The sequence below is a fragment of the Sediminibacillus albus genome, from assembly GCF_900101125.1.
GTDB lineage: Bacteria > Bacillota > Bacilli > Bacillales > Amphibacillaceae > Sediminibacillus > Sediminibacillus albus.
Map to the genome: position 1 here is coordinate 92,098 of NZ_FNFL01000007.1, position 57,671 is coordinate 149,768.

The window sequence follows — 57,671 nt, forward strand, 5'->3', positions numbered from 1 at the left end:
GGGGGAAAAACCTCCTTCAAAGTGGTATACAAGCCATGAAAAAAGTATATCATAGAACAGCTTCTTTTATTCTATGTGCCACATCTAAACAAAGTCCATTTATGGCTCTTCTATTTTAACGCTTGTGCGGATGAGCTGCTGAATTATTTTCCCTGTGGTGACAGGATTTAATCCTCTTTATTATCTTGGTGAATCCCCTATGAAAACTTTTCGACAAAAATGGTAGCTACCTATTGCAACTAAGGAAAACGGTTGTTATAATGATAAACATCACTTCAAGAAAGACGAGCAAAATGATATCTAATTAGTATGCGGGTGTAGTTTAGTGGTAAAACCTCAGCCTTCCAAGCTGATGATGAGGGTTCGATTCCCTTCACCCGCTCCATGAACTTATGAGCCAACGCAGTGTTTCGTTTTTAAGCAACGAGGCATTGCGTTTTTACTATGTAAAAAAGCTTTCCATGCTGTTATCCTCGATAATGCTTAGCTTGATACAAGGGTAAGATAGAATGTATCCTATAAGTAGCTAGTTTGAAAGAGGTGTCAGTGATGAAAGAACTTCAAAGAAAACTGAAGCAGGTCGATGGGAAGAGCTACAAAGGATATAAATCTATCCAAGGCAGGTATTCTTTTCATCGCTTCGAGCTTGTTATAGATTATGTGCAAGGAGATCCATTCGCAGCTCCTTCAAAAATCAGGTTGATTATCCCTGATGCGTACCGAAAAATTCAACCGGATTGGAAAAATGACCGGCAGCGGAAAATTTATACCGAAGACACTATTGCCAGATCGGTAGCAAAGGCAATTAACAACAACACCGTTTATAGTAAGGGGTCCGGGAAAAGTGGATTGATTGCCATTGATGCCCCCGGACAGGAAATCCTTGAACGGAGTGCCGTTGTCTTAGATGATGGCTACACGACAATTTGCCTATCGGTTGGTTTACCCGCTAATGGGCGAAGGATAAATGGAAGAGAAGCTGAAAAGCTTTTTTTTGAAGCAATTCCTGCTATTCTGGAAAAATCGATTTATTCTATTTCTGACGCAGAGATAGAAGCCAGCGTTGAATTGGCTGACCAACATCAGGCGATCAGACAAAAAATGAGGGAAAATGGCTGGATAAGCTTTATTGCGGACGGCGCTGTCCTGCCGAGGGAGAGCGGTATCAGCAATAGGCCGATGAAGCAGGCTGTACCGTTTGAAAGTACGGAAGAAAACAGAGTTTCCATCGATATCCCCCATCAGGAAGAACCGCTGACTGGAATGGCTTTAAAGAAAGGCATTGTGCTGATTGTCGGCGGCGGTTATCACGGAAAAAGCACACTGCTTCAAGCCGTTGAGCGAGGCGTTTACCACCATAAAAAAGGGGACGGACGGGAATACGTACTGACTGATCCAAGGGCAGTGAAAGTCCGTGCTGAAGATGGCAGACAAGTAAGTACTGTCAATATTGCGCCATTCATTAATGATTTGCCGCACAAGCAGGACACAAGCAGGTTCACTACCGAAAATGCGAGTGGCAGTACTTCACAGGCAGCAAATGTAGTCGAAGCTCTTGAAGCTGGTGCAAGTACGATTTTAATTGATGAGGATACGAGTGCTACCAACTTCATGATTCGCGATCAACGGATGCAAGAGCTGGTAGTTAATGAAAAGGAACCAATCACCCCGTTTATCGATAGAGTAGAGCAAATGCGGGACCAGCTTGGTGTTTCTACTATTTTAGTAATGGGCGGATCCGGTGATTACTTTGAAGCAGCTGACCAGGTAATCATGATGGACCGTTACCAGCCGCATAATGTCACAGAGCGGGCCCGTTCGATTGCTGAAAAGTATCCATTTTCGCGGAATCTCTTCAATCAACAGGAATTTGGCGATTTGCCCGTGCGGCAGTTCCTTAACGGAAGCCTGCAGACAAACCAAGGAAAAAAATCGAAGGTACAGGCGAAAGGGCTTGCTACCATTATTATGGGAAGAACCGACATTGCCCTTCATTATGTTGAACAATTAGTCGATCCTTCACAAACTAGAATGATTGCAGAAATTCTTCGCCATTTGGTTCAAAAGCATTGGTTGAACAAGAACCGATCCTTAACAGAGCTGCTTGATGCAATCGAACTCCAAATGGACGAAAAAGGACTGGGGTCATTTGCACCATTTCCAGAACAGCACCCCGGCGATTTGGCAAGACCACGCCGGTTCGAAATAGCCGCAACTCTTAATAGAATGCGGACTGCCAAAGTAAAAGATATCAGCTAATCATACCAGAGGGACAGTTATCATCTGTCCCTCCATGCTGGAAAGGAGGGAAAAGCACATGGCTTACGAGGAATTAAAGCAGGAAATCATTGATTATAGTAAAAGCATTGGCATCGATAAAATTGGGTTCGCCTCTGTAGATGTATTTACCGAGCTTAAGTCGCGGCTTGAGCAGCAGCAGGACCTAGGCTATCAATCAGGCTTTGAAAAGGGCAGTATTGAAGAGCGGACGAATCCTGCCAAATTGATGCCAGAAGCACAGTCGATCGTTTCTATTGCTCTTGCCTACCCTTCCAGACTGAAGGATGCACCGAAAAGTAAAAAAGGGGAAAGGCGCGGGCTTTTTTGCAGAGCATCCTGGGGAAAAGATTATCATCATATTTTAAGAGAAAAATTAGAAATGCTGGCTGAATTTATCGCAGGCAAGGTTTATGCATTTAATTATAAATCAATGGTCGATACCGGTGAGCTTTCTGATCGTGCTGTCGCTGAACGATCCGGTATTGGTTTCAGCGGTAAAAATACAACGATCATTACCCCGGAATTTGGTTCCTATGTTTATCTTGGCGAAATGATAACGAATATCCCTTTCCCTCCAGATCAACCCGTGGAGGACAGCTGTGGGGAATGCACTAAGTGTATTGATTCATGCCCCACTGGAGCGCTTATCCAAGGCGGGCAGTTAAATGCCCAAAAATGCATTGCATTTTTGACGCAAACGAAAGACTTTCTGCCGGACGAATATAGAACTAAACTAGGTAACCGTATATATGGATGCGATACGTGCCAGCTGGTTTGCCCAAAGAACCAGAAAAAAGATTTCCACCTCCATCCGGAAATGGAACCCGATCCAGAAGTTGTAAAGCCGAAGCTTATTCCGCTGCTTTCTATGTCGAACCGAGAGTTCAAGGAAAAGTTCGGGGAGATAGCCGGTTCCTGGCGAGGGAAAAAACCAATTCAGCGCAATGCAATCATTGCACTCGGCCATTACCGGGAAGAAAGCTCGGTAAACGAATTGATACGCCTGATGGAATCAGATCCGCGTCCGGTAATTCGCGGCACTGCTGCCTGGTCTCTAGGAAAAATAGGAACAGAAAAAGCCTTTGCAGCAATCGAAGCAGCCAAGCAGAAAGAAACCGACGAGCAGGTGCTCTTCGAAATGGAGAAAGGCCTTCGTTTCCAAACGGTGTACAGCTAGTTTTGTTTTATTGGCAGGAAAGAGGTTGGGACAAAAGGATAGCGGACAAAGCAAAAATCGAACGATGATTCGAAATCTCTAATATTCGAACTCGTTCGTTTTTTCTTTTCGAATTTTTAAGATAACCTGCGGACAAGTGACAACTCTATTTCTTCCTTCTAACAAGGTTGGGTACCGACAGCATACTTCGCTTTCCGAGAGCATGGCCACGCCCTCCTTGAAAATAAAGGAGCCATTTTCTGCATGCGATGAGTTGCAGCCGAGCGGTCCTTGTCTTCAGACTCGTGCTATTCCCAGAGAAGTCTACGTATTCTGCCGGCGCAATAGGCCTGTTCTAACAACCTTGCATGACGACCGCTACGGAAATACACTACGCTTTCCGCGGGCGACTGGGGAGCCTCCTCGAGCCTGCGCTCTGCGGGGTCTCACCGAGGCCTTTTCCCCCGCAGGAGTTTCCGTGGATTTCCTCCTCTGAAAGTCTACGTAAGGTTTTCAGCAATACACAAATGTTTCTGATTTACTTGAAATCACGCCGTACGAATACTTATCTAATACTACTGTTAATCGCCATATATATTCCTTTTCGTCATCAATCGAATGCTCGAAGATGGTCTTATAAACCTTCCTATGCTGCCATCGTTCGATTTTTGCAAGTGAATGTATGTTATGTTCCAACCTCTTTTGTTCTCTCTATCTTACCAGCTACATATATTCAAGATAGGAGGGGTGCATGGATGGACTATAAGGAACTTTTAGAGGCTTATTGGCGTCGGCAGTTAGATCAAAGGGCGGAAGAAAAGAAGGCTAACTGGATATTACGCAAAAAGTATCTTCACGAATCGAGAGGAAGCAAAGTGCCCCGCATGCGCGGGGAAGGCAAGCTGCTCGGCACTAAAACGGAAAAAGACGGAACTACACGCTTACAATATGATTTGCTGGCAACCTTTTTTATTAAACAAGGCAATTCCTTTTATCATGAAGAAGAGAAACGCCGCCATACGGTGTCTATAAAGGAAGAGGAGATAATAAATGACCAGCTCGCTGACCGGCCTGCACTGCCCAAGGATGTGCCTGCTATCTCCGTATTCGGCAAAGAAGAGGATATCCGGGCATCGCGTTTTAATTATGACAGGCGGGCGGCAGTCCAATATGCAGAGCGCTGGTGGAACGAGTACAATCCCAATTACAAAGAATTCGCTGTAGACTGCACGAATTATATTTCCCAATGCTTAGCGGCGGGGGGAGCACCGATGCGAGGCATGCCTAATAAAGGGGAGGGCTGGTGGTACCAAGGAGATAGCTGGAGCTACAGCTGGGCAGTAGCTCATTCGCTGAGGTGGTATTTAAGCGGTTCTACTCAGGGTCTGAAAGGTAGAGAGATGGAAAAGGCAAGCGATCTATCCCCTGGTGATGTGATTTGTTATGACTTTCAGGGGGATGGCCGCTGGGATCATAATACGATCGTTGTGACTAAAGATCTGCAGGGAGAACCACTGGTGAATGCCCATACTGATAACAGCCGACATCGCTACTGGAGCTATGAGGACTCTATGGCATGGACGGAAAATTGCAAATATAAGTTTTTCCGGATCGGCGAATAGAGAGGTTTTGTTCATTTTCTAATCTGAAATAGGTTGTTTTGCCGGCATCCAGTGCTGGCTAGTAACTTGGCGGCATTGTGGTATAATAACCAGGTTACTAATTTTTTTTGGGGTGAAAAAAGTGGCAATACATGTTGTATTATTTCAGCCGGAAATCCCGGCAAATACGGGAAACATTTCACGGACGTGCCTGGCAACAGACACGACTCTCCATTTGATTCGGCCGCTTGGCTTCTCTACGGATGACAAGATGGTGCGCAGGGCGGGATTGGATTATTGGCAGGATGTAGATATCAAATATTACGATTCCTTAGAAGAACTATATCAAACCTATCCTCAAGGGGATTTTTATTATATTGAGAACTTCGGTACGAAATATTATACAGATTATGACTATAACCGGCCGGAGGAGGATCTATTTTTTGTATTCGGCAGGGAAACGAATGGGATTCCAAAGGAATTGCTGGCAGGAAAAGAAGACAAATGCCTGCGGGTCCATATGACGGATAAAGTGCGTTCTTTAAACTTATCCAATACAGCGGCCATTATTATTTATGAAGCACTAAGGCAGCAAGGATTTCCGGGACTGAAATAAAAAGCAGGACCAGTAAACATAAAACCGCCAGCCAATGCAGGCTGGCGGTTTCTTTATCTCTTTGGTGATTGTTTGGAGTCATAGCCGGCAGTAAAGATGGAAACGAGAAATACGACAGTAACACCTAAAATCAAAAAAATCCCCATGGATGACATCCTCCTTTTTCCATTTGCGATGTATATTCCTTCTATTAAACATGGTTATATGTATCAATCATACTTTTTCCATTATAACTAATTATTGTTGCCTTGTGAACTAGAAGCAGCAAAATCCCTTCATAGACTCTGGCGGGATTTTTTGCAAGGGAACGCAAAAGTTGAATACATTGCCAGCGTTATTCATGTTCGAAGCGTTGCCTACATAGATTAAAGTAACCATCTTTTAAGGATGAATACCAAAGGAAAGCAGGAGAGAAGAAAAGAACCTTTGCTATTGACTGGATGGCTGGGTTATTCTGTTAAATTACTTCTGGGGAGGATGTAGGAATGGATATTCTGAAAAAAATCCAGAATCATAGAGAAGATCAGGAAAGGCTGAAATGGGAAGGTACCTTAGCAGATTACTTGGAATTATTGAAAAAACGGCCTTATTTAGCTCAGTCTGCCCACTCAAGAGTTTATAGCATGATTAAGCATAAGGGCGTAAATGAGCGTGAGGATGGTGTGAAAACATACAAATTTTTCGAAAATGATCTTTACGGCCTTGATGAAGCGCTGGAAAGACTGGTGGAAGAGTACTTTCATCCGGCAGCCAGAAGGCTTGATGTAAAGAAAAGAATTCTCTTGTTAATGGGTCCTGTAAGCGGCGGTAAGTCTACTTTAGTTTCCTTGCTTAAACGGGGATTGGAGCAATATACCTTGACAGACGAAGGTGCTGTCTATGCGATTAAAGGCTGTCCCATGCACGAAGATCCGTTACATTTGATTCCACCGCATTTACGTGGAGACTTTGAACAGGAATATGGAATCAGGATTGAAGGAAACTTGTCTCCGCTTAATACGATGAAACTGGAAACGGAGTATGGTGGCCGGATTGAAGATGTCCAAGTAGAACGGATTTTCTTTTCAGAAGATAAGCGGACAGGTATTGGCACTTTTAGTCCCTCTGATCCAAAGTCACAAGACATTGCCGATTTAACAGGATCTATCGACTTTTCTACGATTGCCGAATACGGTTCGGAATCTGACCCGCGTGCCTACCGGTTTGATGGGGAATTAAATAAAGCAAACCGCGGGATTATGGAGTTTCAGGAAATGCTGAAATGTGATGAAAAGTTTCTTTGGCATCTCTTATCCCTCACTCAAGAAGGGAATTTCAAGGCGGGCAGATTTGCTTTGATTTCGGCGGATGAGTTGATTGTGGCCCACACCAATGAATCGGAGTACCGCTCGTTCATCGCCAACAAAAAAAATGAAGCCCTTCATTCCCGGATGATTGTTATGCCTGTTCCTTACAATCTAAAATTAAGCGAAGAGGAAAGAATATATAAGAAAATGATTAATGAAAGTGATATTAAAGACGTCCATATCGCTCCCCATACGTTGAGAATAGCCGCCATGTTTACGGTGTTAACACGATTGAAGGAATCCAACCGGGGCAGTATCAACTTACTGAAGAAATTGTACTTATATGACGGCCAGGATGTCGAAGGATACAGTGATGCGGATGTACTTGAATTGAAAAAAGAATTTTCCGATGAAGGCATGGGCGGTATTGATCCTCGTTATGTTATCAACAGAATTTCTTCCACAATCATAAAAAAAGAAATGACGGCAATCAATGCTTTAGATGTTCTCCGCTCATTGAAAGATGGTCTTGATAGCCACGCTTCTATCTCTAAAGATGATAAAGAACGGTATATGAATTTTATTTCCATTGCTCGTAAGGAATATGATGAGATCGCTAAAAAAGAAGTGCAAAAAGCGTTTGTTTACTCTTATGAAGAATCTGCCAAGACATTGATGGAAAATTATCTTGATAACGTCGAGGCGTATTGTAACAAGTCGAAGCTCCATGACCCGTTGACTGGAGAAGAAATGCATCCAGACGAAAAGCTGATGCGTTCAATCGAAGAACAAATAGGGATATCGGAAAATGCCAAAAAAGCCTTCCGGGAAGAAATATTAATTAGAATATCTGCCTATGCAAGAAAAGGAAGGAAATTTGATTATCAATCACACGAGCGGTTAAGGGAAGCAATCCAGAAAAAATTGTTTGCAGACCTGAAAGATGTCGTGAAGATTACTACATCCAGCAAAACTCCTGACGAGCAGCAATTGAAAAAGATAAATGAAGTGGTAGCTACCTTAATTGACGAGTACGGCTACAACCCAATTTCTGCCAATGAGTTACTTCGTTATGTCGGTAGTCTGTTGAATCGCTGATCAAGCAGAAGAGGTTTAGAGCAAAAGTATAGCGGCTAAAGCAAAAATCGAACGATGATTCGAAATCCTTAGGATTCGAGCTCGTTCGATTTTTCTTTTCGAATGTTTCATATAACCTGCGGACCCAGTAACAACTCTATTTCTTCCTTCTGACAAGGTTAAACTTGCGCCGACAGAATACTTTCCATGGGCACGGCTTCATCCTCCTTGAAAATAAAGGATCCATGTTCTACGTGCGCTGAGATGGCTGTTCTTACTACCTTGCATGACGACCGCGATCTCAAGTAAACCATAAGCATTTGTGTACAGCTGAAACCAGTACGCTGACTTTCAGAGGAGGAAATCCACGGAGACTCCTGCGGGAGGAAAGGCCTCGGTGAGACCCCGCAGAGCGCAAGCTCGAGGAGGCTCACCAGCCGCCCGCGGAAAGCGTAGTGTATTTCCGTAGCGCCGTACTAGCGTTTATCCGATACTATTAAGAAATTTCCTTCTAATGTTATGTCCCAAGTCCTTTTATTTTTTTACAAGTTTAAGGCTTTTTTGCCTGGGCAATAGGTTATAAGTATCTCTTCAGTAAGTATTAGGAATAGGGGTGATCTTATCGACAAAAAGAAACCAGGAATTGTTTTTTATATATCAGTGACTGTATTGGCTGGTTTTGTCCTGTGGGGGGCAGCGGCACCTTCTCATATGAGCCAAACTTCTTCAGCGATGCTTGATTGGATGATTGCTAACTTTAGCTGGTTCTATATGTTTGCCACTACTATATATGTAGGGTTTTGCTTTTATTTAGCTTTTAGCAGTCATAGGAAAATAAAGCTTGGCAAGCAGGATAGTGAACCAGCCTATTCCTTTTTTTCCTGGATTGGCATGCTGTTTGCAGCTGGTATGGGTGTTGGCCTTGTGTTTTGGGGGGTAGCAGAGCCGATTTCCCATTATGCTTCTCCGCCTCCAGGAATCGAAGCGGAAACAGATCAAGCTGCAAAAGCAGCTTTGAAATATAGTGTGTTTCATTGGACGATTCAGCCATGGGCTATTTACGCCATTATTGGAATGGCTATCGCTTATTTTAAATTTCGCAAAGGACGGGCCGGATTAATCAGCCATGCCTTTCATCCATTAATTGGGGACAGAGTTAATGGGCCGGCGGGAAAAGTGATCAACATCATTGCAACTCTAGCAACAGCAATCGGTATTGCGACTACCTTTGGCTTAAGCGCCATGCAGGTTAGCGGCGGCTTAAGCGAGGTGTTTGGGACACCCAATAACTCTGCTTCCCAGATGGTTGTCATAGCGGTAGTTGGCATTCTATTTATGGCTGCTGTCATGAAAGGCCTCGATAAGGGAATCAGGATGCTGAGCAACGCCAATCTTGGATTAGCCGCAGTATTGCTCGCTGCAGTAATAGTTTTAGGTCCGACTATTTTTATATTGGATAATCTCGCTTCAACCTTGGGAAACTATTTGCGTGATTATTTATCTTTAAGTTTGGAAGTGAATCCTTATGCGAACAGCGGCTGGCAAGGGCAGTGGACGATCTTTTACTGGGCTTGGCTGATTGCCTGGTCTCCATTCGTCGGTACCTTTATAGCCAGGGTTTCCAGAGGGAGGACGATTCAGGAATTTATTCTTGGTGCCTTGTTGTTTCCCGCACTGCTTGGGGCGGTATGGTTTGTCGCATTTGGCGGCACCGCTATTCATCTGCAAATGTTTCAAGGAGCAAACCTTGCGGAGCCTGCCCAGAAAAATGCAGAGGTAGCATTATTTATTATGCTGGATCAATTACCGTTAGGAACAGTCCTTAGCGTGCTCGGTCTGCTGTTAATCACTATATTCTTCGCTACATCGGCCGCATCTGCGACTTATGTGCTTGGCATGTTATCTTCAAAGGGGACGTTAAACCCTCGAAAAAGCACGCAAACGGTATGGGGGCTTTTAATTGCGGGTACAGCTGCAATCCTGCTGTTGAGCGGCGGTCTGGAGGCTCTTCAAGCAGTCGCGGTTGTAACGGCACTTCCTTTTGCTGTTCTTATTTTAATGATATGCATCTCACTGGGGATCGAATTAAGAAGGGAAAGTAAAAGGCATTCTGATTAGTCCAGTAATCATTTTTACTGGGCTTTTAGTTTTTTGCTGTAAGACTCAGGTATTGATAACATTAAGCCCGTAAAGCGATAAGCAGTTCAAGTTTTTGCCGGTTCGTGTAGAGAAGTTATTGTTTCCTTGATTAAAATAGGGTATATTAGTTGATGTAGAAAGAGGTCAGTTCTATAATGGTCATTGAGTGTTTAATGACGTCAATTGATGGAGAAAGTGAACTTCTAATGGGGGTATAAGTCGTGACACAGCAAGAATCTAGTGGAAGATTCTGGGAGAAATTCCATGGTCCAAACATGGGGTATATTGAAGAACAGTATGATATGTATAAACAAGATCCTTCAGCAATTGATCCTTCTCTTAAAGAGATGTTCGATCAGTATGGAGCACCAGAGTGGTTAAGACAATCAGGGGGATTGCAGCAAGCCGATTTAGGAACAACTTCAGCCAGTGATATAAAAAAGCTAACCTCGACAATGAAACTTGTGGAGGCTATTCGCCGTTACGGGCATTTAGAAGCAGACATATATCCTGTCGGAAAAGAAAAAAACAGGAAGACAGAATTAGTCGATCCAAGTTATTATGGTTTGTCGAACGAAGATTTGGAAGCGATTCCTGCGAACTGGATTTGGGAACAAGCGCCATCTAACGTGGATAATGCGTTAGAAGTAGTCAACCTGCTAAAGGAAAATTATGTAGGAACGATTTCGTTTGAATATGACCATGTGAATAATGATGATGAGCGAAAATGGCTTCAGGATAAAATAGATACCAGCGCTTTTGCTTTATCTTTGAGTAAGGAAGACAAGAAACAATTATTGAAAAGATTGACAGAAGTTGAAGGGTTTGAAAGTTTCCTTGCCAAGACATTTGTCGGTCAAAAACGTTTTTCTATTGAAGGCTTGGAAATGATGATTCCCATGCTGGATAAAGCAGTAAGGAACTCCTTTACAGATGAAACGGAACAGATAATGATGGGCATGGCTCACAGGGGACGGTTGAGCGTTTTGTCTCATGTGCTCGGCAAGCCTTATGACAAAATATTTTCTGAATTTCACTACTCTTCGGATAAAGAATTAATGCCTTCGGCAGGTTCGAAAGGGATTAACTATGGATGGACAGGTGATGTGAAATACCACTTCGGTGCCGTTACCAGCTTAGGCGAAGATGAGGTTTCACCTACAAGAATTACGCTGGCTCACAACCCTTCCCATCTGGAATTCATTAATCCTGTAGTGGAAGGATTTACGAGAGCTGCACAGGAGGACTCTTCCCAGTCAGGCGCTCCGGAACACGATCAGAATAAAGCTTTCAGCATCCTGATTCACGGGGATGCCGCCTTTATTGGCGAAGGAGTTGTTGCTGAAACGCTGAATATGAGCGATCTTCCAGGATATCGGACTGGCGGTACGCTTCATTTAATAGCAAATAATTTAGTTGGCTTCACCACTGGTCAGGACCAGGGGAGATCAACTAGATATGCAAGTGACCTAGCGAAGGGATTTGAAATTCCAATTATCCATGTCAATGCGGATGATCCAGAAGCATGTGTATCTGCAATGGCGCTTGCTTATGAGTACCGGCAAACCTTCCATAAAGATTTCCTGATCGATTTAGTCGGTTACCGCAGGTACGGACATAACGAAATGGATGAGCCTCGTGCAACCCAGCCTCAATTGTATAAAGAAATTGACAGCCATGAAACAGTTGCCGTCCTTTATGCAAAACGGCTTCAGGAAGAAGGCATTATTGGCGAAGGTGAATACGACGAAATTAAAAACGAACGGGAGCAGGAGCTCCGTGATATTTTTAACAACATGATGGAAAACAAAACAGATGAACCTGAACCAAAGCCTGCTCCAGAGGCTTTGTCCAATGGTTTGGATGGCATCAAAACGGCATTGCCTCTTGAACAGCTAAGAGAGTTGAATGAAGGCCTGTTAAAGCGTCCAGAAGGTTTTAATGGCTTTAAGAAGCTTGAAAAGATTCTTAAAAAACGCGGTGAAGCATTAGAAGAAGGTAAAAAGGCTGACTGGGCCACTGCTGAAACGCTGGCATATGCTTCGATTTTACAAGAAGGAATACCGATCAGGCTTACCGGCCAGGATTCTGAACGTGGAACTTTTGCCCACAGGCATTTAGTATTGCACGATGTAGAAACCGGCGATACGTATTGTCCGATGCAGGGATTGGAACAAGCAAAAGCTTCTTTTGCTATCCATAACAGTCCGTTATCAGAAGCTGGAGTGTTAGGCTTTGAATATGGCTACAGTGTCCAGTCGCCGAACACATTAGTTCTTTGGGAAGCACAATTTGGTGACTTTGCCAATGCTGGCCAGGTTATTTTTGATCAGTTTATTGCAGCAGGCCGTGCCAAGTGGGGAGAAAAGTCCAATATGGTACTATTGCTTCCTCATGGATATGAAGGCCAGGGACCAGAGCACTCAAGTGCCAGGCTGGAACGTTTTCTACAATTGGCAGCGGAAAACAACTGGATTGTTGCGAACGTGACAACAAGTGCCCAGTATTTCCACCTGCTTCGCCGGCAGGCAGCATTAGGCGGCAAGGATTCCGCCCGTCCGTTGGTGGTAATGACACCGAAAAGCTTATTGCGTAATCAGCGTGTAGCTTCTTCCGCGGAAGAATTCAGCGAGAAGAATTTTGAAAAGCTGATCGCCCAGCCAGGGCTGCCGAAAACGACAAAAAAGGCAAAACGTCTAGTCATCGGCAGCGGAAAAGTAATGGTCGATATTGCCGAAACAATGAGCCAAAATGAGAAACAAGTAGACGATATTCATATTGTTCGCCTGGAACAAATTTACCCATTCCCGCAAAAGGAATTGGAAAAGATTCTAAAGGGCTGTCCGAATGTCGAAGAAGTTATTTGGGTTCAGGAAGAACCTAGAAACATGGGAAGCTGGAATTTTGTCAAGGAGATTCTTTTCAATTTGTTGGAAGATAATCAACAGCTTCATTATGTTGGTCGTCCGGATCGTTCATCACCAGCGGTTGGAGAACCTAATATTCACAAAACAGAGCAAAAACGCATCGTGCATGAAGCCTTAAAGCTGTCTAAAGGAGGAGATTCCAATGAAGGAAATTAAAGTCCCAGAATTAGCAGAATCGATTACAGAGGGTACCATCGCCGAGTGGCTTGTTAAAAAAGGCGATAAAGTGGAAAAAGGCGATCCAGTATTAGAATTGGAAACGGACAAAGTCAATGTTGAAGTGAACTCTGACTATGCCGGTGTCATTTCTGAGATAGTCAGAGAAGAAGGCGACGATGTTGAAGTAGGAGATATCATTGCTAAAGTAGATGAAAACGGGGAAGCTGGCGGTTCAGAAGAAGCCGGACAGACGGAAAGCAATGATAATAAAGCGGCAGCCGATTCATCCCAAGAGGAAACGAAACAGGAAGCAAAACAGGAAACGAAACAGTCCGGCGGCAGCGAACAGAAAGAGCAAAAATCAGGTGGTAAACAAGATGCCGTTGCTTCGCCAGCAGCCCGTAAGCGGGCCCGTGAGCTTGGCATTGATCTTAATGATGTAAATCCGCGTGATCCCCTTGGGCGTATCCGCCCTGAGGATGTTGAACAGACGGCTAAAGGCGGCAATAAGCAGCAGGAAGCTCCTAAGAAAGACAAGCAGGAAGCAAAGCCAGCGGAGAAAACAGAATTCGATAAGCCTGTCGAGCGGGTGAAAATGTCACGCCGCCGCCAGACGATTGCTAATCGTCTGGTAGAAGCGCAGCATAATGCTGCGATGCTGACTACTTTCAATGAAGTAGATATGACAGCAGTAATGAAGTTGCGCAGTGAACGGAAAGAAAAATTCCAGGAAAAACACGATGTAAAGCTTGGTTTCATGTCATTTTTCACAAAAGCAGTTGTCGGGGCTTTGAAGGAATTCCCGCTAATTAACGCAGAAATCCAAGGCAATGAACTCGTCTTGAAGAAGTTCTATGATATTGGAATTGCAGTATCTACCGATGACGGACTTGTCGTCCCGGTCGTTCGTGATGCAGATCGTCTCGATTTTGCCGGAGTAGAGCGGGAAATTACCCGTCTAGGCAAAAAAGCTAGAGACAAACAATTACAAATGGCAGATCTTCAAGGTGGTTCATTCACGATTACTAACGGTGGCATTTTTGGTTCTTTATTGTCTACACCAATTATCAACGCACCACAAGTAGGTATTCTGGGAATGCACTCGATTCAGAAGCGTCCGATCGCAATGCCGGATGACTCTATAGAAGTACGGCCGATGATGTATATTGCCATGTCCTATGATCATAGAATTGTAGATGGCAAGGATGCTGTTCAATTCCTGGTTCGGATTAAACAATTACTAGAAGATCCATATGATTTGCTGCTGGAAGGTTAACAGCTGAAGCGGCCCTCTCAATGAGAGGGCCGCTTCTTTTTATTTATTGAGAACTGCCATCGCTCACATCTTTTATTTAATCCATAGTTTGCGAAAATCTACCTGGCCGAATGATTTAAATTGGATATCCTGGATCATAGGGTGGAAAATACGGTTTTTGACGGGATGATGCTGAAATAATAATAAATGGTTGTCCTTTAAATAATCTTCAATCACATCAATAATTTTTTCGCGGCCTTCATTTGTAGTTGCTTGCTTGAATTCCTCGAGCCTCTCATCAATTTGGATTAGCTGCTGCTCACTCATAAACCTGCGGAACAGTAAGACCTCATTATAAAATGCCCCGAGAAAAGATAAGTGATAATCGGAAGTTGATACCTCGCCCATGAAAATCATATCTGCTTTGTCATCGAACGAAAAAGAATAAAAGTCATCAAAATCAAAGCTTGTCAAATCCAAGTGAATTCCATATTGCGATGCCTGCTGTTGAAACCAAACTGCTTCATCAATCGCTTTAGGATAATCTAAGCAATACAGTTGTAATGGTTCGCCCTGGTATCCTGACAACTGCAACAGTCCAGGTACCAAGGAACGGTCCCTGCTTCTTTTTCGGGACTTCCAGGGGAAGAAGCTCGTAGCCTCCACCGGTTCCTCGAGGCCTAAATCAGCATGCATTTTATGTGTATCAAGTAAATGAAATAACGCTGTTCGGAAATGATGGCTTTGCACAGCAGACGGTTTAGTAAAATTAAACATTAAGAAACGAAAACCAATTTCCATTTCTCTTTTTTGAATCCCATCCTCCATTTCTTCTTTAGAGCTAATATTATAAGTAACCGTCTTAACTGTATCCATTGGTATCTTCCAAAACTCTATCCGATCGAGAAACGGACGCTCAAGGAAATATTGATCGAATGCTTCCAGAATGATTCTTTTTTTACTTCGTTCCTTTAATCGAAAAGGACCAGTTCCAATCCATTGATTCTCTTCAAACGGTATATCTTTAGGCAGCATGGAAAGGTTGGCAGCGCTAAGATAACGGAGAAAAAACGGGTTAGACTTTTGCAAATGGATATGAATCACATAGGGGCCTGGACATTCGATTGCCACAATATCTCTAACCAGCCAAAAGAATGGAGTGCCTTGCTTAAACCTTTCCAGTGTATATTTAACGTCAGCGCTGGTAAACAATCCCTGGTGGTGGAAACGGACGCCTTTTCTTAAATAAAACGACCACTTTTTACCGTTATCACTGACCTGCCAATGATGGGCAAGATGAGGGATGATTTCATCTTGCTCATGGTTATAGGTGACAAGGGTGTCGCCAAGCTGCTCAATCATGTGATTCTCTACTGTAATCGAGCTGAATACTGGATCAAGCGTACTTAAATTTCTGGAAATAATAGTGCGGAGTATGTCTTTATCCCCTTTAGCCCCTTGCATGCCGAACATCTTCTGCAGCTGCGGGGAAATGGAGGCTACCCATGATTTTGGAATGTCGAATTGGAGCAGTTGAACAATATCATCTAATTTATCTTTCTTTATACAGTCTAAAACAAACCTCTCTACTTCTCTTTGAAAAGAGGAATGAAAGGTAATTTTAGAAGGATTTCCCCTGCCTACTCCGGGAGAATAGGATAATTTTCCTTGTTCCTCAAAATTTTTCAGTTTTCGTTTCACATTTTTTCTCGTACAAAACCAAATACTCTCCAAGTCCTGAAACTTGGTCTCAACGGTATTATGCTGCTCTTTTTCATATAAATGTGCACGCATTTCAAAATAAGATAAATCTTTCATGACTGCTACCTCCATCTAAAAAGGGGACATTAATATATTGATTATACCCTTTTTACCCCCTTTTACAAAAGGCAGAATAGGAGATAAGGAGGAGATGAAACTATGTTTAAAACACTGCATCCCAACATTCGTGTTCGTATCTACACTTCTTTCCTTAGCAGAGTTATCGGGTCGATGATTTTTCCTTTCATGGCGATTTATTTTACTGACAGGATTAACGCCACTGCTGCCGGAATTCTACTATTAATCAATGTAGTTGTTCAGTTTTTAGCAGGCTTGTACGGCGGGTATTTGGCTGATTTACTAGGGAGAAAGCGACTGATGGTCACTGGTGAAATGATGAAGCTGGCGGCTTTTACAGGCTTGATTGCTGTTAACTCTCCGTGGCTGGTTTCTCCGATAAGCACTTTTCTTATGATGCTGGTAATAAGTATTGCCTCAGGGTTTATCAATCCTGCTGCAGAAGCGATGCTGATTGATGTCAGCACAAAAGCCACAAGAGCATTTATGTATTCGGTAAATTACTGGGCGGTTAATTTGTCGATGATGCTTGGCCTGATTGTAGGTGGGTGGCTATTTAAAACCCATTTCTTCGAATTGCTGATTGGCCTGGCCACCATGAGTATTCTTACACTATGGATGACTAGTGCATTAATAACCGAAACATTTCAGCCGACCGGACGAACGAGTAAAAAGGATTATGGACTGCTTCCGTTACTGAAAAACTATCAAACAGTAATTAGCGACATCCCTTTTGTTTTATTTACCATTGGCGGAATTGCCATTTTATCGCTAGAATTTCAGCGAAACAACTTTATTGCCGTCAGACTTGAGCAGGACATTATTCCAGCTGCTTTTACGTTTGTGGGCGATTACTCCATGGTGATTGATGGTGTAAGATTATTAAGTCTATTAACGGTGGTTAACACGATTATTATTGTATTGTTCACGGCCTTCGTTTCCAAGCTAATTAAAAACAGACGAGAACAGCCCATCATGTATGCGGGATTTATATTATTTGGCCTCGGCTATGCTTTTATGGCATTTTCAAACCATATCGGAGGCCTGTTTATTGCTGTCGTAGTCCTATCTATCGGAGAATTGATGTATGTCCCGACGAGGCAGTCGATTCTTGCTGATATTGTGGATGATACGAAGCGAGGGGCTTATATGGCCTTTAATGGGTTTGTGTTTCAGGTAGGAAAAATGATTGGTGCCCTTGGTATCATTATCGGGGAGGCCGTTGGTGGAGTATATATGGCTATGCTGTATGTTGTTTTTGTGTTGTTTGGAATCGCCTTTTCACGAGTAGGAATTATTAAAAAAGAAGCGACACTGCATACAGGCAAACAGCTGGCACAGTAATTTTTCCAGACAAGGGACAGACACCCGCACAGTGTTTTGTGTGAGATGCCTGTCCCTTCTTTTAAGGGATTATTAAGAGTAAAAATGGAAGTTATGTGAATAATAGGTATAACTTTGAAATGAGCGAGGTAGTTGAATTTGAATTTTTTCAAATCGCGCACTAAAAAATCCAATCAATCGGCAAATCCAGAAAAAGAAGATCTTCCTAATTCAACTTCTTTAAAAGAAAATGTTACGTATTTGGCAGAAGCGTTCCAGCGTTCCAGCGATCTGAAGTTCAGAGTATTAGAAGAGGGCAGTGCAGTATTAATTTATTTTGAGTCGCTGGCAGACCAGGAGAAAATACAGGATAAGTTTTTTAAACCATATATGCAGCTGACGAAAGATGAATTGATGACAAAATCGAGCGGAAGGAAAATGGATAAGCGCAAGGATGTTATTCAATTTTTATTGAAGGGGCATGCGGCCTTTGCCATTGACGGCAGCGCCGATATCGTTCTGTTCAGCACGACATCCACATTTAACCGCAGTGTAGATGAGCCGGATAATGAAAAAATTGTCCGCGGTTCTCATGAAGGATTTATTGATAACTTGATGATCAATATCAATCTAATTAGAAAACGGATTGAAAACAAAAACCTGACAGTGAATTTTTCGAAATTGGGTGAAATATCAGCAACGAAAGTAGCTGTTGTGTATATTGATGGCATCGCCAATCCTAAGATAGTCAAGAAGGTAAAGGATCGTTTGAAGACTATATCCGTTGATTATATCATCAGTCCGGGATTCATCGAAGAATTTATCGAGGATCATGCCTACTCTCCGTTTCCGCAAATGATAAACACCGAGCGTCCGGATAAAACAGCCGCTAATTTGCTGGAAGGGAGGGTCGCAATCCTGGCGGAAGGAAGCTCGACCTGCCTGATAGCACCGGCAACTTTTTTCGCTTTTTATCAATCCCCGGATGACTATAATTCCCGCTGGTTTACTGGAACGTTTATCCGTTTGATTCGTTTATTCAGTTTTATCATTGCGATTGGCCTGCCAGCATTTTATATTTCCGTCGTAGGGTTTCATTTTGAAGTAATTCCGCAGGACCTTGTAATTCCCGTCAAAAGCTCCATCAATGATATTGCGTACCCACCCATCGTAGAGGCATTAGTGATGGTCGTGATTATTGAACTAATCCGGGAGGCCGGGATTCGGCTGCCGACGCCGGTCGGCCAGACAATCGGCATCGTAGGCGGTTTGGTAATTGGTGATGCCATTGTCCGGGCAGGCTTGGTATCCAATTTCATGATTATTGTCGTTGCCTTGACAGCTATTGCATCCTTTGTCGTACCCTCTAACGAAATGAGTACAACGCTAAGGCTGTTGACGTTTCCTTTGATCATTTTGTCAGCTACCCTGGGATTTGTTGGTATTGTGTTCGGCATGCTAATCCTGTTGATTCATCTAAGCAGAATGGAGTCGTTCGGCAGTCCTTACTTTTCCCCGCTTGCTCCTTTGCATGTAAAAGATTTGAAGGATACGTTTGTCCGTTTGCCGTTGTTTAAAATGAACAATCGCCCCACAGATGCCAAGGCTGTCAAGAAAAAGACACAGGGAAAATCCAGGGGGTGGATAACTAATGCCCGGCAAAAAAAATGAAAAGATAACGAGGAGGCAATTCTTTTTTGTCGTTATTCAAACGGAGATCGGTGTAGGAGTACTATCTTTGCCGTTTGATCTCCATCAGGCAGCTAAGCAGGATGGCTGGATTTCCTTGCTGCTTGCCGGGCTTGTCATCCAAATCATTATTCTAGCGATGTGGCTGACAGCAAGGATGTTTCCTCATGTAGACTTATTTGGCATTTTGCCAAGATTATTTGGACGGGGGATTGGCTCGGTATTAAGCTTTGTCTACTGCCTTTATTTTATCGCCGTATGTGTTCTGGCTCTATTGCTTTTTGGCAGGATGCTCCATTTATGGATTTTACCTAATACGCCGTTTTGGATATTAAGTTCGTGTCTTGCTTTTATTTCGTTCTATTTAATTTCCAGCGGTTTGGTTGTCATGGCCAGGATATATACGTTTGTTTCTATTCTTCTCTTCATCATGTTTGCACTATTATTGGCTGGTGTTAATGACATGCAGTTGATTTATCTGCTGCCGATCGGCCAGGCGACAATGCCTGAACTAGCAAAAGGTATTCAGGGAGCCGGATTGGCAATGCTTGGTTTTATTTCCTTTTACATCCTTTACCCGCAAACAGAAGGAACGCCAGTCCAACGATTGAAAACGATGTCACTGGCCAATTTGTTTGTCGTAACTTTTTATTTATTAGTCGTTTTAATCACCTTTGGTTATTTTAGTACCGCTGAAATGGCGCTTGTGCCTCAGCCGGTATTATATTTGCTGAAGGGAATTGAACTAAAAATAATCAGCAGAGTTGATCTGTTTTTGTTGTCGATGTGGATTGTATCCGTAGCAACCTCCTTCTCTACTTATTTATATATGTCCAGTATAGGATTATCGGTTCTCTTCCATTCCAAGAAGATCAGAAGGTTCGCCTTCTTTTCTACCATGTTGGCGATTTCTATATCCATTTATATCGGAATTGAGGAACAACCGATTGATAAGTTCAGCTTGTTAATGACTAATTTGTCTATAGCTTTTACTGGAGTGATTCCACTATTGTTGATGGTATATGCAGTCGTTGTATATAGAATCGTTAGGAGGAAAAAAGATGGCAAGGCTTAGATGGGCTCCTTTATTGTTATGCTTGCTGCTTTTAACTGGCTGCTGGGATCAGCGCCAGTTTAAAAATGTCAAATTGGTATTGGCAGCCGGAATCGATTCTACAGAGGAAGGCAAGGTTACGAACACAGTAGTAATAACCAATGTACAGAATGGACAGAGCGGGAATGGAACAGAACAAATGCAGGTGGTGACAGCGTCGGCCAACACCCCGTTGGAAAGCCGGACAAAAATAGACCAGAAGATATCAAAAAGATATGACCAATCGAAACTGCATGTACTGCTGCTCGGCGAAAAACTGGTTGAAAAAGATATCTACCCTTATTTAGATATGTTCTACCGGGACCCTAAGAGTAACCTCCATGCCAGGTTGGCTGTTGTGGGAGGAAAAGTAGAAGAAGCCCTTTCTCTGAATATTGCCGGCGAGCCGCGTATTAGTGAATACATTAATGGTATGCTGACTGGCGAAATCAGGTCTACGCAAATGCCGAATAACAATATCCAATTGGTTTGTGCCGAGCTGCTTGAACCTGGTCAGGATTTTGTGCTCCCGTACCTGACAACAAACGAAGAAGAAAGCCTCCTCCAGTACGATGGTTTGGCGCTTTTTAGCGGAAAATCCTACAGCGGGAGTTATCTGTCGCAAGAGAATGCTAAGTTGTTTTTGCTTTTGAAAAATGTAATGGGAGCAGATGCAATGCTGACAAGAAAAATTGCCGATGATAAGGAGGCAGTAAATAATTATATAACTGTTGATGTCAAAGAGATTAACCGGAAGCTTGCAATTGATACAAACAAGCAGATACCGAAAGTTACGTTAGACGTACACTTGGAAGTCGATGTGCTGGAATATCCGCCAGATCATTTGCAAAGTGAAAAAAAGGTCAAAGAACTCGAGGAAAAACTGGAAAAAACACTTACAAAGGAAGCAGGAGAGATTATCGCCCAATTAAAAGAGGCTAATTCTGATGCTTTGGGCATCGGCCGCAGAATTCAAGGTTACCATCCCGGTGTATGGAAACAACTGAATTGGGAGGAGGTTTACCCAGAGTTAACGATTGATCCGAAGATTTCTGTGGATATCCAGTCGCATGGAATTATCAATTGATACGATTCGTCCAATTAATCAAAATCTTTAATCAAATTTATAAGGCTTGCATACTATAGAAATAATACATTCAAAGGAGGGTAATAGATGGCTGACTCCAACAGTTTTGTAATATCAGAAGAAGATTGGTCCCTCCACAGAAAAGGGTTCGATGACCAGAAACGCCACCAAGACAAAGTCCAGGATGTACTAAAGAAAAAGCTTCCAGATTTAATAACGGAAGAAAATATCATTATGTCGAGAGGGAAGGATATGGTTAGAATTCCAATAAGGTCTCTCGATGAATATAAAATCCGTTACAGCCAGGATAAAAATAAACATGCGGGCCAGGGGACTGGGGACAGCAGTATCGGTGATGTTGTCGCAAGTGATGGCACGCCTAGAAAAGGTGCCGGAAAGGGTTCGGGTGCCGGTGATCAGGCTGGGCACGACTATTATGAAGCGGAGGTTTCTTTTGAAGAACTGGAAGAAGCCTTTTTTGCACATTTAGAGCTTCCCAATTTACAAGAGAAAGAAAAGGATAATATCGTAACCTCTCATATTGAATTCAGGGATATTAGGAAAAAAGGTTTAATCGGCAATATCGATAAAAAACGTTCCATGCTGGAAGCATTCAAGCGCAATGCCATTTCAGGCAAATCGGCATTTAATCCAATCTATCCAGAGGATCTTCGTTTCAAAACATGGGATGAGATGGAAAAGCCGGAATCCAAGGCAGTCGTACTGGCAATGATGGACACAAGTGGTTCGATGGGGATGTTCGAAAAGTACGTTGCCCGGAGTTTCTTTTTTTGGATGACTAAATTTTTGCGTTCCAAATATGAAACAGTTGAAATAGAATTTATCGCCCACCATACAGAGGCTAAAGTGGTGGATGAAGAGTCCTTCTTCAGCAAAGGTGAAAGCGGCGGGACTATTTGCTCCTCGGCTTACCGTAAGGCTTTGGAAATGATCGAAACAAAGTATTCACCTGAGCAGTACAACATTTATCCATTTCATTTTTCTGATGGCGATAATTTAACATCCGATAACCGGAGGTGTGCCGATTTAGTCGAACAGTTAATTGGAAAATCGAGTATGTTTGGTTATGGAGAAGTGAATCAATACAATCGCCATTCAACATTGATGCAGGTTTATAATAAAATTGAGTCGCCTAAATTCCGATATTATGTGCTCCGGAAAAAAGCAGATGTGTTTTATGCCATGAAGCAGTTTTTCAGCAATGAGGAAGCAAAAGTATTTTCTTAAATGGATAATCAAACAGACTCTTCTATTTCAAAGGAGAGTCTGTTTTTATTTGTACTGAAGATCTGCTGCACTCTTTCTCTAACGTCCAGCATGTTGTTTGCCTGAGGGGGAAATGGTAAATTAGGTATTAGTAAAATTATCCACTATAAGGGGGATGCACATGGCTTTATTACGGTGCGAATTTTTTTCTGATACGTTAAGGCTCTCTACATCTATGACTGTCATCTTACCCGAGCAAACGAATCACCAGATCGGCATGAAAAATAAAAAATCACTATCCGCTTACCCGACATTGTATCTTTTACATGGGTTCAGCGACAATGATTCGATATGGACGAGAAGGACATCATTGGAACGCTTTGCTGCTGATTATGGCATTGCTGTTGTAATGCCTAATGCGGATCATAGTTACTATGCGGATATGAGATATGGGAAGAGATATTGGACATTCTTGACTGAAGAATTGCCTGACGTGGCATCTTCCTTCTTCCGGTTATCAGACAAGCGTGAAGACACGTTTGTGGCAGGGTTATCGATGGGTGGTTATGGAGCGTTAAAATGGGCATTGAATTATCCCGACAAGTTCGCGGCAGCTGCCAGCTTGTCCGGAGTAACAGATATGGTTACCCATTTGCAAAATGCCCGGCAAACCCAGCAAGCTTTCAGTGCACCTTTATCATTGGTATTTGGAGAAGATGATATCAAGGGAAGCTATGAAGATTTACTCTGGCTGCTGGAGAAAAATAAAAATCGTGCCGGTCCAAAACCAATGCTATACCAAGCTTGTGGAACGGAAGACTTCTTGTATCCACAAAATCTTACGTTTATGGAAAAATGCAGGCAAACTGATTTGGAGCTGACGGCAGATTTCGGACCTGGCGACCATAATTGGAACTATTGGGATCAACAAATTAAAAAAGTATTGGAATGGCTGCCTGTCAATCGCTGATATTTATTTGAAAGCAGGACGCACCAAAATATCAGTAAAAGACTTTTTTTTCATTTGATTATAACAATCCCCTATTGAAAGCAAGTCTAAAAACGAATATTATATAATATGTTGGTTTTTTCATTCGTAAATTAGACAGGTGGTTAATATGAATAAACTTTTTAAGTTAACAGAAAACAATACGAACGTTCGTACCGAAATTACAGCTGGGATTACCACGTTTCTGACAATGGTTTATATTGTGATTGTAAACCCGGTGATCCTGGCAGGTGCCGGTGTCCCATTCGGGCAAGTATTTATGGCAACGATTATCGCTGCTGTAGTTGGGACATTGTTTATGGCCTTTTTTGCCAATTATCCGATAGCGATTGCGCCTGGCATGGGTTTAAATGCTTACTTTGCAACGGTGGTTGCTTCAGAAGGATTATCCTATCAAGTCATATTAGGCGCTGTATTTCTAGCCGGTGTGTTATTTGTATTATTGAGCCTTACTAAGCTGAGACAAACGTTGATTGAAGCGATTCCTTCTTCGTTAAAGTTTGGGATTACAGCGGGAATCGGCTTATTTATCGCATTTCTAGGTTTGCGCATGTCGGGAATTGTCACTGCCGATGAGAGCAACCTGGTCACCCTCGGTGATTTGCATGCTGCAGTTCCCCTTCTTACAATTGGTGGTCTGTTTATTACTTTGGTATTGCTGGCCCTCCATGTAAAAGGTGCTTTATTTATCGGCATGCTTGCTACTGGCATCCTTGGGTTTATAACAGGACAGCTCGACTTTGAAGGGGTAATATCAGCTCCGCCTGCCCCTGTATTTTTTGATATGGATATAGGAGGGGTATTCTCTCAAGGTTTATATGCTGTTGTTTTCGTATTCCTGCTTGTTACCTTGTTTGACACAACCGGTACCATGATTGGTGTTGCAGAGCAGGCTGGTTTTATAAAAAATGGAAAGCTGCCCAGGGCCAAGTCAGCGTTATTGGCAGACGCTACTGCAACAACTGTGGGCTCAATGTTTGGGACAAGCCCGTCCTCTGCTTATGTAGAATCGGCTTCAGGTGTAGGTGCTGGCGGACGGACAGGTTTGACTTCCTTGGTTGTCGGGTTATTATTCATTGTTTCCATGTTTTTTTCACCGTTTATCCAGGCAATATCCAACCAGCCAGCAATTACAGCACCTGTGCTTATCATCGTTGGCTGTTTTATGATGGATGGCTTGGCCAGGATTGACTGGAAGACGTTTGACGAAGCGTTTCCAGCGTTCGCTATCATTTTGACCATGCCGCTAACTTCCAGCATTGCGACAGGAATTGCCATTGGATTTATCACTTATCCATTAATGAAGCTAGTAAGTGGTAAAGGAAAAGACGTACACTGGATTTTATATCTATTTGGCGTTATTTTTGCCCTGCAAATGGTATTCTTTCCCGTCCATTAATTCAAAAAGGGTGGGCCATAACATACATCTGCGGGCAAAAACCGAACAATAACAGAATTTGAATTTTCACAAGGCTATTTTCATGCATACGATGGATGACGTAATGGTTATAATTGGCGATGTAACAGTAGATGATTCCTTAATAGTATCGGATAAGCATTCGTACTGCGCTGCGACCTTAAGTAAATCTTAAGCATTTGTGTACTGCTGAAAACAGTACGCTGACTTTCAGCGGAGGAAATCCATGGAGACTCCTGCGGGAGGAAGGGCCTCGGTGAGACCCCCCAGGGCACAAGCTCGAGGCGGCTCACCAGCCGCCCGCGGAAAGCGTAGTGTGTTTCCCCAGCGCTTGTCATGCTAGGTAGTGAGAACAGCACGAGTCTGAAGCCGTGCCTAAAGCGAAGTATGCTGCCTGCACTCGTTTAAGCATCCAACCTTGTAAAAAAATAGAGTATTAAACATTCAAAAACAAAAATCGAACGAGTTCGAATGTTAGAGATTTCGAATCATCGTTCGATTTTTGTTTTGGCCACTATTCTTTTGTCCCAGCTTACATTTAGGCACCTAATCTTTTAAGTATGTTTTTATGAAAATAAATTTCAAGGCATCACCTGCCGTTCCCTGGGAGCATTTAAAGGATGGATTTTAATCGACAAAAGTTAAGATAAATGGACATAATCCGCAAAAAAGCATTTAGAAGCTGGCTGTAAAATGGTAAAATAGTGGAAAAAGAGGGGAGGGTGATTAGCTGTTCAATGAAAACAATTGGTAAAATTATAATGGCATTGCTGGTAGCTTCTTTGCTAGCCACAGCTTGTCAGCAATCATCCTCCATCCCTGAAGGCTTTTATGAATATGACAGGGGGAATATAGAAAGTGCAGTCAAGGAACTATCCTTTGAACCAGCCCTGCCTGATTTTGTACCAATGCAGGTTGATTTCATGATATCTGACCATTATACAGTTAAGGATACAAACAAAGAAGCACTCGATGTCAGTTTTTACACTAAGGGGAATGATTTACTTTCGATTGAATTTGTCGAAGGTCCGTTGGAAAACCCTTTAGTCGATACGGAGACAGTAAAAATATCTGAACAAATAGAAGGGGAATACGTAGATAATTCGTTTGCCAAAGTGCTTTTTTGGCAGCAAGACAAAGTCTGCTATAAACTATCTTACCGGGAAAACGTTCTTGGAAATGAAACACACACGGACAGGAAGGTGACCAAACGGGACTTGCTGCAGGTGGTCCGATCATTCCATTCGTAAAAAAGGCGGAACCTACAACTGGTTCTTCTTTTTTTATGCTTTTTTTGTATAGCTTATCAGGAGAAATGGGTGGAAGTTTACTGCTTTTCCATTGTAATTAGGCAAAGTAATTGTTTGGCTGGTTATTGCTGTTCTATTTGGGGAACAAATAAAATAATCATTACTGGGACAAAGGAAGCAGTAATTTGTCGAAAATAATGCTTGCAAGACGTCTGACAACCTAGTATAATCCAGTATGGAAATAGAAACTGAAAGCATTTACATTTTTGATAATATAGGGTGGATGCGGAACTTCAGTTATAAGGATAGCAAGCTAAGATCTTCACTGCAGAAGAGGCTTGGCTTTCTGTCCTAAAGAATAAAAGGGAGGCTTATGCCGTGGATATTCTTCTTGGTTTACTGGCGATTGTTGTTGTCCTCGGGATCGCATTTTTATTGTCGAATAATCGCAGCAATATCAATTATAAAGGTATCGCCATTATGCTGGTCGCGCAGGCAATCACTACATGGTTCATGTTTAAAACTTCGATCGGTGGATGGGTAATTACCCGTATTTCTGACGGATTTAATAAATTAATTGAATTCGGAATGGAAGGAATTAACTTTGTTGTAGGTGGGTTGATGGTAGAAGACGGGGGCAGCGTATTCTTCTTCAATGTGCTGCTGCTGATTGTATTCTTCTCGACCATTCTGTCGGTACTTACCCATTTGAAAATCCTGCCGACTATCATTAAGTATTTTGGCGGATTCCTATCTTATATTACTGGATTGCCGAAGGTAGAGTCTTTTAATGCTGTCAACAGTATCTTCTTTGGCCAATCCGAAGCTTTATTAGCAATAAAATCTCAATTCCATCATTTGAATAATAACCGGCTGTATATTGTTAGTGCATCAGCTATGGGATCCGTTTCTGCATCGATTGTCGGTGCTTATATTCAAATGCTGCCGCCTCAATATGTACTTGTGGCACTGCCGTTAAATATGTTCAGTTCTCTAATCGTAGCGTCGATGATTGCTCCTGTTAAAGTCGACAAGAAAGAGGACAAGGTTGACATTAAGGACGTTTCCGATTCGAAAAGTATATTTGAAGCAATGGGAAACGGCGCTTTAGACGGCGGAAGAATTGCTTTGATTGTTGCCGCTATGTTGATTGCATTTATCGCTTCGCTTGAGTTTGTTAACTGGATGATCCAGGCTGTGTTTGCTGGTGTGACCATTCAGCAGATTCTAGGTTATATCCTGGCCCCTATAGGCTTCCTGATGGGAATAGCACCAGGAGAGTTAGTCCAGGCTGGCGGAATCATGGGAACCAAGATTGTAACCAATGAATTCGTGGCTATGCTTGAACTTCAACCGCTGGTAGACAGCTTGTCAGAAAAAACTGTCGGAATTGTTGCCGTCTTTTTGACCAGTTTTGCCAATTTCTCTTCTATTGGTATCATTGCAGGTACGGTACAAGCGATCGATTCCAAAAAAGCAGTAGCCGTATCCAAGTTCGGTATGAAGCTATTGCTTGGTGCCACACTAGGCTCCATCTTGTCAGCAACAATGGCAGGGCTGTTTTTATAAGATATGCAAGTTGAAAAGGGCGCCTATATGGCGCCCTTTTTTCGTAAACAAAAAAATTATGTGTGTGGCGTGTTTATATTAAAATGAAGGTGGAATGAAAGTAATATACTGTTAAGAAAGGACGTTGTCGATGCTTGAAGAATTTAAGCTATTTATCAATGGCCAATGGACGCAAACAGGGGAGACTCTGGATGTCATAGACAAATACACACAGAAACCTTTTGCAAAGGTGTATAAAGCAGGGGAAAAGGATGTAGACCGAGCGATTTCCAGTGCAGAAACAGCTTATAAGAAACATCAGCTCACCCCTTACAAAAGGTATCAACTACTGAAGAAGGTAAGCGAACTGCTGATCCAAAACAAAGAGGATTTGGCACAAACTATCACTAAAGAGGCTGGCAAACCGTTAAAACAAGCCCGTACCGAAATAGAACGCGGTGCCCAAACCTTTGAAGTTGCAGCGGAGGAGGCAAAGCGGATTAGCGGTGAAGGCATTCCCGTCGAAGCCGCACCTGGATCGGAAAACCGGATGGCATTTACGATTAAGGTACCCGTAGGTGTAGTAGGAGCAATCAGCCCTTTCAACTTTCCGCTGAACCTTGTTGCACACAAAGTGGCTCCGGCAATTGCCGCTGGGAATGCAGTTGTGTTAAAGCCGGCCAGCGCCACTCCGCTAACTGCCATTAAGCTGGCTAAGCTATTTCAAGAGGCCGGCCTGCCGGATGGGTTGTTTAATGTTGTGGTAGGGTCTGGTTCCACTGTAGGTAATCAAATGATGGAAGACAGCCGCATTCAGTTGTACACTTTCACTGGCAGTGCCAAAATAGGTTTGAAACTAAAGCAGACAACAGGGTTGAAAAAGCTGATTCTTGAACTTGGCAATAACTCACCCGTAATCGTCGATAAAGAGGCTGATGTCGAGCAGGCAGCAAACAATATTGCCCAGAAAGGCTTTGCTTTTGCAGGACAGGTATGCATATCGGTTCAAAGAGTTTATGTACATGAAGCGGTCAAAGACGAGTTTCAGAAACAGCTGTTGCAAGCCATTAAAGAATTGAAAGTCGGCGATCCGAATGACCCAGAAACGGACGTAGGGCCAATGATAGATGAACAGGAAGCAAGGAGAGCAGAAGATTGGGTCAAAGAAGCTGTAGATAATGGAGCCGAGCTGCTGCTGGGTGGAAACCGCCAAGGCCCGGTCTTTCAACCGACAGTTGTCACCAATGTAAAAAATGATATGAGGGTTGTTTGTGAAGAAATCTTTGCGCCGGTTATCAGCTTACTTGATTATCAGGACCTGGATGAGTGTATCGATCAAGTCAACCAATCTCCATACGGACTGCAAGGAGGGATTTTCACAAAGAACTTAGACACGGCTTTTTATGCTGCCAGAAAAGTGCAGGTTGGCGGATTCATGATCAATGATTCTTCCCAGTATCGTGTCGATTTGATGCCATATGGCGGAGTCAAAGACAGCGGATCAGGCAAGGAAGGGCCAAAGTATTCAATTGCTGAAATGACAGAGGAGCGCCTGGTTGTATTAAATTTAAAGGATTAATCTGGCGGTTTGGCCGTTTACTGCCTAGCCTGTGAAAAGGAATGAACCAATTACTGATACAATATAGTTATGAAGAGACGGGAAGATCAACGGTGGATATAAATGGCGATGTAACTGCAGGTGATTTCTTTAAATTACCGGATAAGCACTAGTACTGCGCAATCTTGAGTAAATCAGAAGCGTTTAGGGTCTGCTGAAAACAGAACGCAGACTTTCAGTGGAGGAAATCCACGGAGACTACTACGGGAGGGAAGGCCTCGGTGAGACCCCACAGAGCGCAAGCTCGAGGAGGCTCACCAGCCGCCCGCGGAAAGCGTAGTGTATTTCCGCAGCGGTCGTCCCGCAAGGTAGTAAGAACAGCCGTATCAGCGCAGGCAGAATACGTTGACTCCAGTGAAAACAGGACGAGGCTGAGACCGTGCCCACGGGAAAGCGGAGTATGCTGTCGGCGCAAGTTTAAGCACCCAACTTTGTTAAAAAGGAAAAAGGTTGTCACTGTGTTCGCAGGTTATCTTAAACATGAGAAAAAATCGAACGAGTTCGAATCCTAAGGATTTGGCACCATCGTTCGATTTTCACTTTGGCCACCATACTCCCAACTTCTTCTGTTAGTAATCCGGCTGTTTGTTTTGGGTAAGTGTCCGTTGCAGATAAAGAAGCCTGCCGAATAAAGTGATTGCACCCGCACTTAATCCGATAATGATTCCCATCCAGTAGCCAAACGGGCCGAAGCTTGTGTAGTGGGCAAGCAGCCAGCCGCTGGGCAGGCCAATTAGCCAGTAGGAAACCAAAGCCATAATTAATGTGATGTTGACATCTTTATAGCCGCGCAGAGCACCTTGCAGGGGAGCGCCGACAGCATCAGCAAATTGGAAGAATATCGCATAAAAAATAAATTGCTTAGTCAGCTCAATAACAGCTGGATTGTCATTGTATAACCTCGCCACAGTATCATCGAGCGTATATAAAATAAGCCCCGCCAGAAAAGAAACGGCAATACCGCAGCTAATGCCGATATACGAATACACTTTGGCATCCTTGGTCCGGCCGCCGCCAACTTCATAGCCGACGGCAATCGTCAATGCCATTGCAATACTTAATGGAATCATGTATAAATAGGAAGCAAAATTGATAGCTGCTTGATGCGCAGCGATTGTTTCTGTATTATAAACGCTCATTAACAGTGTGACTGCAGCAAAAATGCTTGTTTCAAAAAAGATTGCAAACCCAATTGGAACTCCGATGCGCAATTGTTCGATCCAGGCAGCCAGTGAAGGCTTTTTCCAACTGGTGAATACGCCAAATGTGCGGAAAGGGCTATATTTGTGCACAATCCAAAGGGAAATGGCACAAGAAATCCAGTAGGTCAATGATGAAGCAATCCCTGCCCCAATGCCGCCTAATGCAGGTATGCCGAACTTTCCAAATATAAATAGATAGTTAAACAGAATGTTCAATGGCAGTGAGATCAAAATGATCACCATGGAAGTCCGGGTTTGTCCCAGTGCATCAATGAAACAACGGAGCAGATTAAATAGGAACAAAGGGATGATGCCTGATCCTAATGCTGCTAAATAATATTTGGCTACCCGGCGAACCTCGGGGTCCAAGTCCATTTGGTTTAATATAGGGTCGACAGCAAAAAGGCCGATAATAGTGACGATTATCGCTAAAACAATCGATAAGTATATGCCCTGGCGAACGATTTCCGGAACTTCTTTATTTTTGTTAGCACCTATTAATTGAGAGACAATAGGTGATAATGCAAGCAATATACCATTAATCCCAGTAAAAATAGGCACCCAGAGATTGGAACCGATGGCAACGCCAGCCAAGTCCTCTGTTCCGAACCGGCCGGACATGACCGTATCAAAAAAATTCATGGCATATAAGCTTAACTGAGTTACTAAAATGGGAATGAGCATCAGCAGGAATAGTTTTATTTTCTGTTGCAAGGTTTGTGTGCGATACATACAACTCTTCCTTTTTAGGTGGATTTCTATTAGGATAGAGAGGATTATAGCACATTACCATTAATTTATATAGATGAGATCATTAGCATATAAACCGAAATTTTTAAAAAGAGAGAGGAAGCATTTTATGAGTGACAAACGCATTTTGTTTACAGGAGGAGGTACGGCAGGGCACGTAATTGTTAACCTTGCCGTTATCCCTTATTTTCAACAAGAAGGCTGGAAAATTGATTATATTGGTTCTAAGGATGGCATTGAAAAGGAGCTAATCAGCCGTTTAAATGATGTCGAATACCACTCGATATCGACAGGGAAGCTGCGCCGTTACTTTTCAAAAGAAAATTTTAAAGATCCATTCAAAGTACTGAACGGGACACTGCAGGCTTACCGGATTATTGGCAGGAATAAGCCCTCAGTAATTTTTTCCAAGGGCGGGTTTGTCTCTGTACCAGTGTTAGCAGCCGCCTGGCTGAGAAGAATACCTGCAGTTATCCATGAATCTGATTATACCCCTGGGCTTGCCAATAAACTAGCTATCCCTTTTGCTAAAAAAGTCTTGACGACATTTCCAGAAACAATTCAGCACCTGCCGGAAAAGAAGGCCGAATGGATTGGTGCGGTTGTCAGAGAAGAGCTGTTTTCCGGAAAAAAGGAAAAAGGATTGGCTATCGCCAATTTTGATAATAGCAAGCCTGTCCTACTGATAATGGGAGGAAGCGGCGGCTCTGCTAAAATAAACCAGGCTGTCCGCAGTCAATTGGATATCCTGCTTGAGGAGTATCATATTATCCATATTTGTGGGAAGAACAATGTAGATAGCTCGATTAAGAAACAGGGCTACAGTCAATTTGAATACGTCAATGAGGAACTAAGCGATTTATTTGCCGCTACCGATTTTGTTTTATCCCGGGCAGGCTCCAATGCCATTTTTGAATTTCTCGCGTTAAGGAAACCAATGCTGTTAATCCCGCTTTCACGAAACGCAAGCAGAGGCGACCAAATCCTCAATGCAAAGTCTTTTCAAAAACAAGGCTATGCGCAAATGGTGGAAGAGGAAGAGCTGACCGATGAACGATTAGTGAGTGAACTGAAGAATTTGAAAGAAAACAAAAACGAAATGCTAAAGCATATGCGGAAGTACGAAAGCCGCGAAGCGAAACAACAAGTAATCAATACTATAAAACTAGCCTGTAAATCCATCAATAAAAATCATTAAAAAACAGGGGCTGTTTCCGGTAGTTAACTAAAATTACCTGTGGACAGTCCCTGTTTTATTTTTGGCTTTAATTGTCGGTTTCTTTGCGGTGGAATGGCCACCAATTGGCCTTATTAAACAGCCGTACCATGACTGGAATAAACAGCGGCAGCATAATGAACGCATATAAGAATAATCCGGTTAATACAACGGTAGCAATTTGTAACAGCGACAAAACACCAGCAGGCATCATCGCCCCAAATGTACCGCCAAGAATGACAGCTGCGGAAATTATAACTGTTCCCATGTTTTTCATTGCTGATAACAGCGCATCCTTAACGGGCAAGCTATGGTTTTCATTAAATCGATCCATTAAGAAAATGCTGTAGTCGATCCCTAATGCAACTAAAATAACAAAAGCAAAGAACGGAACCGCCCAGCTGATTCCTTCATAACCCATGATGTTGACAAAGATAATTTCGCCTACTCCCATCGAGGTGTAATACGTTAAAATCAATGAACCTATCAGATAAATCGGCATGATCAGGGACCGCAGGAGAAGGATAAGGATAATAAATATCCCGGCAAGCATGTAAATGACTGTTCTGGAATAATCCTGGTCAGATATTTCTTGTAAATCATTATTCGTACTGCTTATGCCGGCAATAGCAGTATCAGCATTCTCAAATATAGTTCCTGCCTTAGCGCCGTTCACCGTCTTTTCTATATCGTTGATAAAGTTAACCGATTCGGTGGCATACGGACTATCGGAAAGGACAACCTCGAAAGTAGTGACCGTTTTGCTATCCGATAGATAAGGTTTTATGCCTTCTTGAAAATCTTCATTCTCAACAGCTTCTTCCGGGATATTCACCGTCGGCTGTTGTGTGGCAGTAGAAAATTCATCCAAGTAGGACTGCACTTCGGAAAGCCCATCAGAAATTTGAACCAGGCCACCTGCTCCTTCATGTAGTCCGCTGGAAAGCTCAGATAGCTGTCCTTGCATGTCGCTGAAGGCGTCTTTTAGTTCTTCCTGGCCACCATAGATTTGGGTTAACCCATCTTGTAGGCTTGGAATCCCATTAACTACCTGTTGTTGACCAGCAGCAGCTTGATTCAGCCCATTTTGCAAATCATCGGTTCCACTGATAAGCTGTGCGATTCCATCAGATAGCTGGGATTGCGCATCAATCGTACTATTTAACCCTGAGTTTGCTTCCTGTAAACCTGAAAGCACTTGTGCTTCCAGTGTATCGTTTAGACCGGATAAGCCTGGCTGGTTACTTGTGCCATTGACGACAGCCGCAAGCTGGCCTTTCGCTGTTTGGAAATCCTGGTCACTGGAAAGTGCCGGGTTGTTTTGTTCAGCCCGATTAAAGCCTTGCAGCGAGCTGCCAAGAATTTGCTCCATTGATTGATATCCTTGGACTAAAGAGGTTATTCCTTGTTCAAGCCCCTGGTATCCTTCGAGAAGATCCCGGTTTCCTTGAATTGTCTGCTGCAGGTTGGCCTGAATGGTTTCCAAGTTATTTCGGATTTCTCCTGCGCCCTTAGCACCAGAAGCAATTCCTGATTGTATTTCTGATAAAGCTGTCTGCATTTCTCCAATTCCATCATTAGCTTCCTGAGTGCCTGCCATCAATTGATCGACACCAGACGCAGCTTCTTCTAATTGTGGCTGTGATGCCTCAAGCTGACTGGCAGCATCTGCAAAGCCGGTTTGGATTTCGTCAATGCCGTTTGTGCTCTCCCCGATACCGTCGCTTAATTGTTCGGTTTGGCTGTCTACAGTGAAATCTTCAATCACCTCGCCGGCAGGTCTTGTAGCGCTTCGTACTTGGTCGACACCTTCCAAGGCAGCAATCTGTTGGGAAATGAGTTCGATTTCCTGATAGTCCTCAGGCGACTCGATTTTCTTGTCAGATTCCAATACAACGGTTGCCGGCATCGCCTGCCCAGGTCCGACAGAGTCAGCAATCCAATTAAAGGCTTTAACAGACCCGTAATCATCTCCGATTTCCTCCAGAGAGTTATAGGATTTTTGTCCGTTATAAGCAATAATACTAGGGATTGCGACTACAAGGACAATAATCATAGCGATGAGTGGACGTGTCCAGGCAAAGGTTCCGACACTTCCCCAAAGTTTACTTTCCTTATGGGAGACATTTTTATCAAACGGCCAAAACAGTTTTTTGCCGAGTACAACAAGAAAGAACGGGACTAAGGTAGCTAAAGCAAGTAATACGACAGCAACTCCCACAGCAACGGCCACAGCCGACTGGTACAACGAAAAAGTCGAAAATCCAATCGTCGAGAAGCCGATCAAGACAGCCAAGCCTGCGAAAAAGATCGTTTTGCCAGCTGCTTTGTAGGTTGCCAGTACGGCTTCTTTCGTAGTTTCATAGTTCGCTAGTTCTTCTTTGAATCTGCTGATCAGTAAAATACAGTAATCTGTCCCGATTCCAAACATGACAGCTACCATGAAAATTTGCGTAAAGGTTGATAACGGAAAATCAGCCGTATCGGCCAAAATCGATACAATGCCTTGTGCTGCCAAATAACTAATGCCCACTGTCAGCAGTGGAATGAATGGAGCAACGAGTGACCGGAAGACTAAAAAGAGAATAATGAGAATAATGGCCACTGTAATATATTCTGTTTTTTTCAAGCCTTCTTCAGAATTGACTAGTATATCTTGGGAAATGTATTCTTCTCCAGTTAATAAATGGTCAACATCGATTGAGGCAGTTGCTTCATATAATACGTCGCGTGATTGATCGATATCCCTGTCTGCGAGAGAAACGGTCATCGGTACCATGATCGTCGTGCCATCCTCGGAAACAACTTGCTCCTCAATCCTTTCGTCATCCCTGAAGGATAAGACATTAGAGATGCCCAGATCCTCCTGGTTTGACTGCAAGCGGTCTATTCCTTCGGCAATATCGTCTTTTTGGCTGGCTGTCAGGCTTTTTTCTTCATGGAATACCATGACAGCACTTGTAGTATTTTCAGCATCATCATTGGACATCTGCTCCAGCAGTTCACTAGCTCTCGTAGAAGAATAGCCTTCAGGAACGCCGATTTGCCCTTTGTCCCTGACCAACTCCTGTAAATTAGGAGATAATAATAGTAATGCAGCTGCCGCAGCAATCCAAATAACGAATATTACCCACCGAAACTGAATGATTTTTCGCATGATTGTAGCTCCTTTTATGTTAATGTTTCCTAAGTATGCTGACTAATTTTTCAAGAGATTGAACAAATCTCTCAATTTCCTGTTCACTGAATTCGGAAAGAATTTCGCCGAGCACCTCGTAAAGCCTTTGTGTCCCTTCAGCCATGGTTTCTTCCCCTGTTGGCGTTAAACTCAAGTAAACGATTCTCCGATCCTCTTCATCCCGCTGCCGGTCGATTAATCCTCGCTCTACCATTCGATTAATTTGCGCAGTCACAGCACTTTTACCGATAGCAAATTCATGGGCGATATCTGAGCTTGTGCATGGCTGTTTTTTTTGCACATAACGTAACGTCGCGAACTGATCAGATGTTAATTCCTGATGCACCTGTTCATTCATAAGTATATTAACCCTTCGATTTACTTCATTCATTGCAGAGGTATAAATATCGATTAATTCATTTAGCTCTTTGGCTTGCATCTCTTTGCTTCCTTTCATGTTTGTTTCATAAGTGAATAGTTTCATTATTGAACTATATTAAGTTACCATGTTGCCTGTTAAAAAGCAACAGGACGTCAAAAATAACATGTTCAACGTTTAGTCATTTATTAGAAGGTTACAGGACAAGCAGCAAGAGAATTAGTTATAATGGAAAAAAACAAAAAAAGAGGGACCTAATAATGAAACAATTAACTTGCCGCTACTGTGGAAAAACCATTCAAAAACGAGATCAACTTATCACCGCATCCAATTGGCTTCGCGTCAGGCCTTATCATTATGTTTGTTTTTCGGAAGTTGAAAAAGAGGCATCGACCATTTACAACAATTGGACACCAGTCAATGTTGCAGCGGCCAATATCACCTCGCTAATTATGGCTGTTCTTGCAGGCTGGCTGCTTTTTGTGGATACCTGGGGGCTTATCGGAGATTTGATAGGGGCACTGGCTTTTTATAGGGTACTTATCCGTCTATTTTCGTATTTCTTCATAGAAATAAATGTGCCAAAGTAAACAAAATGAGGTTTGAAACAATATAAAACAGGGTAATAAACACTAAAAAATTTTCTGATTTTTTTTCCTTAGCGGCAGAAATAACGAGCAAATGATAATAAACGGCTACAATTAGTGTTTATTTATCCTCTAGTGACATTTATCGACATTCTTCGCTAACAACTACTTGTTAGCGTATTTGGATTCATATGGATATTAAGGTAAAATGTAAGATGTTGTCCATTGACAGCATTTTAATTTTGTGATTTCGGTGTTCATTGATATTGTTGAGCAATACTAGCTCTCATTATTTCTTCTAAACCTCCTGGTGAAACTTTTACATATAGCCCTCTAACTATGATCATTCCTTGTGATTAAATAAAAGCGATTAAGCAATAATAATAAATAGCAGTAAAGAAATTGGAAGGATGGCCAATTATTTTTGCGTGAATTTTTCTCTGTTTCCATCCGTGGCAGCAATCACCAATTAGTTGAAATATTGTTCTTTCTTTGAATTTTCTAACCGTGAAATTAAAATGCTTTTCATCTCTAGGTCGAATAAATAAAATTAAACGAAAAAGGGGTAAGAAATTAATGAAAAAGTTATTTTTGTTACTGGCTACAGTTTTACTTTTAGTCCTTGCAGCCTGTGGAGGATCAGACAATTCCGAAGGTGAAAACGGTTCTGAAGGCGGACAAAGCATTGAAACAATTGTCCTTGCTGATGCCGGATGGGATAGTATTCGATTCCATAACAGTGTTGCTCAAATGATTATTGAAAATGGTTATGATTATAAAACAGAAGTCACACCAGGATCCACCGCAGCTACCCTGCAAGGTCTGCGTGAAGGCGATATCAATGCTTATATGGAAATTTGGACAGACAACGTAAAAGAAGTATATGAGGAAGCTATCGATGCCGGCGATATTGAAAAAGTATCTACCAACTTCGATGATAATCAGCAAGGCATTTATGTTCCTACTTATGTTATCGAGGGCGATGAAGAACGCGGCATTGAGCCAATGGCGCCTGACTTAAAAACAGTGGAGGACTTAAAAAAATATCCAGAAGTGTTTGAAGACCCGGAAGACCCGGGCAGAGGGCGTATTCTTAATGCCCCAAGCGGATGGGCTGTTGCAGAACAAATAGATGCCAAATTCGAAACCTATGGATTAGATGAAACAATGAATAACTTTATGCCTGGTTCTGATGCGGCAATTGTTACTTCTTTAGCTGACGCTTATGAATCAGGGGAAGCTTGGGTAGGATACTACTGGTCTCCAACAGCTGTTACAGCTATGTATGATTTGACACTATTGGAGGAACCAGCGTATGACGAAGAAACCTGGAAGGAAACAAGAGGCACTGAATTCCCGCCGAACGATGTAGTAGTAGGTGTTCATAAAGATTTGCCTGAACAAGCTCCGGAAGTCGTTGATTTTCTAAGTAAGTATGAAACCAGCAGTAAACTTACCGAGGAAGCATTGACTTACATGAACGAAAACGATGCGTCAGCAGATGAAGCAGCTGCCTGGTGGATGAAAGAGCATGAAGATATCTGGACCGAATGGGTCCCAGAGGATGTAGCAGAAAAAGTGCAGAAAGCCCTTTAAATATAGGGATGGAATGTTTTGAAAAAATGAAGGCTGTGCATAGCCTTTCCTATAAGTAGCTGGCTTCGGTCAGCTACTTTCGATTCTTTAAAAGAATGATATCTTAACTGATAATTTTACAAGCGAGGTGAGAAGACTGCTATTAAGCAGTTATGCCAATGGGTGATTTTCCTGATATTCAAAGTAATTTAGGGGAGTATGTCTCCAATTTTGTTGATTTTCTGGACAGTGCTTTAGCAGGACTGTTTGATTTTATATTTTTTATATCTTCAAGGACTATCAATGGTATTGAAGGATTTTTAGATTTTCTGCCATGGTGGTTGTTCCTGATTCTGATTTTTTTGTTAGGCTGGTATTTTAAGTCGGTTTGGTCCGGCGTATTGTATGCCTTCTTTATATTTCTTGTAGGGACGTTTGGGTTATGGTCCGAAATGATGATGACCATTTCAATCGTCTTGTCAGCAGTAATAATCTGCCTGGTTATCGGCATCCCGCTTGGCGTATGGATGGCGTTCAGCAAAGGCTTTTCCACCGTCATGCGGCCGATTTTGGATGCAATGCAGACAATGCCAAGCTTTGTTTATCTAATTCCGGCCATCTTCTTCTTTGGACTCGGAAATGTTTCGGCTATTTTTGCGACTTTGATTTATGCACTGCCTCCAGTCATCCGTTTGACTGAACTTGCCATCAGGGGAGTAGATCCGGAAGTAGTCGAATCTGCTCAATCGTTTGGCTCCTCAAGATGGCAGATGCTAACTAAAGTTCAGCTTCCGCAGGCATTGCCGACAATTATGGCAGGGGTTAACCAAACAACAATGATGGCGCTGGCAATGGTCGTAATCGCTTCGATGGTTGGAGCCCAGGGCTTAGGGGAGCAAGTATTAATTTCAATTAACAGAATCGATATTGCTCTTGGATTTGAAGCAGGAATCAGTATTGTATTTTTAGCCATCATTATTGATCGAGTGACCGGTGGGGTTGCTGATCGATTCCAGAAGCATAGGAGGGCTAAATAATGGCAGAAAGCAAAGTGAAAATTGATCAAGTCTCCAAGATATTTGGTCCCAAACCAAAGTCAGTAATCGCTCAAGTGAGAGATGGTAAATCAAAGGCTGACATATTGGAAGAAACAGGACATACGGTCGGTGTATATAATGCTTCCATGGAAATTCAGGAAGGAGAAATATTCGTGATCATGGGTCTGTCCGGAAGCGGGAAGTCTACCTTGATCCGCTGTTTCAATTTATTGAATAAGCCTACTGATGGAGCAATTTATGTAGATGGCGAGAATATAGTCGATTATAATTCTTCCCAATTAAAAAAATTCAGGCAGGAGAAAATTGCCATGGTCTTCCAGCATTTTGGGCTGTTTGACCACCGGACGGTGCTTGAAAACATTGAGTATGGCCTGGAAATAAAAAATATACCGAAAGAGAAAAGACGGCAAACCGCACAGGAAAACTTGGAAGTAGTTGGCTTGAAAGGCTATGAAGATAAATATCCTGATGAATTGTCAGGCGGAATGCAGCAGCGGGTGGGACTTGCCCGGGCTTTAGCCAACGATCCGGACATCCTGTTGATGGATGAACCGTTCAGTGCACTGGATCCGCTGATCCGGCGGGAAATGCAGCTAGAGTTGCTTGATATTCAAGAGCGGCTAAAAAAGACGATTGTTTTTATCACCCATGATGTCAATGAAGCATTTAAGCTAGGCGATCGAGTGGCTGTCATGAAAGACGGTAAGGTAGTGCAGGTCGGTTCTCCTGAAGCGATTCTGGAAAATCCGGCCAATGATTATATCTCTGACTTTATCAAAGATATCGACCGTTCTAAAATTCTTCAAGCTGAAAACGTAATGATCAAACCGAACGCCCTCGTATCTTTAAAAGACGGCCTGAAGGTTGCTATCAAAGAAATGGAGGAAAACGGAATTTCTAGTGTTTTTGTCGTTGACCGCAGCCGGCATTTGAAAGGAATCGTCACGATTGACGAAGCTATCACAGGAATTAAAGAGAAAAAGTCGCTGGAAGATGTACTCAGCACGGATGTAACAACAGTATCGAGAGAAGAGTATGTTAGTGATTTAATTCCTAAAGCACTGGAATCCAAATATCCGCTGGCAGTTGTTAATCAGGATAATAAGCTGGAAGGATTTATCTTACGTGTCCATGTGCTTTCAGGGCTTGTTGCTGAAGATGTCAATGAAAGCAAAGAATACCACGGCTATACTAACTAAAAAGACAGCCTTGCCTATTATCGGCAAGGCTGTCTTTGTTTTCATGGCTGATACCGGTTATGAATCGTGTTTCTTTCAAACATTCAGCAAATTGTTTACAATAAGCAAAAGAACGATTCTATTATGAAAGGAGCCGATAGTATGGGCTTAAATACAGTCATGACGTTACATAATGGGGTAGAGATTCCCTCGGTTGGACTTGGGGTATATAAAGTAGAGGAAGGCAACGATGTATATCAGGCTGTCAAATCTGCCTTGGAAATAGGCTACCGGCATATCGATACGGCTTCCTTTTACCAAAATGAAGAGGGCGTAGGCAAGGCGATTAAGGACAGCGGTATCCCTCGGGAAGAGATATTTGTGACTACCAAAGTATGGAATGATGAGCAAGGCTTTGCCGAAGCTCTGGAGGCTTTTAATCGCAGTCTTACCAAATTGGGAACCGATTATATTGATCTTTATTTAATCCACTGGCCCGTCCCTGGTAAATATAAGGATACATGGAGAGCGTTAGAGAAGATTTATGATGAGGGTAAAGCAAAGGCTATTGGAGTCAGTAATTTTCTTCCCCATCATCTGGATGATTTGATGAGGGACGCACAGATAAAGCCGATGGTGAACCAAATTGAACTGCATCCGAAGCTTTCTCAAGTGGAAACACGCGAATTTTGCAGCCAGCACCATATTGCTGTCGAGGCTTGGTCGCCTATTGGCAAAGGGAGATATCTTGATCATCCTATGTTGCAGGAATTGGCTGAAAAGCATCAAAAATCGTCAGCCCAAGTAATCCTGCGCTGGCATTATCAAAATGGCGTCATCATCATCCCTAAGTCAGTAAAGGCAAACCGTCAGCAGGAGAATGCCCAAATCTTTGACTTCGAACTTACGGAAAAAGATATAGAACAAATGAACGAGCTTGACGAGGATTTCCGGCTTGGAGCCCATCCAGACCATTTTAATTATTAATAGTAGGCCTTCGGATTATCCCGGAGGCCTTATTCGATAATTCCATGGCGAAGAATTTTTACCTTCAAGTCAATATCTAATTTCATCTCAGGGAACTTGGCGCGCCATTCCTTTTTTGTAATAGGGTGCTTCGTGTTATAAATCTCACCAAAGCCGATCGGATCTACATTCAGTTCCTTAAATTTAGCCATTAAATTATTAATTTGCTGTTTCAGATTTTTAGCGATCTCATCCTCAAGCTTATGCAAGGTTTTTTCGTCATCTAGTGTCAGCTGCTCTGAAAGTTCCACAAGGCGCGCCTCGATTTTTACCTCACTTTTAAATTTGACTTCTTCTTTAGAGACTAGTTTAATTTTGTTGCGGCTGCGAAGCTCACTAAGAGCTAAAAATAACGATTCTTCCTTGCGGTTATCTGTTTCTGTTTCTCTCACTGATTCAAACTTTTCGATGGGGAGATCAACTTCTATCCTCCCTGTCTGATACTTGCCTGATAACAGCTTTATGAAAAATCCTTCCTCTGTGGATATTTCTCCGACTTGCCTGTCGTCTTGGAACAATGCCATTTTGGTAATGCTCGGCATTTGATCTTTGACAGAAAGCAACGGCAGGACCGGGTCCGAACCAACGTCAAAATACTTATGCATAAAATCCCGCAGTGTCGTTCTAATCAATATCTCCTGTTCTACATTTGTATCAATTAATTGATACAAATGGGTGCCGACATTCGTCGTACTGTTTTGAAAAACCTGGGATAATATATCACCTGCAGAACTATCGGCAGCAGCCAGATACATCGTATCGGTTATTTTCGCATCGCGGCTTAAAGTGTCTAAAATGCTGAAGATTCCCTGTTCAGCTATAGAAGGGCCAAACAATTGTACACGTAATTTACCAGGAACAAGCCGGAAGTTAGATTTAAGATTTGCGCGCTCCCTTGCTCCTTTTATTGTCTTCGCTGTCGAAGAAACTAATTCGTTTGGACTGTTAGCGTTCGGATCAAATTGGAAAAAGACATAGGTCGAGTCAAGCATTTCCTCGTTTTCCTGATTGATATCGACCCCGATTGTATTGATGACCCCCAGCTTCTCAATGGGATAGGCAGGAGCACAACCGGCAAGCAGAATAAATATAAAGCATAAGCTAGCATAATGAAGTTTGGGCATTAGTCCTTGCCATCCTTTTGTTTGGTATATTTCCTTCTTTTTATTAAAACGATCGGAAACAGCAGCATCGGATAGACAAAGGCTATCCAGAAACCAGCAGTGGCCACCCTGTCGATATAATTTAGAATGACCACTTCATTCTTTACAAGTCCTGCTCCCACAAAGGCAGTTGCCCCTACAGCATATAAAGCTTTCCTCTGTGGAACTTTATATAACCTTTTCATAGAATAAGTTATCATCCACGTTAGAAATATTATATTTGGCAGAATCACCATCATCCATTCAGTCACAACTAATACGTCAAACCGGCCGATGATGGCATATTCGACGATCTTAAATAAAACGAGCACAGGCCAGATTTGTTCAACTAATTCCCTGCCGCTGAAATAACCAATACAAATAACGGTTACAAGCAAGATTAAAAAAGTGGTCAGCAGCACTCCTAAGTGAGCCGACTGTTTTGCTTTCCGTTTATTATCTATGAATGGATAAATGAAAAACAAAATTTCCAAGCCAATATAAGAATATACTGTCTTGCGGGCACCTCGCAGCAGCTCTGCCGGGGAAGCCTGCAATACCGGCTGAAAGTGTTCGAAATCCATTAAAGAAATTGGTTTATATAGGAAAATCAGTAGCCATAGCGAGAAAAAGAAAAATAAAAAAGTTACTCCTACTGCCACCCGCAATCCGCCGGAAACAGCATAGATTATTAATAGGATTAACATTAAGCTCAGGAGCCAGGGTGAGACTCTTGGAAAGACGAATATTTGAATGACTTGAATGTAATCGACCAATACACTAACGAGCACGAAAAAAAAGTAAATAATATAACCGGTTCCGAGCAGTTTTCCGATCCATTTACCGAAGATATCCATTTGAATACCTAAAATATCAGCGTTTTCATATTTGTTCAAAATCACCAGCATAACAGCAACGACTAAATGGATGAGTCCACCGGCAATGAGTACGGAAATCCAGGCGTCCTGTTTTGCTTCCATAAATATATAGCGGGGGACTCCCATGATTCCTGAACCGGTCTGAAGGCTGGTAATGATAAAGAACAGATAAAAGGCTTTGATGCGTAGATTTGGTTTTACCACCACATTCGGATTCACAGAAATCCCCCTATTCATCAATATCCTTCATCTTTTTTGTGCGTTTTTGCTTGTAACGGATCATATCCTTCGGGCGAAAGGATACGCTGCGCAGGTTACTAATAAAGTTTGGCAGCCGGTAAAAGGTATTGTCGAAGTCCTTATAATTAAATGGGTATGCCGGTAATAAATATGGCCTGCCCAGCGATGTCACTTTCAGTAAATGGATGACAAGGAAGCAGATACCTGCCATTACGCCTATCAAACCAAGGAATCCGCTTAGCAAAATCATCGGAAAACGGATAACTCGAATTGTCGACCCTATAAGATAACTAGGAGCAGTAAATGATGCCAATGCACTGATTGCCACCACAATAATCAGAATGTTGCTCGTTAACCCTGCGGCTACTGCTGCCTGACCAATGACAATACCGCCGACAATCCCAATAGTCTGGCCTACCTTTGTCGGCAGTCTCGCTCCGGCTTCCCTAAGTAATTCAATTAACAATTCCAAAAACATTGCTTCAATGACAGGTGGAAAAGGAACGGCAGCCCGGGATGATCCCAAAGAGGTTAACAGCGGAGTCGGAATGATTTCATAATGAAAGGTAACTGCTGCAACATAAGCTGGGGTCAACAATGCTGATATAATCAAGGCAACAAAGCGCAGGATCCGGATAAACGAGCCGACATTCCAGCGCATGAACACATCTTCGGTAGACTCAAAAAAACTGAACAAGGTAGTTGGCGCAATAATTCCGGTAGGGCTCTTGTCGACAAGTACTCCGACCTTCCCTTTGGTAATCGAATAAGTAAAGCGGCTGGGCAGCTCGGTTTGATAAAATTGAGGAAAAATCGACATGGACGAATCCTCAATAAAATACGTAAGAGGGGTGGCATCTTCGATTTCGTCCATTACAAGGTTTTGCAGCCGCTGACGCATTGTTTGTACGTCCGTTTCATTGGCAAGGGATTTAAGGTACATAAGCCGGATTTCTGTTTTTACTCTCTCACCAACAATTATTTTTTCTGAAACCAAGTCATTGGAATTCAAGCGCCAGCGTACCTGGTTCAAATTAGTATCAAGGGATTCTGTGAACGCATCCTGAGGGCCAAGGACTGTAGATTCTTTATCTGATTTCTGTACTTTTCTATGTTCCTGCTGGGGAATCAGATAGGTGAGCAGGCCCTCTTCGTTTTCCACATAAATCCCCACTGCACCACTAATAAGGTCATCCATTATCGCTTTTAAATCGGTTTGTAGGGCAGCATTGCCTAACGGCAGCTTGTTGCGGATTTCTGCCAAAGTCCAATCGTTTTTCTTTGACAATAAAGGAGATAAAATACTGCTGTTCAATTGATTTTTATTGATCATTACCGTTATATAAAAAACTAGTATTTTGGAAGCGCCGACTTGAAATTCCTGAAGCTGAAAGTCCGGATTATCATGCATGGCGTCCGATAATTGCTTTTTTAGATCGGCTATGGATAAAGGGAACATTTCCTTAGCCTTGCTTTTCCTTTCCTTACTTCTTTTCATAATAGGTTCCTCCAGCAAAACAATTAGCCATAGTATGCCGAAAAATGACCAGGATTATTAGCTGATTGCTGGAAAAGTTACGGATAGCTGACTGGTGGTTTTTCTCCAAAGATAAAGCTACTTGCAAAAAAACGAGCGATAACAGCATCGAGGGTTTAACAGGCCTTCTTCTACCATTCATTGAGGACGAAAAGGAAGATGTATGGCGATTAACAGTAAGTGTTTCCAATAGTATCGGATAATCATTTGTACTACGCTACGGAAATACACTACGCTTTCCGCGGGCGGCTGGTGAGCCTCCTCGAGCTTGCGCTCTACGGGGTCTCAACGAGGCCTTTCCTCCCGCAGGAGTCTCCGTGTATTTCCTCCGTTGAAAGTCTACGTACGGTTTTCAACCAATAAAACCCAAATACTTACTTGAGATCGCGGTCGTGTTATGCAAGGTAGCAAAAATAGCTCTATCAGTGCAGGCAGCATATAGACTCTAGGATCAGGACGAGTCTGAGGGAACGCTTCGGCAGCGACTTATCGCACGCAGAAAATGGCTCCTTTATGTTCAAGGAGGCGGAAGCTGTGCTCACAGGAACGAAGTCTTCTGCCTGAGCAAGTTTAAGCACCCAACCTTGTTAGAAGGAAAAATAAAGTTGTAACGGTGTCCGCAGGTTTTCTTCTTAATCATTAGAAAAGAAAAATCGAACGAGTTCGAATGTTATTCGAATCATCGTTCGATTTTTACTTTGGCCACTATCCTTTTGTCCCATCCTGCCGTGCTAATTAAATATATGAATGATTGGCTTAGTAGCCGTTGACAACAATATCGAGCTTGCCAGAGTCGGTATTGATCAGCAATCCATGGACTGGTGTGTCCTCAGGCATTAGGGGATGATTCTCTATGTTTTGCACGCTTGTCTTAATACCTTCTTTGGCTTGGTCGAATCCCCGCAGCCAGTCGGCTAAATTGCTCTTGTCGCTGAATTTGCTCATTTCTTCTTCGGTGATCCCTTGTACTTTCATTCTTTCGAGAATTCCTTCTGGCCTGAACCCATTCAGCCAGCAATCATGATGGCCAATCACAAAGATTTCATCTGCTCTTAGCTCGTATACAGCGATCAGCAGGCTTCGCATCACACTATCATCAGGTTCAGTTAGAATCGCACCAGCGTTCCTGATGAATTGGACATCGCCGCTGTTTAGGCCAAGTGCTTTTGGTAGTAATTCGTCCAGCTGTATTTCCATACACGTCAATATAACAGCGTTTTTGTTCGGAAAGTCCTTCCCCCGTCCGGAAGTATGAGTTCCTTTCTCCATGAATTGAACATTATGTTGAAGCATCTCCTCTAATAACATCTCTTCCTTCCTTTCTTCTTATAGCGGTATTAACAAAATAACGGATGATGTGATTATTTTCAAATGAAGCTGCATGCTAGAAGAAACCATGTTCTAATAACTTTGATAATAAACATTTATGTGGTATATTAACCGTAATATTAAAATATTCAAAAAAAGTTTACCCACGTGCCCATACTCGCAAATTTCACCTTGTTTCAACCTTCTGCTGTGTCTATTAACGTAATTTTCCATGGAAAATGGAATAAGTTTACGTCACTAACCCCTGTAAACTAATATTTTAATCCGAATAGATATATTAATTAAGGATTCTATGAAAGGGTGAGATGATGGAAGAAATGACGAGGAATTGCCGATTATGCCAAGAGCCAATGCCGCCATCTCCATTTATGACATGTCCAGTTTGTTTAGCTGACAGTGAAAAGGTTAAAACGTACATCCTCAAGAATCCGCATGTGACTCCAGAGAAAATATCAAAAGAAACAGAAGTTCCTTTAGATAAGGTTTCCAATATGGTGAAGTTAGGAATCAGTGTGAAGTGATTTGCACAATAAGGCTGTCTTTTTAAAGGCAGCCCTCCGCTGGCAAAAGAACTCCATTTACTCGCTATCCCCAAGGCATAACTCTGATAAAACTAGAGGAATCAACGGTCTTCGGAACCCCCAATTTCTTATTACTTTTCAGAAAAATAAAATAACAGGTTGACACATAATGTTCACAATTATATAATTATGGAGCATTAATACGAAAGGAGGTCACGGACCAATGAAAAAAGTAAACGTAATTTTAGTTAATTTCATACCTTCTGTGGCCTCCAAGGAAACTCGTATGCCGATCACCCATTGCTGATTATGCTTGGTGTATGTGTACATATGAATATTTCTAATTACAGGTCACGATGATAAAATCCGTGGCTTTTTTATTTCTAATCGAAATGCACTCGTCTGCGGATGGGTGTATTTTTTTATGTAAAAAAGTTCCATTGTTTGCATCAAAAGCCTTGATAAAGAATAGACTCTTGTTTATCGCTGATGAGAGCGAGCGGGGTTTTATTATAAATATCATATCGGATGAGGAGGAGTATGAATGAGAATGCATCAACAGAAAGCGGATATTTTGTTACAGGATTGGAAAGAGAGCGGTTAGCAAACTTAGCAAAGAAAAAGAAGCAGGTGACAAAAATGTTTAGTGTATTTAAAAAGTTAGATTGGTTTTTTAAACGTTATTGGAAAAGGTACAGCTTGGCAATTATTGCTTTAATTGTAGCTAGTCTGATTGACCTTATCCCGCCGAAATTGGTAGGGATGGCTATAGATGAAATCCAATTTCAAACCTTCACATGGGAAAGAATGACAGAAGTCATCCTTATATATGGAATATTAATTATCTTAAGTTATACTATATCCTTTCTATGGGACTATAACTTGTTTGGCGGCGCAGCTATTATGGAAAAGCTGATGCGCTCCAGGCTGATGAATCATTTTCTGAAAATGACGCCCACTTTTTATAGTAAATTCCGGACGGGAGATTTGATGGCAAGGAGTACCAATGATTTAAAGGCGATATCGATGACTACCGGATTTGGTGTCTTAACGTTGGTTGATTCAAGTATTTTCATGTTCATGATTATTGCGGTAATGGGATTGACCATCAGTTGGAAGTTGACGTTAACAGCGTTAATTCCGCTGCCAATTATGGCTGTAGTTATGCAAAAGTATGGAAACGTTATTCACAGCCGGTTTACCAAAGCCCAAGACGCCTTTGGTGATATGAATAACGAAGTACTGGAATCTATACGCGGAGTCAGGGTGATCAGGGCCTTTGTCCAGGAGAGACAAGATGAGGCGCGATTCAATGCCATGACAGCTGATGTTTATCAGAAAAACCTGGAAGTCGCTAAAGTAGATGCTCTATTTGAGCCTACGATGAAGATACTTGTCGGATTGTCTTATACAATTGGTCTAGGATATGGCGCTATGCTAGTTTTTCAAAACCAGTTGACGATTGGTGAGTTAGTGTCTTTCAATGTGTATTTGGGTATGCTGATTTGGCCAATGTTCGCGGTAGGGGAATTAATCAATGTTATGCAGCGGGGTAATGCATCCCTGGACAGGGTCAATCAAACGCTCGACTATCAGGCTGACGTCAAAAGTCCGGTCAATCCGATGTCTATAAAGCTTCCAGGAGAAGTCGTTTTTGACAAAGTCGACTTTTCTTATCCGGGTAGCCAGCAAGCTAGTCTCCGTGATATCAGCTTTCGTGTGGCTGGCGGCCAAACGGTCGGTGTTGTAGGAAAAACAGGGGCAGGGAAAACAACCTTGTTCAAACAATTGCTGCGCGAGTATCCTGGTCTGCATGGAGATTTGAAAATCTCGGGAGTGTCGATTAACAAGCTTGATTTAGACACAACTCGTAATTGGATTGGTTATGTACCCCAGGAACAAATTCTATTTTCTAAAACAATCAGGGAAAATATACAATTTGGCAAGCAGGGGGCAACGGACGAGGAAATCTTTAAGGTCATGGACATGGCTCATTTTCTCGAAGATATCAAAAGCCTGCCAAATGGATTGGATACGAAAGTTGGAGAGAGCGGTGTGACTCTTTCTGGCGGTCAAAAGCAGCGGGTAGCACTTGCCAGGGCTTTTATCAAAGAGCCGGAGATTCTCATTCTCGATGATGCTTTGTCAGCGGTTGATGGAAACACAGAAGCAAATATAATCAGCCACTTAAGAAAAGCGCGGCAAACCAAGACAACTTTTATTGCTGCCCACCGGTTATCGGCTGTCGAGCATGCTGATCTCATCCTGGTTATGGATAAAGGCAGGATTCTGGAAAAGGGTACACACGAACAATTACTAAAGATAGATGGTTGGTATGCTGCGCAATACCGTGCGCAGCAGCTTGAAGAACAGGAGGTGATCTCCTAATGAAAGGTTCAACGGAAAAAAGATTGTTGAATTATGCAGTCAAATTTAAAAAAACAATTTTAATTGGTCTCGTTTGTTTGGTCATAGCAGTCGCCCTCGAGCTAGCTGGACCATTTATAGCTAAACGAGTGATAGATGAACACATCACAGGAATTGAAACAACATGGCATCAAGTGGATGTCCAAGACGATAAATATACCGTTGCTTTTAATGGAGAATTATATAAAAGAGAAGACAGGCTGGCAAAGAATGAGCAATCCTTGGGAAAAGCCAGCCTGCTGCAAGTGGGAAGGTCTTATTACCTTACAAAATCAGAAGTGAGTCAATCGGGCGAAAGAAGTGTCGACAATGGGATTGTCACAGTAGAAACTCCTGCCGGTAAGGAACAAGCAGAAGCAGAAAAGTTAACTGTTGCAGAGCTTTACCATTTTTTCAAGCCTGAGCAGGCACCGATTATTTGGTTGTTAGTTTTATATGTAGCATTACTATTAATTGCGGCAATTTTTCAATTTGGAAAGACATATCTTTTGCAAAAGGCTTCCAATAAAGTGGTTGAGAGAATGCGTAATGATATCTTCAGCCATACCCAAGAAGTGCCTATCAATTATTATATAGATCAGCCTGCAGGGAAAATAGTAGCCCGTGTTACCAATGATACCGAAGCGATTAGGGACTTATATGAGCGGGTTCTGTCTGTATTCGTGACGAGTATCATTTATATGGCTGGAATTTATACAGCGTTATTTTTATTGGATTTCAGGCTGGCTGCGCTATGTTTGATTTTATTGCCGGTCATCTTTTTATGGATGAAGGTTTATAAGCACTTTGGCACCAAGTACAACAGGGTAGTTCGTTCGACTGTCAGTGAAATTAATGGGAACATTAATGAGTCGGTTAATGGTATGCCAATCATTCAAGCATACCAAAAGGAGAGCCAGGTGAGTTCGGAGTTCGAAAGAATGAACGAACGCCACTTTGACTACCAAAGAAAGCTGGTAAAGCTGAGCGCCCTAACTTCTCATAACCTTGTCAATGTTCTGCGTAATCTGGCTTTTGTAGCTTTTATCTGGTATTTTGGTTCCTCTTCATTAGGACTGGAAAGTGTAGTAACCGCTGGAATCTTATATGCGTTTGTTGATTATTTAACCCGTTTATTCCATCCAGTTAACGATATCGTAAACCAACTGCCATTATTGGAGCAGGCTAGAGTGGCTGCATCACGAGTATTCGAGTTAATGGATGAACAGGGGGAAGCTGTAGATACACAGCCGATAGAAAAATATCAGGGGCATGTACAATTTGATTCTGTCTGGTTTTCCTATGGCAAAGAAGACTATGTCTTGAAAGACATAAACCTGGACGTGCGGCCGGGAGAGACAGCAGCATTTGTCGGTCATACAGGGTCAGGTAAAAGTTCGATCATGAATCTATTGTTTCGTTTCTATGATCCTCAACGAGGCAGGATTACGATTGATGGCAAGGATACTGGCCGCTTTTCCAGACAGCAAATCAGAAGCCATATGGGAATTGTTTTACAAGACCCGTTTTTGTTCACTGGAACCGTTTTGTCGAATGTAACGATGAATGACCCGAATATTTCCCGGGAAATGGCGATAGATGCATTAAAAGCTGTCGGAGCTGATCGGTTTATTGATCGATTACCTGCAAAATACGACGAGACTGTCAAAGAGGGAGGCGGTACGTTTTCGATGGGGGAACGCCAGCTTATTTCATTTGCCAGGGCGCTAGCCTTTGATCCGTCTATTTTAATCCTCGACGAAGCGACAGCAAATATCGATACAGAAACGGAAAATCTAATCCAGCAAGCACTTGATGTGTTGAAAAAGGGACGCACAACTTTAATTATCGCGCACAGACTGTCGACCATTCAGCAGGCAGATAAGATATACGTCTTAGACCATGGTACAATAAAAGAAGAAGGCAACCATCAGAGGCTGTTAGAGCAAAAAGGTCTTTACTACCAAATGTATCAAATGCAGCAAGGAAAATTAAAAGAACAGGTTGTCTCCTAATCTCGTTTGCATGAGGTGAATGGATGAATAAATCAGATGAGGAAAAACACGATATTATCGATGAGGATTTATATGAAGATATTCCCGAGGAAGAATTGCTGGAGATTTTAGACGAAGAAAAACGAAAAGCAATCAAGGCACAAGCAGACAAAGAAGCGAAACCAAAGCGCCCTTTTCCCAAATGGGCGTTTTGGCTAATTGCAGTAGCGATGATGATTAATGTAATTGCATTATTGCCTAATACGGTATCAGTCCCGGCAGTAAATTTCCTAATTACTTCGGCAAAATTATCACAGGACGATCAAGTCAGCGCATATAAACAGTCGGTGGTAGTAATTGAGGCGGGGGATAGCCGGGGCACAGGTTTTTCTATATCTGCCGACGGGAAAATTTTGACAAATCATCATGTGATAGAAGACGAACGTAGGATATTGGCTGCTTATCCTGAAGATGGATTGTTTGATGCTGAAGTAATAGCAAGCTACCCTGATATCGATTTGGCTGTATTACAAGTGAAGGCGGAGGGTTTGCCGTACTTAGACTTAGCGAATGACAGTGACTTCACCGCAAGGGAGCATATCCATTTCATCGGCAACCCCTTACGTTTTCAGGGGATTGCTAACGAAGGCGAAATAATTGGTTATACCGAGTTAGACAGCTGGGACCAGCAGGTGATGATGCTGGAAGCCCCTGTTTATCGGGGAAATAGTGGAAGCCCAGTAATTAATAGCGAAGGAGCTGTGATTGGAGTGGTGTTTGCCACCCTGGACCATGAGGGACACGGAAAGGTTGGTTTAGCAGTTCCAATCGATTATTTTCACGAAAAGCAAAGCAACCATGAAACATAACTTGTTGATATGCGCGCGTCTTATGCTGAATTGAGCGAAATCTGATCCGTTCTGCTTCTTGCTGGTTGCGTTTCATGTGTGGACAGGAAGGGTATATTTTTATAAAAGCCAGGAGGGATTACTATTTTACACTATGCTTCTTCGATTGAGAGCTACCAGCTTCAGGCCAGTGATGGGGAGCTGGGAAAGGTGAAGGAACTGTACTTTGATGATACGCAGTGGGCAATCCGCTATCTTGGCGTTGACACAAGAAAGTGGCTTCCAGGCAGACGCGTACTCTTATCCCCGAGCTCTTTTACTAAAATTGACCCGGATAACCAAACGGTTCACGTATCAAATGATAAAGAAACAGTGAGAAACAGTCCTTCTTTGGAGGAGGCCAGTTCGATGACGCCAAGTTATGAAGTGGCGTTGACTAGATATTATGGCTGGACACCTTATTGGACTGGAGGTTTGCTTTGGGGAAGGCAAGATGTACCTTTAGTTGGAACCGTCGATGAAAAGCTTCCAGACAGGCCGGAAGATGAGAGCGCAGATTTGGCGGATGAGATTACCCATAATCTCCGGGAGATTGATGAGTTAAAAGAATCCTTCACTGTGCATGCCTCGGATGGGAAAATAGGTAAAATAGATGATGTAGTCATTGATGATAATAATTGGAAATTACGCTACTTGGTCGTGGAAACCGGTCAGGATTATAGATGGAAATACGTGTTGCTGTCACCTGATTGGACTCAATCAGTAGATTGGGTGGATAATAATATTTATCTCGATGTAACATTAGAGGTAGTCAGAACTGGCCCAGGTATCCAAGAGAAAGGCGATATCTCCAGGCAGTACGAACAAGAGCTCCACACAGCATACGGAAAAGCAAGCTATTGGAATTATTAAGCAAAAAGGAACAGCACATTGCTGTTCCTTTTTTACTGTTAAGAGGTGAATTTCAACTAAAATCAGCGAGGATATCCATTATTTTGTAACATCATGACAACTTTTTAAACAAATTGTAATCTTCCTGTGATAGCTTCTGAAGCACAGTTTCTGTATCATTAATCATATTAAAGATAATGGAGATTAACATGCAGATAAAAACAGTAAATAAACTTAAATTAAAACAAAAAACACCCATAAAAACCCTGCTATTATCGAAATCTATAAAGGCTGGAGGTGATGAAGGTTGATCGGTCATCGCTCTGCTATAAAGGAAAGACCTAGTTTAGAACAACAAGTTACGATGGTACAGAACGGAGATGAGGAAATACAAAATAGCTTATTACAAGCTTATCAACCTTTTATTGCCAAAAGCGTTTCTGATGTATGTAAGAGGTATATAGATCCCCAGACGGATGACGAATTCAGTATAGGTCTGCTTGCTTTTAATGAAGCGATGTTGTCCTATTCTGCTGATAAAGGAAGTTCTTTTTTATCTTTTGCACGCCTGGTAGTGAAGCGGCGGGTAATTGATTATATTAGACAGGAAAAGAATAAGTCTGCTCCGGCTTCCTTTGATGAGCCTTTGGAAGATGCCCAAATGGAAAATCCGACCGAAATTACTGCTGCTAAATTTGTATACTCGAATGAGTTAGACAGCTGGTACCGCCGTGAGGAAATAAAGGATTTGCAAGCGAAGCTAAAAGAATATAAGTTATCTTTTGAGGAACTTACCAATGTATCTCCAAAGCATCGGGATGCCAGAGAGTCAGCAATCCATGTTGCCAAAGTGCTTTTCTCTTGCGATAATTTAAGGAGTTATGTCTTGCAAAAGAAAAAAATACCAATTAAACATCTGATCAACCGTGTGGATGTCAGCAAAAAAACGCTGGAGAGAAACCGTAAGTATATATTGGCGATATTTATCATCCTTAATGGAGATTATATTTATTTAAAAGATTACTTAAAGGGGTTGGGTTAGTGAAAAGAGGAGTTATCATGGAACGGCACCGCCATTACATGATTGTAATGGATAGAGACGGGGTATTCCGCAAAGCTCAGCCAATCAGCCATGGTGAAATCGGGGCTGAGGTTGTTTATGAGCCGAAGGAATCGAGCCGTATCCATAACTTTTTGTTTACTGGTAAATCAGTGAATAATCGAACGAAAATTGCCGCAATGACAGTCATGCTATTGTTGATTACCTTCCCCCTATATGCTTGGTATAATGGGGATACGGCTTATGCCTATGTCAATGTCGACATTAATCCAAGTATGGAAATGGAAGTTAATGAGGCACTGAAGGTAAAGGATATTCAGCCTTTAAATGAGGATGCGGAAATGATTCTTGCCGAATTAGGCGACCAATGGAAGAATAAAACAGTGGAGGAAGTTACCGCCCAAGTTATTGACCAGGGACGCAAAGATCAATTAATTGAAGGGGAAAATGTTGTCATTATTGGTGTCAGTTATCTGGAAGGACCGTTAAAGGATAAGCACATTACCAAGGTTCTCGATGAATACTTCCGTGACCATCCAGATGAAGGGCTGGACGTTGCCACATTTGAAGTACCGGAAGAAATTCGCAAAGCCGCTAATATCCAGGACAAGTCTATGAACCAAATGTTTGCAGAAGAGGTTGAAAATGATCAAAGCTCTCCGCCGGCTGATTCCAAAATGGATGATCAGGAAAGAGATATCATACAATCATTTTATAATAAGCAAAGTGATCATGAGATAGAGGAAAGCGCTGGAGAAACAGATGATACAAAACCTAATGCTGTGAAACAGAAGAGCAATGGAAAGGATAATGGCAACAGTAATCAACCCCGGGTTGATTCCGCCCAGAAAGCAAACCGAGATCAACACCAGAAAATGATGGCAGCTGAAAAGAAAGCCGGGCAGCATTCCAAATTATCCAAGAAGGAAGAAAAAAACTCAGAGCCATCAAAACAGAAATCAGCGAAACTGAAAAAACATAAAGACAAAAATAGTAAGGGAGAACAGCAGGAGAATAAACAGTTAAAGAGCAAGCAAAAACAGGAAAAGCAAAAGAATAAGAACAAACACAAACAGAATAAACAGAAGCAAAACGATGGCTCAAACAAACATAAAAGAGATAAAGGAAAAAACCATAATAAACATTAAATCGGCTCGCTCTGATTGTTAAAGCTCTTACCACATGCGGATAAGGGCTTTTTGTCGTTGCAATGAAATGATAATTGCTTATATTTGGTCGGTACTTCCCAATCAAGTACAATTAAAGATGTAAACATCAAATCATTTAACAACAAAAGGGAGCTGCCTATTATGGGGAACAAACCACGAGTGGGAATCGTCGGTCTGGGTAATATTGCACAAAAAGCTTATCTGCCATTACTGACGAAAGAAACAAATTGGGAGCTGATGGGTGCCTTTACACCTAATCGTAACAAACGGGAAAAAATTTGCAGACAATATCGGATTGAAAGCTTTTCGAGCTTAAAATCATTAACTTCCCAATGTGATGCAGTGTTTGTTCATGCTTCCACAGAAAAACATTTTGAGATTGTTTCTTATTTGCTATCTGAAGGAAAAGATGTCTATGTGGATAAGCCATTGGCTGCTAGCTTGGATGAAGCGGAGCGATTAGCAGAGGTCAGTGATAAACGAGGGCGAAAATTGATGGTTGGTTTTAATCGAAGGTTTTCTCCTATGTATCGACAGGCAAAAGAGCTATCGAAAAATTTTGCTTGGCTGCACATGGAAAAACATAGAGCCGACAGCATCGGACCGCAGGATTTCTCGTATACGATGCTTGATGATTATTTGCATTTGGTTGATACTGTCAGGTGGCTGGCAGGCTTTGATGACTTGTCAGTGACAGAATACTTCTCGAAAATCAATGATGATGGCCAGCTTGTATTTGCTAAGCATTCTTATGTGGAAAAAGATCGGGTTTTCACAACTGCCATGCACAGGCGTGCGGGTTCTAACCTGGAAAAGCTGGAATTCGTGAATGAAAAATCGATAATCAGGGTAATAAACCTAAACACCCTGCAGGTGGAGAAGGACAATAAAGTCAGCACCTTGATACCGCCTTCTTGGGAAACGATATTGACAGCTAAAGGATTTGAAGGTGCTATCCATCACTTTTTCGATTCCATCGAAAAAGATACAGTCCCTGCAACGAATGGCTGGGAAGCTTTGAAGTCGCAGCAGCTGCTCCATGAAATGATTGTACAGGCATCTAAAAATAAATGATTTCAGCAGGAAAGGACTGCTGCTTGGAGATTGAAGCTCTGGGTTCTTTCGAGATGATTCATAGTAAAGCGTAAAAGGAGCTCGATTATATGTCCAAATTGGACTTAAAGCAATTTGAGAAAAAACTGATTGTCAGGAATATAGAAAAAGAAGATATTGATCAAATTTTGCAAATGCAAAAGCGTTGTTTTCCGAATATGGACCCGTGGAAACGGGAGCATTTACTTAGTCATTTAGACCATTTTCCAGAAGGGCAATTTTGTATTGAATTGGACGGCGACATTATTGGCAGCTGTTCCAGCCTTATCGTCAATTTTGATGAATATGATGATAAACATACGTGGGATGACATTACAGATGAAGGGTATATTACCAACCATGATCCGGAAGGTTACAATTTATATGGGATTGAAGTGATGGTCGATCCTGAATATAGAGGAATGAAAATCGGGAAGCGGCTGTATGAAGCTCGAAAGGAATTGGCGAGAGAACTAAACTTGAAGAGCATTATCATCGGCGGCAGGATTCCTAATTACCATAAATACCAGCATGAACTGACACCAAGAGAATACGTAGAAGAAGTCAGCACAAAAAATATTTATGATCCAGTTTTGACTTTCCAGATTATGAATGGATTTACCGTCATGCGGATAAACCCAGGGTACCTGCCCGATGACGTACAGTCAGCTAAGTATGCCACCTTAATGGAATGGAACAATATCGATTACCGGGCAAAATCCAAGCGCCATTTTAAGACGGCCTATCCGGTAAGAATTACCGTCATTCAGTACATGATGAAAAATATTGAGTCGTTTGAAGAATTTGCCCGCCAGGTGG

The 57,671-nt window shown here is 42.3% G+C and carries 43 protein-coding genes and 1 tRNA gene (1 of these 44 running past the window's edge); 35 read left to right on the forward strand and 9 right to left on the reverse strand.

Annotated elements, in window-relative coordinates; genetic code table 11:
• Positions 1 to 311: 311 nt before the first annotated feature.
• From BLR93_RS15550 to queG, 3 genes are all read left to right on the forward strand, one after another.
• Positions 312 to 385: transfer RNA gene (locus tag BLR93_RS15550), tRNA-Gly, on the forward strand.
• 164 nt (positions 386 to 549) lie between these two features.
• Positions 550 to 2,259, forward strand: coding sequence for an ABC-ATPase domain-containing protein (locus BLR93_RS15555; RefSeq protein WP_093216535.1), 1,710 nt, complete (start codon positions 550 to 552; stop codon positions 2,257 to 2,259).
• Positions 2,260 to 2,317: 58 nt separating this feature from the next.
• Positions 2,318 to 3,457 carry a tRNA epoxyqueuosine(34) reductase QueG gene (gene queG, locus BLR93_RS15560; RefSeq protein WP_093216537.1) on the forward strand — a complete coding sequence of 380 codons (1,140 nt, stop codon included), beginning with the start codon at positions 2,318 to 2,320 and terminating at the stop codon, positions 3,455 to 3,457.
• A 492-nt stretch (positions 3,458 to 3,949) separates the two neighbouring features.
• Here queG and BLR93_RS17830 read toward each other — a convergent pair whose 3' ends face one another.
• Complete coding sequence (locus tag BLR93_RS17830; RefSeq protein ID WP_139184434.1) at positions 3,950 to 4,132, reverse strand: hypothetical protein; 183 nt, start codon at positions 4,130 to 4,132, stop codon at positions 3,950 to 3,952.
• Positions 4,133 to 4,191: 59 nt separating this feature from the next.
• On the opposite strand from BLR93_RS17830, the gene BLR93_RS15565 reads away from it, so the two are divergent.
• The 6 genes from BLR93_RS15565 (at position 4,192) to odhB (ending at position 14,517) form a co-directional block, all read left to right on the forward strand.
• Entirely contained in the window at positions 4,192 to 5,058 is an 867-nt protein-coding gene (locus tag BLR93_RS15565; RefSeq protein WP_093216540.1) for an amidase domain-containing protein, read from the forward strand.
• A gap of 121 nt (positions 5,059 to 5,179) precedes the next feature.
• Complete coding sequence (gene trmL, locus BLR93_RS15570; RefSeq protein WP_093216543.1) at positions 5,180 to 5,653, forward strand: tRNA (uridine(34)/cytosine(34)/5-carboxymethylaminomethyluridine(34)-2'-O)-methyltransferase TrmL; 474 nt, start codon at positions 5,180 to 5,182, stop codon at positions 5,651 to 5,653.
• 485 nt (positions 5,654 to 6,138) lie between these two features.
• Positions 6,139 to 8,037 carry a PrkA family serine protein kinase gene (locus tag BLR93_RS15575; protein WP_093216546.1) on the forward strand — a complete coding sequence of 633 codons (1,899 nt, stop codon included), beginning with the start codon at positions 6,139 to 6,141 and terminating at the stop codon, positions 8,035 to 8,037.
• Positions 8,038 to 8,670: 633 nt separating this feature from the next.
• On the forward strand, positions 8,671 to 10,134 hold the full coding sequence (locus tag BLR93_RS15580) for a BCCT family transporter (RefSeq protein ID WP_281241722.1): 1,464 nt from the start codon (positions 8,671 to 8,673) through the stop codon (positions 10,132 to 10,134).
• A gap of 242 nt (positions 10,135 to 10,376) precedes the next feature.
• Positions 10,377 to 13,238 (forward strand): 2-oxoglutarate dehydrogenase E1 component, encoded by a 2,862-nt coding sequence (locus BLR93_RS15585; protein ID WP_093216550.1) that lies wholly within the window; start codon positions 10,377 to 10,379, stop codon positions 13,236 to 13,238.
• Positions 13,225 to 14,517, forward strand: a complete 1,293-nt coding sequence (gene odhB / locus BLR93_RS15590; RefSeq protein WP_093216553.1) for a 2-oxoglutarate dehydrogenase complex dihydrolipoyllysine-residue succinyltransferase — start codon at positions 13,225 to 13,227, stop codon at positions 14,515 to 14,517. Before BLR93_RS15585 ends, odhB begins: the two co-directional genes overlap by 14 nt.
• Positions 14,518 to 14,589: 72 nt before the next feature.
• Here odhB and BLR93_RS15595 read toward each other — a convergent pair whose 3' ends face one another.
• A complete protein-coding gene (locus BLR93_RS15595; protein WP_175559391.1) occupies positions 14,590 to 16,314 on the reverse strand; it encodes an SgrR family transcriptional regulator in 1,725 nt (574 codons plus the stop codon).
• Positions 16,315 to 16,416: 102 nt separating this feature from the next.
• Here BLR93_RS15595 and BLR93_RS15600 point away from each other — a divergent pair, with 102 nt between their 5' ends.
• From BLR93_RS15600 to BLR93_RS15645, 10 genes are all read left to right on the forward strand, one after another.
• Positions 16,417 to 17,679 carry an MDR family MFS transporter gene (locus BLR93_RS15600; RefSeq protein ID WP_093216558.1) on the forward strand — a complete coding sequence of 421 codons (1,263 nt, stop codon included), beginning with the start codon at positions 16,417 to 16,419 and terminating at the stop codon, positions 17,677 to 17,679.
• 138 nt (positions 17,680 to 17,817) lie between these two features.
• On the forward strand, positions 17,818 to 19,329 hold the full coding sequence (locus BLR93_RS15605) for a spore germination protein (RefSeq protein WP_245690175.1): 1,512 nt from the start codon (positions 17,818 to 17,820) through the stop codon (positions 19,327 to 19,329).
• Positions 19,310 to 20,422 (forward strand): GerAB/ArcD/ProY family transporter, encoded by a 1,113-nt coding sequence (locus BLR93_RS15610; RefSeq protein ID WP_093216563.1) that lies wholly within the window; start codon positions 19,310 to 19,312, stop codon positions 20,420 to 20,422. The genes BLR93_RS15605 and BLR93_RS15610 overlap by 20 nt, the downstream gene beginning before the upstream one ends.
• A complete protein-coding gene (locus BLR93_RS15615; protein WP_175559392.1) occupies positions 20,409 to 21,527 on the forward strand; it encodes a Ger(x)C family spore germination protein in 1,119 nt (372 codons plus the stop codon). Before BLR93_RS15610 ends, BLR93_RS15615 begins: the two co-directional genes overlap by 14 nt.
• An 87-nt stretch (positions 21,528 to 21,614) precedes the next feature.
• Complete coding sequence (yhbH, locus tag BLR93_RS15620) at positions 21,615 to 22,775, forward strand: sporulation protein YhbH (protein WP_093216568.1); 1,161 nt, start codon at positions 21,615 to 21,617, stop codon at positions 22,773 to 22,775.
• 160 nt (positions 22,776 to 22,935) lie between these two features.
• On the forward strand, positions 22,936 to 23,724 hold the full coding sequence (locus tag BLR93_RS15625; protein WP_093216570.1) for an alpha/beta hydrolase: 789 nt from the start codon (positions 22,936 to 22,938) through the stop codon (positions 23,722 to 23,724).
• Positions 23,725 to 23,872: 148 nt separating this feature from the next.
• The gene (locus BLR93_RS15630; protein WP_093216572.1) at positions 23,873 to 25,162 is read left to right on the forward strand and encodes an NCS2 family permease; all 1,290 of its coding nucleotides are present in this window, start codon (positions 23,873 to 23,875) and stop codon (positions 25,160 to 25,162) included.
• Positions 25,163 to 25,917: 755 nt separating this feature from the next.
• A complete protein-coding gene (locus BLR93_RS15635; RefSeq protein ID WP_093216575.1) occupies positions 25,918 to 26,430 on the forward strand; it encodes a hypothetical protein in 513 nt (170 codons plus the stop codon).
• Between the two features lie 378 nt (positions 26,431 to 26,808).
• A complete protein-coding gene (locus BLR93_RS15640) occupies positions 26,809 to 27,999 on the forward strand; it encodes a NupC/NupG family nucleoside CNT transporter (protein ID WP_093216577.1) in 1,191 nt (396 codons plus the stop codon).
• Between the two features lie 130 nt (positions 28,000 to 28,129).
• Positions 28,130 to 29,557 carry an aldehyde dehydrogenase family protein gene (locus tag BLR93_RS15645; RefSeq protein WP_093216580.1) on the forward strand — a complete coding sequence of 476 codons (1,428 nt, stop codon included), beginning with the start codon at positions 28,130 to 28,132 and terminating at the stop codon, positions 29,555 to 29,557.
• A gap of 608 nt (positions 29,558 to 30,165) precedes the next feature.
• Here BLR93_RS15645 and BLR93_RS15650 read toward each other — a convergent pair.
• Positions 30,166 to 31,554: an MATE family efflux transporter gene (locus BLR93_RS15650; RefSeq protein ID WP_281241723.1), complete on the reverse strand. Its 1,389-nt coding sequence runs from the start codon at positions 31,552 to 31,554 to the stop codon at positions 30,166 to 30,168.
• A gap of 103 nt (positions 31,555 to 31,657) precedes the next feature.
• On the opposite strand from BLR93_RS15650, the gene BLR93_RS15655 reads away from it, so the two are divergent.
• Positions 31,658 to 32,746, forward strand: coding sequence for an undecaprenyldiphospho-muramoylpentapeptide beta-N-acetylglucosaminyltransferase (locus BLR93_RS15655; protein ID WP_093216585.1), 1,089 nt, complete (start codon positions 31,658 to 31,660; stop codon positions 32,744 to 32,746).
• Positions 32,747 to 32,813: 67 nt separating this feature from the next.
• Here the strand turns inward: BLR93_RS15655 and BLR93_RS15660 are convergent, their stop codons facing one another.
• Positions 32,814 to 35,921: an MMPL family transporter gene (locus tag BLR93_RS15660; RefSeq protein ID WP_093216587.1), complete on the reverse strand. Its 3,108-nt coding sequence runs from the start codon at positions 35,919 to 35,921 to the stop codon at positions 32,814 to 32,816.
• 19 nt (positions 35,922 to 35,940) lie between these two features.
• Positions 35,941 to 36,381, reverse strand: a complete 441-nt coding sequence (locus BLR93_RS15665; RefSeq protein WP_093216590.1) for a MarR family winged helix-turn-helix transcriptional regulator — start codon at positions 36,379 to 36,381, stop codon at positions 35,941 to 35,943.
• Between the two features lie 200 nt (positions 36,382 to 36,581).
• Here BLR93_RS15665 and BLR93_RS15670 point away from each other — a divergent pair, with 200 nt between their 5' ends.
• The 5 genes from BLR93_RS15670 (at position 36,582) to BLR93_RS15690 (ending at position 41,706) form a co-directional block, all read left to right on the forward strand.
• Complete coding sequence (locus tag BLR93_RS15670; RefSeq protein WP_093216592.1) at positions 36,582 to 36,911, forward strand: hypothetical protein; 330 nt, start codon at positions 36,582 to 36,584, stop codon at positions 36,909 to 36,911.
• A 573-nt stretch (positions 36,912 to 37,484) separates the two neighbouring features.
• Positions 37,485 to 38,504: an ABC transporter substrate-binding protein gene (locus BLR93_RS15675; protein WP_093216595.1), complete on the forward strand. Its 1,020-nt coding sequence runs from the start codon at positions 37,485 to 37,487 to the stop codon at positions 38,502 to 38,504.
• A gap of 158 nt (positions 38,505 to 38,662) precedes the next feature.
• Complete coding sequence (locus BLR93_RS15680) at positions 38,663 to 39,520, forward strand: ABC transporter permease (RefSeq protein WP_093216597.1); 858 nt, start codon at positions 38,663 to 38,665, stop codon at positions 39,518 to 39,520.
• Positions 39,520 to 40,740 carry a quaternary amine ABC transporter ATP-binding protein gene (locus BLR93_RS15685; protein WP_093216600.1) on the forward strand — a complete coding sequence of 407 codons (1,221 nt, stop codon included), beginning with the start codon at positions 39,520 to 39,522 and terminating at the stop codon, positions 40,738 to 40,740. The genes BLR93_RS15680 and BLR93_RS15685 overlap by 1 nt, the downstream gene beginning before the upstream one ends.
• Positions 40,741 to 40,881: 141 nt before the next feature.
• Positions 40,882 to 41,706, forward strand: a complete 825-nt coding sequence (locus BLR93_RS15690; protein ID WP_093216603.1) for an aldo/keto reductase — start codon at positions 40,882 to 40,884, stop codon at positions 41,704 to 41,706.
• A 29-nt stretch (positions 41,707 to 41,735) separates the two neighbouring features.
• Here BLR93_RS15690 and BLR93_RS15695 read toward each other — a convergent pair whose 3' ends face one another.
• Genes BLR93_RS15695 through BLR93_RS15705 form a run of 3 tightly spaced genes read right to left on the reverse strand, consistent with a single transcriptional unit; the run spans position 41,736 to position 45,503 of the window.
• Positions 41,736 to 42,869: a Ger(x)C family spore germination protein gene (locus BLR93_RS15695; RefSeq protein WP_093216606.1), complete on the reverse strand. Its 1,134-nt coding sequence runs from the start codon at positions 42,867 to 42,869 to the stop codon at positions 41,736 to 41,738.
• On the reverse strand, positions 42,869 to 43,984 hold the full coding sequence (locus BLR93_RS15700) for a GerAB/ArcD/ProY family transporter (RefSeq protein ID WP_093216609.1): 1,116 nt from the start codon (positions 43,982 to 43,984) through the stop codon (positions 42,869 to 42,871). The genes BLR93_RS15695 and BLR93_RS15700 overlap by 1 nt, the downstream gene beginning before the upstream one ends.
• A 10-nt stretch (positions 43,985 to 43,994) precedes the next feature.
• Positions 43,995 to 45,503 carry a spore germination protein gene (locus tag BLR93_RS15705; RefSeq protein ID WP_093216612.1) on the reverse strand — a complete coding sequence of 503 codons (1,509 nt, stop codon included), beginning with the start codon at positions 45,501 to 45,503 and terminating at the stop codon, positions 43,995 to 43,997.
• 65 nt (positions 45,504 to 45,568) lie between these two features.
• Here BLR93_RS15705 and BLR93_RS18150 point away from each other — a divergent pair, with 65 nt between their 5' ends.
• Complete coding sequence (locus tag BLR93_RS18150) at positions 45,569 to 45,745, forward strand: hypothetical protein (protein WP_175559393.1); 177 nt, start codon at positions 45,569 to 45,571, stop codon at positions 45,743 to 45,745.
• 553 nt (positions 45,746 to 46,298) lie between these two features.
• Here BLR93_RS18150 and BLR93_RS15710 read toward each other — a convergent pair.
• Entirely contained in the window at positions 46,299 to 46,850 is a 552-nt protein-coding gene (locus BLR93_RS15710) for a beta-class carbonic anhydrase (protein WP_093216614.1), read from the reverse strand.
• A 329-nt stretch (positions 46,851 to 47,179) separates the two neighbouring features.
• Here BLR93_RS15710 and BLR93_RS15715 point away from each other — a divergent pair, with 329 nt between their 5' ends.
• From BLR93_RS15715 to BLR93_RS15755, 9 genes are all read left to right on the forward strand, one after another.
• Positions 47,180 to 47,392 carry a hypothetical protein gene (locus tag BLR93_RS15715; protein ID WP_093216617.1) on the forward strand — a complete coding sequence of 71 codons (213 nt, stop codon included), beginning with the start codon at positions 47,180 to 47,182 and terminating at the stop codon, positions 47,390 to 47,392.
• 639 nt (positions 47,393 to 48,031) lie between these two features.
• Entirely contained in the window at positions 48,032 to 49,780 is a 1,749-nt protein-coding gene (locus tag BLR93_RS15720; protein WP_093216718.1) for an ABC transporter ATP-binding protein, read from the forward strand.
• Entirely contained in the window at positions 49,780 to 51,813 is a 2,034-nt protein-coding gene (locus BLR93_RS15725) for an ABC transporter ATP-binding protein (RefSeq protein ID WP_093216620.1), read from the forward strand. Before BLR93_RS15720 ends, BLR93_RS15725 begins: the two co-directional genes overlap by 1 nt.
• 23 nt (positions 51,814 to 51,836) lie before the next feature.
• On the forward strand, positions 51,837 to 52,661 hold the full coding sequence (locus BLR93_RS15730; protein ID WP_093216623.1) for a S1C family serine protease: 825 nt from the start codon (positions 51,837 to 51,839) through the stop codon (positions 52,659 to 52,661).
• Positions 52,662 to 52,805: 144 nt separating this feature from the next.
• A complete protein-coding gene (locus BLR93_RS15735; protein ID WP_342720704.1) occupies positions 52,806 to 53,552 on the forward strand; it encodes a PRC-barrel domain-containing protein in 747 nt (248 codons plus the stop codon).
• Between the two features lie 289 nt (positions 53,553 to 53,841).
• A complete protein-coding gene (sigI, locus tag BLR93_RS15740; protein WP_425440954.1) occupies positions 53,842 to 54,573 on the forward strand; it encodes an RNA polymerase sigma-I factor in 732 nt (243 codons plus the stop codon).
• Positions 54,573 to 55,739, forward strand: coding sequence for an anti-sigma-I factor RsgI family protein (locus tag BLR93_RS15745; RefSeq protein ID WP_093216629.1), 1,167 nt, complete (start codon positions 54,573 to 54,575; stop codon positions 55,737 to 55,739). Before sigI ends, BLR93_RS15745 begins: the two co-directional genes overlap by 1 nt.
• A gap of 162 nt (positions 55,740 to 55,901) precedes the next feature.
• Positions 55,902 to 56,834, forward strand: coding sequence for a Gfo/Idh/MocA family protein (locus BLR93_RS15750; protein WP_093216631.1), 933 nt, complete (start codon positions 55,902 to 55,904; stop codon positions 56,832 to 56,834).
• Between the two features lie 89 nt (positions 56,835 to 56,923).
• Positions 56,924 to 57,671 carry the 5' portion of a bifunctional GNAT family N-acetyltransferase/carbon-nitrogen hydrolase family protein gene (locus BLR93_RS15755; protein ID WP_093216634.1) on the forward strand. The gene runs 821 nt beyond the window's last position, so only the first 748 of its 1,569 coding nucleotides appear in the window; the start codon lies at positions 56,924 to 56,926; the stop codon falls past the right edge of the window.

Excerpts from the sequence above, each read along its gene's own strand:
- BLR93_RS15660 (WP_093216587.1), bottom strand. The coding sequence starts at position 35,921 with ATGCGAAAAATCATTCAGTTTCGGTGGGTAATATTCGTTATTTGGATT.
- BLR93_RS15690 (WP_093216603.1), top strand. The coding sequence starts at position 40,882 with ATGGGCTTAAATACAGTCATGACGTTACATAATGGGGTAGAGATTCCC.
- BLR93_RS15730 (WP_093216623.1), top strand. The coding sequence starts at position 51,837 with ATGAATAAATCAGATGAGGAAAAACACGATATTATCGATGAGGATTTA.
- BLR93_RS15595 (WP_175559391.1), bottom strand. The coding sequence starts at position 16,314 with ATGAAAGATTTATCTTATTTTGAAATGCGTGCACATTTATATGAAAAA.
- BLR93_RS15685 (WP_093216600.1), top strand. The coding sequence starts at position 39,520 with ATGGCAGAAAGCAAAGTGAAAATTGATCAAGTCTCCAAGATATTTGGT.
- BLR93_RS15695 (WP_093216606.1), bottom strand. The coding sequence starts at position 42,869 with ATGCCCAAACTTCATTATGCTAGCTTATGCTTTATATTTATTCTGCTT.
- BLR93_RS15670 (WP_093216592.1), top strand. The coding sequence starts at position 36,582 with ATGAAACAATTAACTTGCCGCTACTGTGGAAAAACCATTCAAAAACGA.
- BLR93_RS15675 (WP_093216595.1), top strand. The coding sequence starts at position 37,485 with ATGAAAAAGTTATTTTTGTTACTGGCTACAGTTTTACTTTTAGTCCTT.
- queG (WP_093216537.1), top strand. The coding sequence starts at position 2,318 with ATGGCTTACGAGGAATTAAAGCAGGAAATCATTGATTATAGTAAAAGC.
- BLR93_RS15655 (WP_093216585.1), top strand. The coding sequence starts at position 31,658 with ATGAGTGACAAACGCATTTTGTTTACAGGAGGAGGTACGGCAGGGCAC.
- yhbH (WP_093216568.1), top strand. The coding sequence starts at position 21,615 with ATGGCTGACTCCAACAGTTTTGTAATATCAGAAGAAGATTGGTCCCTC.
- BLR93_RS15635 (WP_093216575.1), top strand. The coding sequence starts at position 25,918 with ATGAAAACAATTGGTAAAATTATAATGGCATTGCTGGTAGCTTCTTTG.
- BLR93_RS15750 (WP_093216631.1), top strand. The coding sequence starts at position 55,902 with ATGGGGAACAAACCACGAGTGGGAATCGTCGGTCTGGGTAATATTGCA.
- BLR93_RS15680 (WP_093216597.1), top strand. The coding sequence starts at position 38,663 with ATGGGTGATTTTCCTGATATTCAAAGTAATTTAGGGGAGTATGTCTCC.
- BLR93_RS15615 (WP_175559392.1), top strand. The coding sequence starts at position 20,409 with ATGGCAAGGCTTAGATGGGCTCCTTTATTGTTATGCTTGCTGCTTTTA.
- BLR93_RS15705 (WP_093216612.1), bottom strand. The coding sequence starts at position 45,503 with ATGAAAAGAAGTAAGGAAAGGAAAAGCAAGGCTAAGGAAATGTTCCCT.
- odhB (WP_093216553.1), top strand. The coding sequence starts at position 13,225 with ATGAAGGAAATTAAAGTCCCAGAATTAGCAGAATCGATTACAGAGGGT.
- BLR93_RS15555 (WP_093216535.1), top strand. The coding sequence starts at position 550 with ATGAAAGAACTTCAAAGAAAACTGAAGCAGGTCGATGGGAAGAGCTAC.
- BLR93_RS15575 (WP_093216546.1), top strand. The coding sequence starts at position 6,139 with ATGGATATTCTGAAAAAAATCCAGAATCATAGAGAAGATCAGGAAAGG.
- BLR93_RS15630 (WP_093216572.1), top strand. The coding sequence starts at position 23,873 with ATGAATAAACTTTTTAAGTTAACAGAAAACAATACGAACGTTCGTACC.
- BLR93_RS15645 (WP_093216580.1), top strand. The coding sequence starts at position 28,130 with ATGCTTGAAGAATTTAAGCTATTTATCAATGGCCAATGGACGCAAACA.
- BLR93_RS15665 (WP_093216590.1), bottom strand. The coding sequence starts at position 36,381 with ATGCAAGCCAAAGAGCTAAATGAATTAATCGATATTTATACCTCTGCA.
- BLR93_RS15710 (WP_093216614.1), bottom strand. The coding sequence starts at position 46,850 with ATGTTATTAGAGGAGATGCTTCAACATAATGTTCAATTCATGGAGAAA.
- BLR93_RS15610 (WP_093216563.1), top strand. The coding sequence starts at position 19,310 with ATGCCCGGCAAAAAAAATGAAAAGATAACGAGGAGGCAATTCTTTTTT.
- BLR93_RS15565 (WP_093216540.1), top strand. The coding sequence starts at position 4,192 with ATGGACTATAAGGAACTTTTAGAGGCTTATTGGCGTCGGCAGTTAGAT.
- BLR93_RS15715 (WP_093216617.1), top strand. The coding sequence starts at position 47,180 with ATGGAAGAAATGACGAGGAATTGCCGATTATGCCAAGAGCCAATGCCG.
- BLR93_RS15720 (WP_093216718.1), top strand. The coding sequence starts at position 48,032 with ATGTTTAGTGTATTTAAAAAGTTAGATTGGTTTTTTAAACGTTATTGG.
- BLR93_RS15725 (WP_093216620.1), top strand. The coding sequence starts at position 49,780 with ATGAAAGGTTCAACGGAAAAAAGATTGTTGAATTATGCAGTCAAATTT.
- BLR93_RS15625 (WP_093216570.1), top strand. The coding sequence starts at position 22,936 with ATGGCTTTATTACGGTGCGAATTTTTTTCTGATACGTTAAGGCTCTCT.
- BLR93_RS15600 (WP_093216558.1), top strand. The coding sequence starts at position 16,417 with ATGTTTAAAACACTGCATCCCAACATTCGTGTTCGTATCTACACTTCT.